Here is a 56,007-nt window from a genome sequence, read left to right on the forward strand (position 1 = left end):
TCAGGGACGTCCCTGCGAAGTCGAACTGAAGGTCGCGCTGCATGGCGCGGCCAGGCTGGCAGGCACGATCGACTGGCTCGACATCGTGGTGGCCATCGAACAGGAATGCGCGGGCTATCCGGGCTTCGACCTCAACCGCTATCGGGTGGCGGAAGTGTCCAATGGCGTGCGCAGTCAGCGTGAACTGTTCCTGCCGCACAGCCGGGCCGACATGCGCCAGGCTGCCTGAGAGGCTTTACCTTACTCGCCCAGCAGCAGCGCGCCGCGGCGCGGCGCGTCGGTCTCGGCCAGCGTGCGCACGATGGCGCGGGCGATGTTGTCAGCGCCCAGGCTGGAAGGTTCGATCGCGTTGGCATAATCCTCGGGCCGCCGGCAGATTTGGCGCAGTTCCAGCACCCGCAACTGCTTTTCCAGCGCCAGCCTGATAATCACATCATTGAAGCCGGACAGCGCAAACGCCACCCGCTGGCGATAGGCCGGATCGGGAAAGTTGCCGTTATAGATGGTGCAGACCACCAGCGGCAGGCGGCGCCGCAGGCAGGCTTCCAGCGCGCGCCGGTAGGATGCCTCGAATTCCCGCGCCGCCATTGCCAGCCTGTCCAGCGCGTCGGCGCTGGAACGCACCGGCGTATCCAGCAGGTCCTGCCGCATCAGCGCATCATTGCCGCCGACGCTCAGCACCAGGTGCGTCGCATCCGGCGCCAGCTGCGCCAGCTGCGATGGAATATCCCGGGTAGTGGCGCCATCCTGCGCCAGCAGTCGCGCCTTCCAGCCGGCGGGCAGGCGGGAACGCAGGCGGGCGATCACATCCGGCTGGCCGCCGACATAGGCGGCATTGTCGAAAATCGAATCACCCAGCAGATGGATATGTGCAGACGATGGCATGCTATTGACGATGGGAGCGGCCGCCAGTAGCGTGGACCCGGCCAGAAGACGCCGACGCAAGGGATTCATGAAGGGATGGTTGTCGTGCCATGCATGGTATTGACCGCGTTCCAACGCCGGCGTTCAGGTCATCAGGAAGCCCGCCCGCCACCAGGAGAACAGCTTGAGCACCACCGACGACGCCCTGCAGCAGCTGGCCCGTTTCATCGAACGCCATCCGGACGCGCTGGTGCTGACCGGCGCCGGCATCAGCACCGCCTCCGGCATTCCCGGCTACCGCGACGCCGACGGCGTGCGCCGTGGCCGGGACCCGATCCAGGGACCGGAATTTCGCACATCCGAAGCGGTGCGCCGGCGCTACTGGGCGCGCAGCTTTGCCGGCTGGCCCGTGATCGACCAGGCATTGCCCAACGCCGGCCATCGCGCGCTGGCCCGCCTGCAGGCTCATGGCCGGCTGGGCGCAATCATCACCCAGAACGTCGACGGCCTGCACCAGCGCGCCGGCAGCAGCAATGTGCTGGAACTGCATGGCAGCATCCGCACCGTGCGCTGCCTGCAATGCGACACCAGGCAGGCGAGGGCGGAGGTGCAGGCGCAGCTGCAGGCATGTAATCCGCAGATGGCCGAGGTGACCGCGGCGCCGGCGCCGGACGGCGACGCCCATCTCGACCCGGCGTGGCTGGACAGCTTCCGCATACCCGAGTGCCCGCGCTGCGGCGGCATGCTGCAGCCCGACGTGGTGTTCTTTGGCGACCTGGTTCCCGCCAGTCGCACCGCCGTCGCCAGCGAACTGGTCAGCCGCGCCAGCGCGCTGCTGGTGCTGGGCTCCTCAGTGATGGTGCATTCCGGCTATCGGCTCTGCACCCGCGCGGCGGAAGCCGGCAAGCCGCTGGCGGCACTGACCGCCGGCAAGACCCGGGCCGACCCGCTCTATGCATTGAAAGTCACGCTGCCGCTGCAGGAAAGCCTACCATTGCTGGCCGATATGCTGGGCACGCCTTGCCAGCCGGAATGTGTCTGAAAAAGGGCTTGAGTTCAGCGAAAACGACACGATCTTTTCTTGATAGGATGTCGGCCGGTTAATGCGATAAACATAAGCTATGGCATTGATTGGAACTATCGATTTCACGTTTCGATAAATCTACCCTATCATCCTTCCTACCAATTCTTCAACCAAAGGGAAATTCCATGTCACTGATCAATACTACCGTCAAGCCCTTCAACGCCACCGCTTACCACAACGGCAAATTCGTCCCGGTATCCGATGCCGACCTGAAAGGCAAATGGTCCGTAGTCGTGTTCTACCCGGCAGACTTCACCTTTGTGTGCCCGACCGAACTGGGCGACCTGGCTGACAACTACGACACCTTCAAGTCCCTGGGCGTGGAAGTCTACGGCGTGTCGACCGACACCCACTTCACCCACAAGGCATGGCATGACACCTCGGAAACCATCGCCAAGATCACGTACCCGCTGATCGGCGACCCGACCGGCGCGATCACCCGCAATTTCGACGTGATGATCGAGGAAGAAGGCCTGGCGCTGCGCGGCACCTTCGTGATCAACCCGGAAGGCCAGATCAAGCTGTGCGAAATCCATGACAACGGCATCGGCCGTGACGCCAAGGAACTGCTGCGCAAGGTGCAGGCTGCGCAGTACGTGGCATCGCATCCGGGCGAAGTCTGCCCAGCCAAGTGGACCCCGGGCGCCGAGACCCTGGCACCGTCGCTGGACCTGGTCGGCAAGATCTAAGTTCCGACCCTCCTGTCCCGCGCAGCAGCGGCGGGACGCAACGCCGGGCCAAAACAGCGGCCCGGCAGCAGTGCCACCCCCCGATCAGCCTGTTTTCCCTGCAGCTAGGGAGCCTGCGCGACAGAAGTCGGCGAAGCGAAACGTGCGAAAAACGAGGGCGATTTGGTAGCAGCGACAAGCCCAGGGTGGTCCCCTGGGCACAGGCGATGATGCCGAATCGCACCGTTTTCTCGCACGTTGCAGCCGCCGACCTTCTGCCGCGCAGGCTCCCAGACTGATCGGGCGGTAGTACTGCACTCCACCATACCGTAGCAACCCTTTTTGAGAAGTGAGCCATCATGCTGGATGCCAACCTGAAAAACCAACTCAAGGCCTATCTCGAGAAAGTCACGCAGCCGATCGAGATCGTGGCTTTTCTGGACACGACCGACAAATCGCAGGAAATGCTGGCGCTGCTGAAAGACATCGCGGCGCTGTCGAACAGGATCACGCTGACCGAGCGTCCGGCCGACGGCGAGCGCGCGCCTTCCTTCTCGCTCAACCGCACCGGCAGCGACATGGGCATCCGCTTCGCCGGCATCCCGATGGGCCACGAGTTCACCTCGCTGGTGCTGGCGCTGCTGCAGGTCGGCGGCCATCCGCCCAAGGCCGACGCCGCCGTGGTCGAGCAGGTGAAGAACCTGGAAGGCGACTTCCTGTTCGAGACCTATATCTCGCTGTCCTGCCAGAACTGCCCGGAAGTGGTCCAGGCGCTGAACCTGATGGCGGTGCTGAACCCGAACGTGCGCCACGTGATGATCGACGGCGCGCTGTACCAGGATGAAGTCACTGCGCGCCAGATCATGGCCGTGCCGACCGTCTACCTGAACGGCGAGATCTTCGGCCAGGGCCGCATGGGCCTGGAAGAGATCCTGGCCAAGGTCGACACGGGCGCCGCCGAGCGCGACGCGAAAAAACTGGCGCAGAAGGATGTGTTCGACATGCTGATCGTCGGCGGCGGCCCGGCCGGCGCATCCGCGGCAATCTATTCGGCGCGCAAGGGCATCCGCACCGGCGTGGTGGCGGAGCGTTTCGGCGGCCAGGTGCTGGACACCATGGGCATCGAGAACTTCATCTCGGTCAAGGAAACCGAAGGGCCGAAGCTGGTCTCGGCGCTGGAACAGCATGTCAAGGCCTATGACGTCGACGTGATGAACCTGCAGCGCGCCGCGGAACTGGTGCCGGGCGAAGTGATCGAGGTGAAGCTCGAAAGCGGCGCCAGCCTGAAGGCCAGGACCGTCATCCTTGCCACCGGCGCGCGCTGGAGGCAGATGAACGTGCCGGGCGAGCAGGAATACAAGAACAAGGGCGTGGCCTACTGCCCGCACTGCGACGGCCCGCTGTTCAAGGGCAAGCGCGTGGCGGTGATCGGCGGCGGCAACTCCGGCGTGGAAGCAGCGATCGACCTGGCCGGCATCGTCGCCCATGTCACGCTGCTGGAATTCGACGTGAAGCTGCGCGCCGACGCGGTGCTGCAGCGCAAGCTGATGAGCCTGCCCAACGTGACCGTGATCACCCAGGCGCTGACCAGCGAAGTGCATGGCGACGGCAACAAGGTCACCGGCCTGCAGTACACCGACCGCCAGACCGGCGCATCGCACCGCGTCGACCTGGAAGGCATCTTCGTGCAGATCGGCCTGTTGCCCAACACCGACTGGCTCAAGGGCACGGTGGCGCTGTCCAAGCATGGCGAGATCGAGATCGACTCCCATGGCCGCACCTCGGTGCCGGGCGTGTTCGCCGCCGGCGACGCCACCACGGTGCCGTTCAAGCAGATCGTGATTGCGATGGGCGAGGGCTCCAAGGCGGCGCTGTCGGCCTTCGATCACCTGATCCGCACCTCGGCGCCTGCCGAAGGCGCGGAGGCCAAGGCGGAAGACAAGACTGCCGTGCCTGCCTGAACGACGTCATGCTGTTAGAAAACGCCGGCGCGAGCCGGCGTTTTTTTTCGTGGCAGGGTGTGATTGCTTCTTTCTCAACCTTGAGCGGTTTGCGACAAAAATTGCATAAAGGAATGTTTTTTTTGGTGCAATTGTAGTTCTCGCAGGATATGATTGCCATACATCATCAGGAGCTTTCATGTCCATTATCACCGACTCGGCGTCCTTTTCCACCCTTGCATTGGGCCTCAAGGCCGGAAGCCTGGATGGCGCACTGGAACAGGAAAACCAGCAGCTCGCCCTGACGCTGCATGAGCTTTTCATGCGTACCGAAGCGCTCCGCAAATTCGAGAATGCCGACATCGCGGAGCGCGAGGCACATCAGTACCGGACCGCCCTGTATTTCGCCGCCATCGCGCGATCGAAAGCCTGCGATGTATTGCGGGAGCGCGGCTACTCCGTGTAAAGCGCATGCAGTCCACGGTGCGATGCCCTGCGGAGATATTCCCTCTGCAGCCACCACGCCGTTTTCTGGCGACATTGCGCGTCCATCCATAAAAAAGCCCGCCGAAAGGCGGGCAAGGGATATCTGCCAGGATATCCAAGGGGAGGAGATTGCAATTCATGCATTCACGCAGACCGCCACCGCTCTGCCAGGAACGGCGCAGGTCTGCCTGAACCGTCAGTGTCGCCGGTTGCTGTGTCGCCAGTATGTGAGCCTAGTATCAAAACTGACACAATCGCCACACTGGCGCCTGGTGGCCGCACCGGTTTCTAGAAGCCTGCGCGGCAGAAGATCGGCGGCTGCAACGCGCGAGAAAACGGTCCAGTCCGGTATCACCGCCTGCGCCCAGGGGACCACCCTGGGCGCAGGCGGTGCTACCAAACTGTCCTCGTTTTTCGCGCGTTTCGCATCAAAGCCTTCTGCCGCGCAGGCTCCTAGGCGCGCCGCAGCACCAGCCGCGCGATCAGCCCGCCGGTGGCGGCATTTTCCAGGCTCAGCGTGCCGCCACACTGGGATGCCGCCTCGCGGGCGATGGCCAGTCCGAGTCCGACGCCGCCAGTGGCGCGGTTGCGCGAATCTTCCAGCCGCACGAACGGTTCGAACACGGTTTCCATCTTGTCTTCCGGTATGCCTGGCCCCTGGTCGCGCACCTCGATCTGCAGACCCTGGGCGTTGTCGCTGACCGCGATGCGTGCGCACTGGCCGTAACGCAGCGCGTTCTGCAGCAGATTGGACAGGCAGCGCCGCAGCGCCAGCGGACGCGTCAGCAGCGGCCGGGCGGCGCCGCTGAGGCTGACGTCATGGCCGGCATCGGTCTCGTCCTCGGCCATCGATTCCAGCAGCGCCGTCACGTCCATCATCTGCCATGCTTCGTTGGAAGCCTCGTCGCGCAGGTAGCTCAGCGTGGCGTTGAGCATGGCCGCCATTTCGGCCATGTCTTCCTTGAGCTTGTCGCGCAGCGCATCGTCCTGCATGCGCTCCACCCGCAGCTTCATGCGGGTCAGGGGCGTGCGCAGGTCATGCGATACCGCCGCCAGAAAGCGGCCGCGCTCTTCCACGTTCAGGCGGATGCGCTGCTGCATGCGGTTGAACACCCGCGCCGCCTGCCGCGCTTCCGCGGTGCCGGTTTCGGTGATCGGCGGCCGGTTCAGGTCCACGCCCAGTTCGGCGGCCGCCTGGCCCAGCTTCTGTATCGGCCGCGCCAGCATCCGCGCGCCCAGCCATGCCGCCAGGCTCAGCGCAACCAGCTGGCTGACCAGGCCGATCCAGAAAGCCGGCGGCGGTGTGCGCACGCTGTGGCCGGCGATCTCGATGGTCGGCCGGCGATACGGCGTCGGCGGGCGTTGCGGCCGCTGCGGGCTGTCTGCCGCGCTGATATCGGCTGGCGGCCCAGGCGGCCGGTGACGGTCGCCATAGACCCCCAGCAGCAGCACGAAGGTCATCAGATGGCTGATCATGATGGCGGCCAGCACCAGCAGGAACAGCCGGGAAAAGATGGTGTCCGGCAGCAGGCGCTTCATCGCGTGATGCGGGCGTCGAACAGATAGCCCTCGCCACGGATGGTTTTTAGAAGCCTGGGGTCGCGCGGGTCGTCGTCGAGTTTCTGGCGCAGCCGCGACACCAGCAGGTCGATGCTGCGGTCGTAGGCATTGCTGGCCTGCCCGCGCGCCGCATCCATCAGCTGGTCGCGGTTGAGCACCCGGCGCGGCCGTTCGATGAAGGTCCAGAGCAGCCTGAATTCCGCATTCGACAGCGGCACCACCATCTTGCGCGGCGTCGTCAGTTCGCGGGTATTCACGTCCAGCGTCCAGCCTTCGAAGCTGATGCGCTCGCTCTCGCCGCCGGCAGGCGCGGCCCGGTCGCCGCGGGCGCGCCTCAGCACGGTGTGGATGCGCGCCACCAGCTCGCGCGGATCGAACGGCTTGACTACATAGTCGTCCGCGCCGAGCTCCAGCCCCACCACCCGGTCGGCCGGTTCGCCACGGGCAGTCAGCATGATGACCGGGATATTGCCGGTGGCGCGCAGGTGGCGGCACAGCGTCAGGCCATCCTCGCCGGGCAGCATCAGGTCGAGGATGATGACGTCCGGCGCCTGCTCGGCAAGGGCGCGCCGCATCGCGGCGCCGTCGTGCACGCCGCGCGCCTCGATGCCGAAGTCGGCGAGATAGGTGCACAGCAGGGTGCAGATTTCCTTGTCGTCATCGACGATCAGGGCGCGGGTAGGGTGGTGCATGGCAGGCATCCGGAACAGGAAAAGGCATGCATGATCGCATGCAACTTCAGTCTGCGCCGCAGCCTTGTCGGCCGTATGTCGGCATTGCATCAAGCCTGTTACAAAAGGCGGAATCCCCTGAAGTATTACTTTCCGCGCACGAAGTCGGGCGAGGTGCCGGGCGTCTGGCTGCCTGGGTCTGCCGCTTCGTCGGGATTGATGCCTGGCGGTAATCCGGTGTCGATCACATGCTTCACGTCGTCGCGCTGTTCCGGAACGACATCGTCACGATCTGCCGCCGGGCGCGGTTGATTGCTGGGCTGGTTTTGCATGGCGCCTCCAAAACCAGTTCGATAGCCATGGCTGGCTATCGTTCCGTGCCTGCTAACGCGGCGTGACGGAGTTTCCGTGCTGGCGCAACATCTGCCTGACTTTCGCGACGACCAGCGATATCAGCAGCACCGCCACGCCGACCACGAAAAACACGCTGGCAAGCGCTGCCACCAGCGCCAGGATGATGCAGCCGGCTGCGACCAGGCCGGCAATCTTCCAGCGCCACCAGGGACCGAGCATGGCGCGCATCATGGCCGCGCGCGTGGCCTTGGGCGACGCCTGGGGGCCGGTGCCTTCCACGACTTCCCATTCGGTCTGTTCAAATTTTTGTTCGGACATCATCTTTCTCCTGAAACAGCGAATTGCAGTAATTCGCGATATGCCTGGTTATTGTCCGCTTATTGGAAAATTGTGCGGAAAACTATCAGGCAAGCACTATGATAAGCTGTAGAGTGCAACGTAAAAACCGAAATAAATCGCATTGTTCCTTCGTAAAAACAAGAAGTAAATTTTTTTCCTCCTGCTCGGTAACAACTCTCCATGGATAATCTCAGCCATTCGGTCGCCAGCCTGCTTGCCGGTGAAATCATGCATCGCAGCCTGGCGCCGGAGCCGGATGGAAACAGCCACGGCCTGCGCCGTCGGCTGATGCTTGTCACCTGCGCGCTGGCAGGCAACTTTCCCGATCTCGACCTGGTGCTGACGCCATTGCTGCCGGCGCCGCTAGGCTATCTGCTGCATCACCGCGGCCATACCCACACCCTGCTGTACGCCTTGCCCCAGATGCTGCTGCTGGCCGCGCTGATATGGGCGCTGTGGCCGAATGCCCGACGCCTGCTGCGTTCGAGTGCCACCGCGCGCATCGGTTTCCTGCTGGCGCTGGTAGCTGGCTTTGCGCTGCACCTGCTGATGGACTATCTCAACTCCTACGGACTGCATCCGTTTCATCCGGTCGACTCCCGCTGGGTGTACGGCGACATGGTGTTCATCCTGGAGCCAGTGTTCTGGCTTGCCTTCGGCGTGCCCATGATCATGAGCGCGCGCCGCACCGCCCTGCGCTGGCTGCTGTTGCCGGCGGCGCTGGCGCTGGCCTATCTCGGCTGGCGCGGCTTTCTGGCATGGCAGTCGCTGGCCGTGCTGCTGGCGATGATGGCGGCGCTGGCGCTGGCGGGCGCCAGAAACCATGACGGCCGGCCGCGTCTGGCGCCATTGCTGGCCGGCGCGGCGCTCGGACTGGGCTTCGTCGCGCTGCAGGCGGCCATGTCGGCGCAGGCGCGCCAGGTGGTGGCGGGCCATCTGCAGGCCGCCGACCCCAAGGCAGTGCTGCTGGACGCGGCGATGTCGCCCTATCCGTCCAATCCGGTCTGCTGGAATTTCGTTGCCGTCGAACGCGCGGCAGGGCAGCGTGATTTCCGGCTCAGCCGCGGCATCGTCAGCCTGGCGCCGGCATCGTTGCCGGTGCCGGCCTGTCCGCCGGCTTTCGTGGAAGGCGCACTGCCGGCCGGCGCCACCGCCGCCATCGCCTTGCAGGCCCGGCAGGAAACGCCGCTGGCGCGCCTGCGCGAACTGGCGCGTAAGGACTGCTACTTTCATGACTGGCTGCGCTTTGCGCGCATGCCCTGGCTAGCCACCGACAGCGCGTCCGATGCCCGCTTTGCCAGCAGCCCGCGCGGCAACTTTTCCACGCTGATGCTGGTCGAGCCCGGCGAGCGCGGCTGCGAGCGCGGCGTGCCGCAATGGGGACTGCCGCGCGCCGACCTGCTCGAGGAACCGGCGGCGGACGACGCCCGCCCGTCGCCGCAGAACTGAGGGAACCGAGGGAACCGAGGGCCGGTTCTTACCCGACCTTCACCCCGGCCTCGCCGGCCTGCATCTCGCCGATCACGGCCGCATGCGCAAAGCCTTCGCGGGCAAACAGCGCAAGCACCTCGTCCACCGTATCCGGCGCGCAGGCCACCAGCAGTCCGCCCGAGGTCTGCGGGTCGGTCAGCAGCATCTGCTGGGCCGGGGTAATGCGTTCGGCCAGTGCTACCTGGTGGCCGTAGCCGGCCCAGTTGCGTCCCGAAGCGCCGGTCACGAAGCCATTGGATGCCAGTTCGTGCACGCTGGGCAGCAGCGGGATGCGATCCATGTCCAGCCGCGCTTCCAGTCCGGCGCCGCGGGCCAGTTCCAGCAGGTGGCCCAGCAGGCCGAAGCCGGTGACGTCGGTCAGCGCATGCACGCCCGGCAGTTCGGACAGGGCCTTGCCCGGCTTGTTGAGCTTGGTGGTGTTCTCGATCATGGCCGCGTAGCCGGCGGCATCCAGCGCGCCTTTCTTCAGCGCCGCCGACAGCACGCCCACGCCGAGCGGCTTGCCGAGAATGAGCTTGTCGCCGGCGCGGGCATCGGCATTGCGCTTGATCTTCGACGGATGCACCAGTCCCATCACCACCAGGCCATAGATCGGCTCGACCGAATCGATGGTGTGGCCGCCGGCGATCGGGATGCCGGCCTCGGCGCAGATCGATTCGCCGCCCTGGATGATCTTGCCTATCGTCTCCAGCGGCAGCTTGTCGATCGGCATGCCAACCAGCGCCAGCGCCATGATGGGCGTGCCGCCCATGGCGTAGACGTCGGAAATCGCATTGGTGGCGGCGATGCGGCCAAAGTCGTAGGGGTCGTCGACGATGGGCATGAAGAAGTCGGTGGTGGCGATCAGCGCCTGCTCGTCATTGAGCTTGTAGACCGCCGCGTCGTCCGCGGTCTCGATGCCGACCAGCAGTTGCGGCGGCACCGGGAAGCCGCTGGAATTTTTCAGGATTTCCGACAGCACGCCGGGCGCGATCTTGCAGCCGCAGCCGCCGCCGTGCGAGAAGGAAGTGAGTTTGATGGGGAGGTTGTCCGGTGCGTTCATGATGAGGTCCTGTGTGAAGTCAGCGCATTATCCACCAGCCGCAGCACGGCTGCTTGCTCGCGTTCGGGCGCGAACAGCGGCGCGCGGCGGGCGCATTCAACCGTGAGCCCTTGCGCGAAAGCGGGGTCGGTGGCAAAGCGGTCAATCAGTCCTGCCAGCGCGGCGGCGTCGCCGACCGGGAAATAGCCGCCATAGCCGGCGCCCAGCATGCCACGGTTGCCGGAAATGTCGGAGGCAAGCACCGGTATGCCGCTGGTCACCGCCTCGATGATCACATTGGCGCCGCCTTCCATCAGCGACGGCACCACCAGCAACTGGCTGCGCCGCAGCAGTTCGCGGGTGTCGGCATGGGGCAGGTTGCCGAGCCAGCGATAGGCCGGGCAACGCGCCTCGGTCAGCCGCGCCTGCTGCGCCAGCGCCTCTTCCAGCGCACCGCCGACCTGGGTGAAATGCAGCCGCGGCGCGGACGCCAGTTCAGCCGCGCGCATGAAGGTTACCGGATCCTTTTCAGCGCGCAAATGGCCTATCATCGCCACATTGATGCCGCCATCGTCGGACGGCAGCGGCGGCAGGGCGGGGGCGGACTGGTAAATGACGGCGCTGCGGGCGCGCAGCCCGGCCGGCAACTCGGCCAGGCCGGCTTCCTGCAGCAGCACCAGGTGCTGCGCCAGTTGCAGCGAACGGCGGGCATCGTCATCATGCCGGATGTCGCGGTAGAGGTCAGTGCCGGTCAGCACCAGGATGCAGGGCCGGCCGGCGGCGGCGCAGGCGGCCACCGAATCGGCGCAGCGCCGCGCATGCAGGGCAATCAGCAGATCGGGCGGATTGCTTGCGCGGTCCCAGCCCCTTGCGATTTCGACATGGTATTGTGGCTTGAGGAAGTGCGCCCAGCGCTGCGCAGTCTGCCAGTTGCCATTATTGGAAGCGGCCGAAGCCGGACTGGCAATCAGAATGCGCAGCTTGTTCAACATCGTTATGCCTGTGGAGCCTGATGAATTTTTCCTTTCGAACCGCGACGCCAGCCGAACTGGCCGGCGCGTTGGAAGATGCCCGCGATTATACGCTGGCGCTGTTCGACCGTTTCGACGACGCCGGCCTGGCCGATCCCGTCCGGGTGCCGCCGCTGGCCGTGGTCAATCCGCCGCTGTGGGAGCTGGGTCACCTCGCCTGGTTCGCCGAGTGGTACATCCTGCGGCGCGCGACATCGAGCGCACCCGACGCCGCCGAGGGCCATTCCCTGCTGACCAAGGGCGACGACTGGTTCGATTCCAACACCGTGCCGCATGACGCCCGCTGGAAGCTGGGCTTGCCTTCGGCCGGCCAGATCAAGACCTATTGCCATGAAGTGCTGGACCGGGTGCTCGACCGGCTCAGCCAGGCGGGTGACGACGATGACGCGCTCTATCCCTACCGGCTGGCGCTGGCGCACGAGGACATGCACGGCGAAGCGTTCTTCTACACGATGCAGACCCTGGGCGTGCCCCTGCCGCAAGGCATAGACGCGCGGCTGCCGCGGCCGTGGGCGGAAGGCGAGGTGCGCTTTCCCGGCGGCACCCTGCAGATGGGCAGCGGCGCCGGCCGCGGCTTCGTGTTCGACAATGAGCGCCAGGCGCATCCGGTCTATGTGCCGTCCTTCGTGATGGATTCGACGCTGGTCACCAATGAGCAGTTTGCGGAATTCATCGCCGACGGCGGCTACGACCGGGCGCAGTTCTGGAGCCGGGCAGGGCGCGAGTGGCTAATGCGCCAGGAGCATTCTGCCCCGCGCGACTGGGAACGGGACGGCCGGCACTGGCGCTGCGTGCGCTTCGGCCAGCCCGCCGCGCTGCCGCCGCACGACCCGGTGCGCCATGTCAGCCTGTACGAGGCGCAGGCCTACTGCATGTGGGCAGATCGCCGGCTGCCCACCGAGGCGGAGTGGGAATATGCGGCCATGGCCGGGCATCCGGCCTGGCACTGGGGCGACCTGTGGGAATGGACCTGCTCGCCGTTCGAACCGTATCCGGGCTTTATTGCCGACGCTTACCGCGAATATTCGGCGCCCTGGTTCCATAGCCATCAGGCGGTGCGTGGCGCTTCCTTTGCTACCCGGGGCCGGATGCGCTCACCGAAATACCGGAATTTCTATCTGCCCGAGCGCAATGACATCCTGATCGGCTTTCGCACCTGCGCATTGTGACGTTCATAAATGAAAAGCCCCTGGCGCCGCAAAGCGCCAGGGGCTTTTTTTCACCGGCCCGTTACTGCGGCCGGTATTTCAATCAGCGATCGCCGTAGGAGCGGCGGGCGCCGGCGTCAGCGCCGCGCGGGCCCTTGCCGAAGCTGCTGCCATTGCCGGAACCATAGCTGCTGCCTTCACGACGCGGCGCGCCGGGCTTGGCAAAGCTGCGCTGGCCCGGCTTGCCGCCGCGGCTGTCGCCCGGCTTCCAGCCGTTGGGCTTGTGCGGACGCGGCGCCGCGGTGCGCTTGGGCTCGAAGCCTTCGATCACGTTGACCGGGATCAGTTGCTTGGTAAAGCGCTCGATGCGCTTCACATGCATGCCTTCGGCATGGTTGACCAGCGAGATCGCCAGGCCATTGCGACCGGCGCGGCCGGTGCGGCCGATGCGGTGCACATAGTCTTCCGGGAACTTCGGCAGATCGTAGTTGAACACGTGGGTGATGGTGGGCACGTCGATGCCGCGGGCGGCGACGTCGGTTGCCACCAGCACCCGCACCTGGCCACGACGCACGCTGTCGAGCGTACGGTTGCGCGCGCCCTGGTGCATGTCGCCATGCAGCGCGGCGGCGGCAAAGCCGGCGATGTTCAGGCGGTCGGCGATCGTGTCGGCATCGCGCTTGGTAGCGGTAAACACCACTGCCTGGTCCATGGTTTCATCGCGCAGCAGGTGGTCGAGCAGGCGATTCTTGTGCGACAGGTCGTCGACGAAGTGCACGCGCTGCTGGATGTTTTCATGGCGGCTGGACGAGCTGGCGATCTGGATGATGGTCGGCTCGGTGGTGATGCGCTTGGCCATGTTGCCGACGACGCCGTCGAGCGTGGCCGAGAACAGCATGGTCTGACGCGAGTCCGGCGTGGCGGCCACGATCTTCTCGATGTCCTCGATGAAGCCCATGTCCAGCATGCGGTCAGCTTCGTCCAGCACCAGGATTTCCAGTTGCGAGAAGTCGATCTTGCCCGACTCCATGTGGTCGATCAGGCGGCCGGGGGTCGCGACCAGGATTTCCGGGTTCTTGGCCAGCAATTGCATCTGCTTCGGATAAGGCATGCCGCCCAGGATGGATACGGCGCGAATGCGGCGCATGTAGGCGCCGTACTTGTCGGTGGCGGTGGTGACCTGCAGCGCCAGTTCGCGGGTCGGGGTCAGCACCAGCATTTTCGGCTGGGCGGCGCGGAAGCGCGGACGCTCGCCACGGGCACGGGCGGACTGGGATTGCTGGTTGGGCGTGCGGGCAGCCTCGGCGCTCGGCTCGGCCGAAGCAAACTTGTGCAGCGCCGGCAGCATGAATGCCGCGGTCTTGCCGGAGCCGGTCTGGGAAGAGACCAGCAGGTCGCGGCCGGCGAGGGCCGCGGGGATAGCCTGTTCCTGGACGCCGGTCGGCTTGGTGTAGCCAGCTTCGGTCAATGCTTTCAATACGGACGCGTGCAGGCCTAGTGCTTCGAATGTCATCAGTTTCTTTCGTAAATCGTAAATCAGCGCGGCACGCTGGCAACGGGGCCATCACAGTGCTGGGCGCGAAGATGCATCGCCAACCAACGAAACAGCGAGGAAAACTCGAAAGAGATTTCGGCACAAAAGCTTTGCGCCGGGACGGTGTCAGGTTACTTCGACACCAGGAGGCGGGAGGGCTTTATCGTTAATGCTAAGGGTTCGCGGTGCTGCGGAAGTGCGGACTTTATTGCATCGCACAAACCGTATTGTAACTGCCATGACAGTGTTCTGTCCACCCTTTATTACCGCTGGTTTGCGAACCGGCCGGAATACCCGGCTGATTCGCATAAGAAACGGATTTACTCCGCCATGCCGCCGACGACATGCGAAAAGCCGCCGTCGACATAGGTGATTTCGCCGGTGATGCCGCCAGCCAGGTCCGACAGCAGGAAGGCGGCGGTATTGCCGACATCCTCGATCGTCACATTGCGGCGCAGCGGTGCATGTTCCTTGACGAAATTGAGGATCTTGCCGAAGTCCTTGATGCCGCTGGCGGCCAGGGTCTTGATCGGGCCGGCGGAAATGCCGTTGACCCGCACGCCCTTCTTGCCCAGCGACTCGGCCAGGTAGCGCACGCTGGCTTCCAGCGACGCCTTGGCCAGACCCATGGTGTTGTAGTTGGGCAGGGCGCGCATCGAACCCAGGTAGCTCAGGGTCAGCAGTGCCGACTGCTGCGACAGCATTGGCGCGGCCGCCTTGGCCATGGCCGGGAAACTGTAGGCCGAGATGTCATGGGCGATGCGGAAGTTCTCACGGGTCATGCCGTCGAGGAAGTCGCCGGCGATCGCCTCGCGCGGCGCAAAGCCGATCGCATGCACCAGGCCGTCGAGCTGGGGCCAGGATTTGGCCAGGTCGGCGAACAGCGCATTGATCTGCTCGTCGCTGCCGACATCGCAGTCGAACACCAGTTCGCTGTCAAATTCCTTGGCGAAGTCGGTGATGCGGTCCTTGAAGCGGTCGCCAACATAGGTAAACGCCAGTTCCGCGCCTTCCCGCTTGCAGGCCTGGGCAATGCCGTAGGCGATGGACCGGTTCGACAGCAGGCCGGTGATCAGGATTTTTTTGCCTTGCAGGAAAGCCATGGGAACTCCAGGAAAGTTTGCGGTGGGTGAGGCAGGCGGTTTTGAACCGGCAAGATTGTAGGGGGTAGTGGCGGGGAGGGCAACTTCGGCGATCCCGGCTTTTTGCGCAAAGGAAAGACTAGCTGCTTCGTCGGTCACGCCATCCAGCCATCATCCCGACCTGCAGCCACCGGCCCGCTGCCGATGTTTTCCTGGTAGCCAAGTAGGGCGGCTATCGAGTGCGTGCAATGACAGCCGGTGCCAGTCGCAACGTGGCCGATGCTGAAAATGCCTGATCGTCGGCCTGATTGAGAGGGGCCGAAGCCGGCGACCAAGCCCAATGCCTTTCGGTACAATAGCCCGGCATCGCCCGGGAAGGCGACCAGCATCCAACACGGGGTGACCGACAAGGCATGGCAAAACTACTGGCAACTCTTTTCCTGGCCGCCGGCATTGCCGGCAGCAACAGCGCGCTGGCGGCGCATGCATTCGCCCTGTATGACACGCCGAAGTATCCGGCCGGCTTCCACCATTTCGACTATGTCAATCCCGACGCGCCCAAGGGCGGCGAGCTGTACCTGGCCAACCCGGACCGGCGCACCAGCTTCGACAAGTTCAATCCGTTCTCTCTGAAAGGCGTTGCCGCGGCCGGCGTTTCCAACCTGATGTTCGAAACGCTGGCGGTCAGTTCCTCCGACGAAACCGCCACCATGTACGGCCTGCTGGCCGAAGACATGGAACTGGCGCCGGACCGGATGGCGATGACCTTCCGCCTGAATCCGAAAGCCCGCTTCAATAATGGCGACCCTGTGCTGGCGGCCGACGTGAAGCATTCCTTCGACACCCTGATGGCCAAGGGCGCGCCGCAGTTCAAATCCGTTTTCGCCGATATCAGGCAATGCGTGGTGGTGGACGAGCGCACCGTGCGCTTCGACTTCCGCCAGCTCAACCGCGAGCTGCCGCTGATTGCCGGCGGCATGCCCGTGTTCTCGCGCAAGTGGGGCGCCAATACCAGCTTCGACAAGATACAGCTCGAAGCGCCGATCGCCAGCGGGCCTTACCTGATCGAACGCTATGACGTCGGCCGCTCGATCACCTACAAGCGCAACCCGGATTACTGGGGCGATGCGGTGCCTGCGCGCCGCGGCATGTTCAACTTCGGCCGCATCTTCTACCGCTTTTACAAGGACGACACCGCCCGGCTGGAAGCCTTCAAGGCCGGCGAGTTCGACGTGGTGGTGGAGTACAGCGCCAAGAACTGGGCGCGCGCCTACAACGGTCCCAAGTTCCGCAGCGGCGAAATCATCAAGCGTGAACTGACGCACTCCAACGGCGCCGGCATGCAGGGCTTCGTGATGAACCTGCGGCGCGGTCAGTTCCAGGACATCCGGGTGCGCCAGGCGCTCGGCCTGGCGCTGGACTTCGAATGGATGAACCGCCAGCTGTTCTATGGCCAGTACAAGCGCATCCATTCCTTCTTCAACAACAGCGAACTGGGCGCGCGCGGCATGCCGTCGGAAGACGAGCTGAAGCTGCTGGAGCCGCTGCGCAGCAAACTCGATCCGGCGGTCTTCGGCCCGGCGCCATTGCCGCCGTCGACCGAGCCGCCATCGTCGCTGCGCGCCAACCTGATGCAGGCGCGCGAGCTGCTGCGCCAGGCCGGCTGGGAATACCGGGACGGCGCGCTGCGCAATGCGAAGGGAGAGCCGCTGGCGTTCGAGATCATCGACGACCAGGGCGCGCTGTCGAGGGTGATCAGCGTCTATGTGCGCAACCTGCAGAAGCTGGGCGTGCAGGTGCACCAGCGCACTGCCGATTTCGCCCTGCTGCAAAAGCGCATGGAAGAGTTCGACTTCGACATGACCACCAACCGCTTCCCGGACGTGACCAGTCCGGGCAATGAGATGTACGACATGTTCGGCTCCAAGGCCGCCGACGAGAAGGGCTCCAACAATGCCTGGGGCCTGAAGGACCCGGCGGTGGACAAGCTGGTCGATGCGCTGGTGGCGGCCAACACCCGGCGCGAGCTGGTGGCGGCGGCGCGGGCGCTGGACCGGGTGCTGATGCATAAGTACATCGTGGTGCCGCACTGGTATTCCTCCACCCACCGGGTGGCCTACCGCAACCGCTTCGGCATCCCGGCCACCGCGCCGCTGTACTACCAGGCCGACCCCTACGTGATTTCCACCTGGTGGCAGGCCAGGCCACGATGAAAGGACAAGCATGAATCTGTGGGCCTATATCGCCAAGCGGGTGCTGCTGATGGTGCCGACGCTGTTGGGCGTGGTGGCGATCACCTTCGCCGTGATCCAGTTCGTGCCGGGCGGCCCGGTCGAGCAGGCGCTGATGGAATTGCGCAAGGGCCAGGCCACCGGCGGCGGCGAGGCCAGCGGCGGCGGCGCCTCGCAATACCGCGGACGGCAGGGCGTGGATTCAGAGCGCGTCAAGGAGATCCAGGCGCTGTACGGCTTCGACAAGCCGCCGCTTGAACGCTTCTGGCAGATGTTGAAGGGCTTCGCCCGCTTCGACCTGGGGCAGAGCTTCTATCACCACAAGGATGTATGGGAGCTGGTGAAGTCCAAGCTGCCGGTATCGATATCCATCGGCCTGTGGACCTTCTTCCTGACCTACTTCATCTCGGTGCCGCTGGGCGTGGCCAAGGCGATCCGCGAGGGCAGCCGCTTCGACATGGTGACCAGCATGCTGGTGCTGATCGGCTATTCCATACCCGGCTTCGTGCTCGGCGTGCTGCTCTTGGTACTGTTTGGCGGCGGCAGCTTCGTGCAGTGGTTCCCGCTGCGCGGCCTGACCTCCGACAACTGGGAGACCCTGTCCTGGGGCGGCAAGGTGCTGGACTACCTGTGGCACATCACGCTGCCGGTGACGGCATCGGTGGCCGGCGCCTTCGCGGTGATGACCATGCTGACCAAGAACACCTTTCTCGAAGAGATCAGGAAGCAGTACGTGCTCACTGCCCGCGCCAAGGGGCTGTCGGAGCGCACCGTGCTGTACAAGCATGTGTTTCGCAATGCGCTGATCCCGCTGGTGACCGGCTTTCCGGCGGCCTTCATCGGCGCCTTCTTCGCCGGCAGCCTGCTGATCGAAACCCTGTTTTCGCTCGATGGCCTGGGCCTGCTGTCGTATGAATCGGTGGTGCGGCGCGACTATCCGGTGGTGATGGGCACGCTCTACCTGTTCACGCTGATCGGCCTGGTCGTCAAGCTGCTGGGCGACCTCTGTTACGTATGGGCCGATCCACGGGTCCAGTTTGAAAGCCTGGCACGATGAGCGCCGCATCCATTTCCCCCGGCCGCCGCATCTGGCTGCGCTTCCGGCAGAACCGGCGCGGCTACTGGAGCCTGGTCATCTTCCTTGTGCTGTTCGTGCTGAGCCTGGGCGCGGAGCTGCTGTCGAACGACAAGCCGCTTGTGGCGCGCTACAACGGCAAGATCATTTTCCCGATCGCGCAGACCTATTCGGAAAAGTCCTTCGGCGGCGACTTCGACACGCCGGCCGACTTCCTCGATCCCTTCATCCAGGACCAGTTCAAGAAGGATGGCAACTGGGCTGTGTATCCGCCCAATCATTACCGCTACGACACGCTGAATTATTTCGCCAAGGCGCCCAACCCGGCGCCGCCTTCCAGCGAAAACTGGCTGGGCACCGATGATCGCGGCCGCGACGTGGTGGCGCGGCTGCTGTACGGCTTCCGCGTCTCCATCCTGTTCGGCATTGCGCTCACCGTGACAGGCGTGCTGCTGGGCATGATCACCGGCGCGGTGCAGGGCTATTTCGCCGGCCGCACCGACCTGCTGTTCCAGCGCTTCATGGAGATATGGAGTTCGATGCCGGAGCTGTACCTGCTGATCATCTTCGCGTCCATCTTCGACCCCAGCATCGGCCTGTTGCTGCTGCTGCTTTCCCTGTTCGGCTGGATGGGGCTGTCGGACTACGTGCGGGCCGACTTCCTGCGCAACCGCAACCTGGAATATGTACAGGCGGCGCGTGCGCTGGGGCTGTCGAATGCCCAGATCATCTGGCGCCACGTGCTGCCCAACAGCTTGACGCCGGTGGTGACCTTCCTGCCGTTTCGCATGAGCGGCGCGATCCTTGCGCTGACCAGCCTGGACTTCCTCGGCCTGGGCGTGCCGCCCTCGACCCCCAGCCTGGGCGAGCTGCTGGCGCAGGGAAAGAACAACCTGGACGCCTGGTGGATCGCGCTGTCGACCTTCATGGTGCTGACGGTCACGCTGCTGTTGCTGACCAATATCGGCGATGCGCTGCGCAATTCGCTGGACGTGCGGAGGAAGTCTTGAGCTTGCTGAATGTACAGGGATTGAGCGTCGCCTTCGGCGATGCCGTCGTGGTTGAGGATGTCAGCTTCGCCGTCGCGCCCGGCGAGAAATTCGCGCTGGTCGGCGAGTCCGGTTCCGGCAAGACCGTCACCGCGCTCTCGGCGCTGCGGCTGAACCAGGATGCGCGCTACAAGGGCAGCATCCTGTTCAACGGCGAAGACATCCTGAAGATGTCCGAGCCCGCGCTGCGCCGCCTGCGCGGTAAGGATGCGGCGATGATCTTCCAGGAGCCGATGACGGCATTGAATCCCCTGTTCACGATAGGCAACCAGATCGCCGAAGTGCTGATGCTGCATGAGGGCTTGTCGGCGAAGGCGGCTGCGCAGCGCACCGTGCAGCTGCTGGAAAAGACCGGCATACCGGAGCCGGCGCGGCGCGCGCTGGCCTATCCGCACCAGCTCTCCGGCGGCCAGCGCCAGCGCGCGATGATTGCGATGGCGCTGGCCTGCAAGCCGCACCTGCTGATCGCCGACGAGCCCACCACGGCGCTGGACGTGACGATACAGGTGCAGATCCTCGAACTGCTGAACCAGTTGCAGCGCGAGGAAAACATGGCGGTGCTGATGATCAGCCACGATTTGAACCTGGTGCGCCATTTCGCCGACCGCGTGGGCGTGATGGAGAAGGGCAGGCTGATCGAGACCGCCCCGGTGCACCAGCTCTTCGCCAGCCCGCGCGAGGCTTACACCAGGAAGCTGCTGGCCAGCCACCCGCAGCGCATGGTCAACCAGGTCGACGCCGCCGGCGCGCCGCTGCTGGAAGCGCAGCAGGTGCGTTGCACTTTCGAGATCAAGGAAGGCTGGTTCAAGCGGCGCAGCTTCGTTGCCGTCGATGACGTGACGCTTCAACTCAGGCCGGGCGAAACGGTGGGCATCGTCGGCGAATCGGGTTCAGGCAAGTCCACCCTGGGCATGGCGCTGCTGCGGCTGTCGGCGGCCCGCGTGTCGGGCGCCATCCGCTTTCGCGAGCATGCCATCAGTGAGATGTCGGCCAATGCCCTGCGGCCCCTGCGCTCGCAGATGCAGGTGGTGTTCCAGGACCCGTTTGCGTCCTTGTCGCCGCGCCGCACGATCGAGCAGATCGTCGGCGAGGGCCTGGCGCTGCACCAGCCGCAACTGGGCGCGCAGGCTCTGCGCGACACGGTCGCCGCGGCGCTGGAGGAGGTAGGCTTGTCGGCCGCGATGATGCAGCGCTATCCGCATGAGTTTTCCGGCGGCCAGCGCCAGCGCATCGCGATCGCCCGGGTGCTGGTATTGAAGCCGGCGCTGGTACTGCTGGACGAGCCGACCTCCTCGCTCGACGTATCGGTGCAGATGCAGGTGCTGCAGCTGCTGGCCGAACTGCAGCGCAAGCATGGCATCGCCTATCTGTTCATCAGCCATGACCTTGCCGTGATCCGCGCCGTGGCCCACCGTGTGCTGGTGATGAAGGACGGCAGGGTGGTCGAGCAGGGCGATGTGGACGATGTGCTGTCGGCGCCGTCGCAGCCCTACACCCAGAGGTTGCTGGCGGCGTCGACCTACAGCACGGCCGCGGTCGACGCCTGACTGCCGAAGCGCGCAGTCTCCTAGCGTTGCCCGGTACGGGTGGCACCGAACAGCTGCTTGTACTGTGACGGCTGCGAACGCCAGTACTGCTGCGGCGCTTCCACCGTGCCGCCCAGTTCGGCGGCCGCATGCCACGGCCAGCGCGGGTTGTACAGCATGCCGCGCGCCAGCGCCACCATGTCGGCCTGGCCGCTGGCGATGATGGATTCCGCCTGGGGGGGCTCGGTGATCATGCCCACCGAGATGGTGGGCAGCCCGGTTTCAGTACGGATGCGGGCGGCGAACGCCACCTGGTAGCCTGGTCCGACCGGAATCTTCTGCAGCGGCGACACGCCGCCGCTGGACACATGGATGAAGTCCACGCCGCGCTTCTTCAGCTCCCGGGCAAAGGCCACGCTCTGCTCGATGTCCCAGCCGCCGTCGACCCAGTCGGTGGCGGAAATGCGCACGCCCACCGCCATCGTCCCGGGCACCGCGGCGCGCACCGCGTCAAACACTTCCAGCGGAAAGCGCATCCGGTTTTCCAGCGTACCGCCATAGCTGTCGCTGCGGGCATTAGCCAGTGGCGAGAGGAACTGATGCAGCAGGTAGCCATGGGCCGCATGGAGTTCGATGCCTTCCAGTCCAAGGCGATGCGCCCGCTTGGCGCTGTCGACGAAGCCGGCGAGGACGCGACGCAGGCCGGCAGCGTCCAGCGCCAGCGGCGGCGCTTCCTCTGGTGCGTGCGGCAGGGCCGATGGCGCCACCGTCTGCCAGCCGCCCTGTTCGGGCGCGAGCATCTGTCCGCCTTCCCACGGCGCCGCGCTGGACGCCTTGCGGCCGGCATGCGCGAGCTGGATCACCAGCGGTATCGAGGAATGACGGCGGATCGCCCGCACTACGTCCTGCAGCGCAATCTCGTTCTGGTCCGACCACAGGCCGAGATCGGCTGGCGTAATGCGGCCTTCCGGCTCGACCGCAGTCGCCTCGATGAACAGCGCGCCGGCGCCGGACAGGGCGAGATGACCCAGGTGAATCATGTGCCAGTCGGTGGCATCGCCGTTTTCCGCGGAATACTGGCACATCGGCGCGATGGCGATGCGGTTGCGGACAGTCAGGGGACCAAGGGCGTAAGGGGTGAACAACTGGCTCATCAGGCGGCTCCATCGCTGGGAAGAAAGCGCAATTCTGGCAGAAGGAGGCCAGCCGTGCTGAAGCGCCATGCCGCGATGGCGCGCGCCACTCAGTGCGGCTGCTGCCGGGCCGGGCTGTTCACCTGTTTCCCGGCCGAGGCCCATGCCACGAAAATCACCATGGCCGCCAGCGGCTCGAGCGTCAGGTAGCGCGCATGCTGGAAGCCCAGCGACCCGGCAAGACCGCCGGCGAAAAACAGCATTGCCATCAGGGTCAGCAGCGCCAGTTTCGGTAGATTTGCCGCGTGGTCGTCCTGAATGACGGCACGCCGCATGACCAGGCGTTTGCCCAGCCTGCCCAGTTCGATGCCGAGATCGGTCAGCATGCCGGTGACATGGGTGGTTCGCACGCTGGCATGGGCCAGCTTGCTGATCAGCGCATTCTGCATGCCCATCAGGAAGGACAGCACGACGATCAGCACCGGCACGAACATGAACTGCCTGTGCGCCACGTGGTCAGCACTCAGGCCAATGCCAACCAGCAGGCATCCTTCGACCAGCAGGGCAACGCCATACTCGCTGCGCATGTGCCGGGCCTGGCTCCAGGCAATCAGCCAGGCAGCACATGCGGACCCGCAGATGAAGCTGAAGATCAGGGTGGCGTATCCGATGGCCAGTTCCCTGTTGCTGTCAAACAGGGCGGCGGATGCGCCAGTGACGGTGCCCGACAAATGCGATGCAAACCATTCCGTGGAGAGGAAGCTGATCACATTGACGCCGCCCGCGACGAACGCAAGCAGGCAAGCGATACAAGTTTTTGCCTGCTCGTCGCAGCGAAGTCGCGCCATCCAGTGCCTCAAGAATCTTGCCATGTAACCTCCCGCCCGCAGAATGTTGGTTGTCCCTGGAGCGCCTGATGAAATCCTGCCGGCCGGGCAAGCCGGTAACAAAGCCCGGAACATTTGTTAGGCGCTCTTAAGAATGCTTGGCGTGGGTACCGCGACTTCCGGGAAAGGTTCGGTCGGCCTGCGACGGGCCGAAAAAAAACGGCAGCGTCAGCGCTGCCGTTCGGGAGGGAGCCTGGGCGGCTTAGCGCAGATTGCGCGGACCACCGGCAAGCACCGTGCGCGGCGCCTGGCTGGGGGACGCCTTGGCTGTCGCGATGCGGGTCGCTGGCCGCCGCAGCGGCTGCTTGGACAGCGTGGCGGCACGGATCACGCGAACCTGGTTGGGAACCTGCAGCGCCAGGGTCTGGCCGCGCGACACGCTGTCGCGCGAGAGCTTGTTCCATTCCTTGATGTCGGCCACGGAGACGCCGTTGCGGGCGGCGATGGAGGAGAGGGTGTCGTTGCTGCCCACCTTGACATTGATGCGGCGGGTGGCCGGACGGTCGGGCTCCATCGCCAGCGTGGCGGTCTCGGCCACTTCCATGGCGATGTCCTTGTCCTGCTCCTCCGGACGCGGCACCAGGATGGTGGAGCCGGCCTTGAGCACCATGCGCGGCGGGATGTTGTTAACTTCGCGAATCACTTCCGGCGTGGTGCGGAAACGCGCGGCGATAGTCTCGATGCGTTCGCGCGCGCTGGTGACCTTGTGCGCGGTCCAGGAGGACAGCGCCTGCGTCCATTTGCCGAGATTGGCCTTGAATTTTTCGGCGTTGCTCTTGGGCAGCAGGATTTGGGTATCCGGGCTGCCAACGATCACCGGACGGTTGAACTGCGGATTGAGCGCCTTGAACTCCTCAAGAGGCAGTTCGGCCAGCTTGGCGGCGACCTGCACGTCGATGTCGCGCGTCTTGCGCACGGTCACGAAATACGGCTGATTGTCCACGCGCGGCAGCACGATGCCATACTCGGCCGGCGTGGCGATGATGTTCTTCACCGCCTGCAGCTTGGGTACGTAATTGCGGGTTTCGGCCGGCATGTAGGCCGACAGGCTGTTGAAGTCGGTAGGCTGGCCGGCGGCGGTGGCCTTGGCGATCGCACGCTGCACCGAGCCTTCGCCCCAGTTATAGGCTGCCAGCGCAAGCTGCCAGTCGCCGAACATGCCATACAGCTTTTCCAGGTAGTTCAGCGCCGCGTCGGTGGAGGCCAGCACGTCGCGCCGCTCATCCTGGAACATGTTCTGCTTCAGGTTGAAATCGCGCCCGGTGGCGGCCATGAATTGCCACATGCCGGCAGCCTTGGCCGTGGACAGGGCCTGCGGGTTGAAAGCCGATTCAATGAAGGGAAGCAGCGCCAGTTCGGTAGGCATGTTGCGCTTTTCCAGTTCCTGCACCACGTGGAACAGGTAGCGCGAGGCGCGGGTGGTCGTGCGGTCGATGTAGTCGGGGCGGGAGCTGTACCAGGTGGTCTGGGTGGTGACCAGCGGATTGTCCAGATCCGGAATGGCAAAGCCCTTGCGGATGCGGGCCCAGACATCGACCTCTTCCATCGACATGACCTGCATCAGTGGGTCATTGGGATCGAGCGGCTGGCTGGCCAGGTAGGAAAAAATGGAAATGTCGTTCGCGTATGCGGTAAAGGGTGCGCTCAGCGATAGAAATGCGGCGCAGACCGCAGTCTTGATAGATTGTCGATGCATGGAATCACTTTTTCTTGTTTACCGGCTGTGACAGCCGGACACACAGGGAATGCCGAAGCTAGCTGCAGCGGCGATGCACTGCAGGGAATTCCTCTACGCCATGCTGGCAGAGGAATTCCCGACAAATCCGTTTCGGCGCCTTAGAGTATTACCGATAGGAGTTTTTCCACTCCCGCAGGGCTGCGAAAGCCGGAACCGCTTCCCGTACTGCGAGCCGGCCACTGGTTGTCAGCCGGTCCAGAATTGCGGGCTCAGTGTAACGCAAAAACGGGTTGGTGGATTTTTCAAGACCAATGAAAGTGGGCACAGTGGGCTGATTTTGTTCACGTTTTTTCTCTTCGGCACCAATTCTTGCCAAAAGGTCACCGTTATCCGGGTCGACTTCCCGTGCGAATTTCAAATTGGAAAGTGTGTATTCGTGGGCGCAATACACGGCTGTTTCATTTGGCAATGCTGTCAGTTTGGCAAGTGATTTGGTCATCTGTTCAGGCGTTCCTTCAAACAGCCGGCCACAACCGCCTGCAAACAGGGTGTCACCGCAAAACAGCCATGCCCGCTCTGGCGCAACATAGGCGATGTGGTCCAGCGTATGCCCCGGCACTGCCAGGACATCCAGCTTCAGGCCGAGTTCGGGCAGAACTACCTGGTCGTTCTCCGATACCGGATGGCTGATGCCGGCAATGTTCGGATTGTGCGGCCCGTATACCGGCACCGGATAATGCGCCAGCAGTTCCGGCACGCCGCCCACATGGTCGGCATGGTGATGGGTGAGTAAAATGGCGGTCAGCGCCAGACTATGGTCCTGCAAGGTCTTCAAAACCGGGGCGGCATCGCCGGGATCGACCACGGCGGCATGAACGCCGTCATGGATGAGCCACAGATAGTTGTCGGAAAATGCAGGAACGGCCAATACACTGAGAGGTCTGGGGAGCGACATACGCATGAACAGTTCGGTTAGCGAAAAACCAATTATAGCGCTCGCATCCTGGCTCACCAGCCCGGCGGGGCTCTATGTGCGGACATGGGAAGAGGCACAACTGGCGGCGCTGACTACCAATATCTTCGGATTCAATGCCGTGCAGATCGGGGTGCCCGAAATCGACGGGCTGGCGGCAAGCCGCATGCCGCACCGCTGGATTGCCGACACCGACATACCGCGCTCTTGCGGCCTGCAGGCGGTCGTGATGCATGATTTCGCCGAGTTGCCCTTCGCCACCCAGAGCCTGGACCTGGTGGTTTTGCCGCATGTCCTGGAATTTGCGCACGAACCGCACCAGATCCTGCGCGAGGTCGACCGTGTGCTGATCCCGGAAGGACAGGTGATCGTCACCGGCTTCAATCCCGCCAGCCTGTGGGGTGCGCGCCAGGCCGCCACCCGCCTGACGAAACGGCCCTTCCTGCCCCAGAGCGGGGAGCTGATCGGGGTGCCGCGCATCAAGGACTGGCTGAAGCTGCTCGACATGGAAGTCTACCCGGGCCACTTCGGCTGCTACGCGCCGCCCTGCAATACCGAACGCTGGCTGCAGCGCTTCGATTTCATGGAGCGGGCCGGCGCGCGCTGGTGGCCATTTCTGGGCGGTGTCTATATAGTGCAGGCCATCAAGCGGGTCAAGGGCATGCGGCTGATCGGCCCTGCCTGGAACAAGAAGAAAGCCAGCTCCCGCCAGCGGGTGCCGGTGGCCAACAAGCATATCAATCACAAGAATGAGTATGGACAAGGTTGAAATTTTTACCGACGGCGCCTGCAAGGGCAATCCCGGCCCCGGCGGCTGGGGCGCCTGGCTGAAAACCGGCGAGCATGAGAAGGAAATCTGCGGCGGCGAGCGCAACACCACGAATAACCGCATGGAACTGATGGCGGTCATCGAGGCACTCGGCACGCTTACCCGTCCCTGCAATGTCGTGCTGCATACCGACAGCCAGTATGTGCAGAAGGGCATCAGCGAATGGATACACGGCTGGAAGAAACGCGGCTGGAAGACGGCATCGAAGGAGCCGGTCAAGAATGCCGACCTGTGGCAGGCGCTGGATGCGGCGCAGGCGCGGCACCAGGTGGAATGGCGCTGGGTCCGCGGCCACTCGGGCCATGTGGGCAATGAACGCGCCGACCAGCTGGCCAACCGGGGTTGCGCTTCTGTCATGTGAATCCCGGCCGCGTGCCGGTAAAATCGCTTCCCGTTCAACCAGCAATCAATTCACCAACCCATGCGCCAGATCGTCCTTGACACTGAAACCACCGGCCTGAATCCGCGTTCCGGCGACCGCATCATCGAAATCGGCTGCGTCGAGATGATCAACCGGCGCCTCACGGGCAACAACCTGCATTTCTATATCAATCCCGAGCGGGATTCGGAAGAAGGCGCGCTCGCCGTCCATGGCCTGACCACCGAATTTCTGAGCGACAAGCCGAAGTTCGTCGAAGTCTCCGCAGAACTGCTCGATTACCTGAATGGCGCGGAAATCATCATCCACAATGCGCCGTTCGATATCGGTTTTCTGGATGCGGAGTTCGCTCGGCTCGGCGTAGCGCCCTTCAATGAGCATGTGGCGGAAGTCATCGACACCCTGGTACAGGCCAAGAGCATGTATCCGGGCAAGCGCAATTCACTCGATGCGCTGTGCGACCGTTATGGCATTTCCAATTCCCATCGGGTACTGCACGGCGCGCTGCTCGATGCGGAACTGCTGGCGGAAGTGTATCTGGCGATGACGCGCGGTCAGAACAGCCTGACCATCGACCTGGAAGTCGAGGAAAACGCGGGGCAGGGCGATGCCGGACCGATCGCCGGCGCATTGGCCGAAGTGCTGGTGATGCACGCTTCGGAAGAGGAAGTCGCGGCCCATGAACTGGTCATGAACAGCCTGGACAAGGAAGTGCGCGGCAGCTGTATCTGGCGGACTTTGACGGCGAATTGATTTCGTCAGCGTATCTGTGCGATAATTCGCGCCGACCCGGGAGGTTAGCTCAGGGGTAGAGCGATCGCCTCACACGCGATAGGTCGCTGGTTCGAAACCAGCACTTCCCACCAGAATATAAAAAGCCGGCTTTCTGCCGGCTTTTGCATTTCAGCGACGTTCGCCGTTCCGGCGCTGCTGCTGTATCCGCACAGGGATCAATTGCCGCGACATCCGCAGCGTGCGATCAGCCTGGCTCAGCGCGATGGTCGTCTTGCCGCGCAGTTCCCGGTCGAAACCAAGAATCTGGTGATTGCGGCTGCCGATGAGCCAGCCAGCTGCCTGCTGCAGTTTGCCGGCGCAGATCATCGCGATGCCGGTGAAAAGAGTGCTGTTCATGAATGCTCCGATAAAAGAACCAGTCAGGCTGGTAAAGAAGGACATTTCTAACCGGCGGTGCATTTGCCGGCCAGTTACGGCCTGATACTCAAAACTCCGTCTGTTGCCTTTCCACGAAACTGATCAGCAGATCGGCATCGAGCGGCTTGACCAGATGATAGTCGAAGCCAGCCTCGCGTGCCCGGCGCTTGTCGCTGGCCAGCCCGTAGCTGGTGGCGGCGGCCAGGATCAGCTTGCGCGAACCAGCCGCCTTGCGCAGTTCGGGCGCCAGCGCATAGCCGTCCATGCCGGGCAGACCGATGTCGGACAGGATCAGGTGAGGCTCGAAATCCTGCGCAATTTCCAGGCCGGACTCCGCATCTTCCGCGGTGCGCACGTCGTAATCGAGCAGGCTCAGCAGGGAACCCATTGCATCAATCGCATCGTGGTTATCGTCAATCAGCAGGATGCGGAACGCATGGTTATTCACCACGCCGATGGCCCGGCCCGGCGCCGGTGTGTTCTGCACTGCCTGTTGTTGCCACGTTGCTTGAACATAATTAACTGCTTCGAGTTGGCGCTGCTCCATCATTGCATTCCTGTTCTGGCTTGCTGCAGCCGCTGGGCAACCCTTCCCAAACTGGCAAGCTGCTCTTACGCCGTCATTTAATGCATGAAGAAATAAACCAGCACAAGCACGATGGCCGGTACGCCAAGCAGCCATGCCAAAAAGTATTTGCCCATCACGTCCTCCGATGTCTAAATCAACGATTGATCGGTTTGCATGCATTCATTGAGCGCAGCCTATCAGTCGACAGTTAGCCGATGAATCGGACATCGACCCAAAGCGATGTAGGAATAGCGGAAAACTGTGCCACCATTGCATGTCCGCAAAGCAGGCGAAGGGGCGGCGCAGGCAAGATGGTCGTCATGTTTTCCAAGAAGAAGGCGCACATGGCAGACCAGGCACAGCAAGGCACATTGTTCGATGAACAAGCGAAACCGACACCGTTTGCCGGAATCATGGTGGGCTGTGCCGGCTGGAGTCTCTCCTCCGCGGTGCAGCCGCGCTTTCCGGGGGCAGGCAGTCACCTTGAGCGCTATGCCCAGGTGCTTCCCGCGGTGGAAATCAATTCCTCCTTTTACCGGCCGCACAAGCCGTCCACTTATGCCCGCTGGCGCGACAGCGTTCCGCCCGGATTCAGGTTCTCGCTGAAGTTACCCAGGGAAATTACCCATGAACGCCGGCTGCGCGACATCGCCGAGCCGGTGACCGTATTCCTGGATACTGCCAGCCAGCTTGCCGACCGGTTCGGTTGCCTGCTGGTACAGATGCCGCCCAGCCTGGCTTTCGACCAGGAAACCGCGACCGCTCTGTTTGGCCGTCTGCGTGAGCGCCTGGGGGCCGGCATTGCCTGCGAGCCCCGCCATCAAAGCTGGTTTGGCGACGAAGCCACGGAATTGCTGGCAAGGTTTCAGGTGGGGAGGGTGCTGGCGGACCCGCAGGTGGCGGTGGACCCCAAGCCGGCGTTATACCAGGAGCTGGTCTATGTGAGGCTGCACGGCTCCCCGGTCATCTACCACTCGGATTACCCCGAAGACTGCCTGCGCCGCAACGCGGCTTGGCTGGCGCGTCAGCAGCGGCAGGGGCGGGAAGTGTGGTGCATTTTCGATAACACCGCCAGCGGCGCCGCCGTGCCGAATGCGTTGACGACGCTGGCGCTGACAGATGCCTATCGCGCTGATCAGCGCGGCGGCGCCGGCGCGGGGCCGGGAGGCGGCGGAGGCGGGCTCGGGTAGGCGGAACCAGCGCTGGAGGGCGCGGCGTAGCTGCTTGGCGGCGCATACGATGGCGTCATGCGCTGCTCGCTGGCATAACCCCCGGCTGACGGCACCCGGTGTCCCTGGGCATACATGCACTGCATATAGGCATAGTCGTAGCGACGCTGCTGGCCGTAGCCGGAAGCCTGGGCGGTGCCGGTGCCGGCCAGTCCGCCGAAGGCCAGGCCGGTGCCTGCGCCTACCGCCGCGCCGCGGCCGCCGTTGAGCGCCGCGCCGGCCGCCGCGCCGAGCACGGTGCCCAGGGCGGCGCTGCGCACGCCGCTATCGCCCATCGCCGTTTCCGGCGTGGCGCCGCCCAGTTGCGACTGGGCATATTGACGGCACTGGAAGTCGTCGGCGCGGAACTGGTCGAAGTTCTTGCCGCTGCCCGGCAGCACCATCACGTTTGGTCCGCTGGGCATGGTGGTGCAGGCGGCAAGCGTTGCGATGCCGAGGAAGGGAAGGGTTCTTTTCAGGAGTGACATGGACATGCGCTCATCGGGTTGAAGGTTGTGCGGGCACTTGCTGCCAGGGCGTGGGACATTGCGGCACCTGCGGATAATAGCCTTGGGGATCGCGGCAGTAATACCAGTAGCCGGCGGGTGGCGGGGGCGGCGTATCCTGCTGCAGGTAATAGGTTGGCGCTGCGGGCGTGACCACGACAGGTGCCGGGTAATAATAACGGGGCGGGTAATAATAGGCGGGCGGGTAGTAGTAAGGGGCTGCCAGCGGCGCCCCGAAGTACAGTCCGAGGCTGGCATGGCCACCACGATGCCCATGTCCACCGTGCGCCAGTGTCGTGCCGGCAGCGCCCAGCCCGGCAAGCAGCAGCGTCGCGGTCAGAATGAATCTTGCGGGTTTCACGACGATCTCCAGAAATGCAATAGTAAAAGTGTAAATCTGTTTGAACCTTGCTGCCTGTTTGTTACGTCCGGATACAAACCGGACGGCGGCGACAAGTATGCATCAAGGCATGCCCGGACCGGCAGGCTCGCGGCAGCGCCAGCAAGGCAAGACCGCCACTATTGCGGCACCGTTGGCGCATGCTGGCAAACCTTGTTTGAGTGACGGTTCGCCCCGGACCGGTGCGAGCCAGTGAAGACGAATCTGCTTTAAAATCCCCGCCTTCCTCATTCTCCCGGACATGGTCATGGCATCTGCTTGCGGCGTCGATTTCGGCACTTCCAATTCCACGCTGGGCTGGCAGCGGCCGGGTGCGCCGGCGCTGCTGGCGCTGGAGGATGGCAAGCCGACCCTGCCGTCCGTTGTGTTTTTCAATGCCGAGGAAGAGCGCGCCAGCTTTGGCCGCGCCGGCCTGGCCGAATACCTTGCCGGTTACGAGGGGCGCCTGATGCGCTCGCTGAAAAGCCTGCTCGGCACGCCGCTGATCGATGGCCAGACCGAGGTGCTGGGGCGGGCGCTGCCATTTCGCAGCCTGCTGACCCAGTTCATCGGCGAGTTGCGGCGCCGCGGCGAGGCAGCGGCTGGCTGCCAGTTCGAGCACGCGGTATTCGGCCGCCCGGTGCATTTCATCGATGACGATCCCCAGGCGGATCGCCTGGCCGAAGATACTCTGCGCGAGATCGCGCTGGCGGTGGGCTTCCGCGACGTGGCGTTCCAGTACGAGCCGATTGCCGCCGCTTTCGATTACGAGGCGCGCATTGCCCGGGAAGAACTGGTCCTGGTCGCCGACATCGGCGGCGGCACCTCGGATTTTTCGCTGGTACGGCTATCGCCGCAACGCGCGCAGATGACGGATCGCCGTGCGGACATCCTGGCCAACGGCGGCGTGCATATCGGCGGCACCGACTTCGACAAATACCTGAGCCTGGCGGCCGTGATGCCGCTGCTCGGCCTGGGCAGCCGTCTGAAGGGCGGCAGCGAGGTGCCATCCAGTTACTACTTCAACCTGGCCACCTGGCACACCATCAATTTCGCCTATACGCAGAAAGCGGTGCTGCAGTTGAAGGACCTGTACCGGGATGCCTGCGATACCGTGGCCCTGGATCGCCTGCGCAACCTGATCGAGGAGCGCGCCGGCCACTGGCTGGCATTGAAAGTCGAGGAAGGCAAGATCGCGCTCTCGGCCCGGCCGGAAACCACACTGGCGCTGGACCGCCTGGCGCCGCCGGTCGATCTGGCGTTGAACCGCGCGGGTTTCGAGCGGGCCGTGCTGCATCTGGTCGATACCGTGGAGCGCACCGTCCAGGCATTGCTGCGTGACGCCGGCGTGGCGCCCGATGCGGTGGACACGGTGTTCTTCACCGGCGGGGCCAGCGGCGTGCAATTGCTGCGCGAGCGCATTGCCGCGCAGGTGCCGCAGGCGCAGCGGGTGGAAGGCGACCTGTTCGGCAGTATCGGCACCGGGCTGGCGCTGGACGCGGCACGGCGCTTCGCATAAGCAGTGCGCCGGGCAATGCACTTCACGGCAGGGGCGGGCTCCACTGGCTGATGGAGGGTTCGGTAAGTGCCGGCAGGCTGCCGCCCAGCAGGGTCAGCGGCTGGTAGTTGAGCGCATACAGGGTACGCGCATAGTCGACGGCAATCGCCGCCGCATTGAAATTAAAGGTCGTGCAGACCGGGTCCGTGCCCTGCTGCTGTGATGCATAGATGTCCAGCCTGTGCAGGCCGCCGTCGTCGCGGGAGAGCACGTAGATGTAGCCGCCGAATTCGACGGCGATATCTAGGTAGATTGCACCCGCGGTGGCTTTCAGGCGCAGGAACCAGGGCTCGGCCTGGCCCTTGAAGTAAGGCACCGGATTGCCGCCAAGATCGAAAGCCTGGATGCGGTTGTTGGTATCGCTGGCTTCCAGCACCAGGATGATGCCGTCGCCGGAGACCACGGCCGCCACGGGCTTGTTCATCAGGCCGGGCCGCGATCCCAACCCGGAATGCACGCGCGCCCGGTGATGGACGGCTGCCGTGGCTTCGTCCACCGCTGCGGAAGGCAGGCGCAGCGTTTCCAGAATATGGTGTTCCTGGTTGATGCTGACGACGTGTCCTGCCGGGTGCAGCAGCAGCGCCGCCGGCGCCGCATTGAGCTGGCCGAAGGCAAGCCTGGTACCGGCGAAGGAGGGAGACGAGCCCAGTTGGACCGGTCGCAGGTAGAGCTGGCCAGGGTCCAGGTAGAGATTGAGGTTGTCGTCAGACAGCAGGCTGTAGCTCAGTTGGGCGCCGCTCTGGAGGCCGCACGGGCTGCTGGCATAACCCTGCTGCGCACTGGCGCTATCCGTGTTGAGATTGGCAAGGTAGTCGTATTGCCCCTGGTCGGTGCCGCAGCCCGGCACGCCGCTGCTGAATGCCTGCCAGGCGTAACCGACATAGCCTTCGTTGCGGACCGTCATTTCCCGCACCGTGATATTGCGCAGGGCGCCCAGGCCAGGCTGCTGGTCGCCGGGCGGAGGCAGGTAGGGCGGGGCATTGCCGTCGTTCTGCCAGCGATGCGTGCCGTCGGCGGCCAGCACGGTGCGCCTTCGATGGAGATAGGTTGTGCCGGCATTGATCGGAATCTTGTTGTTGGTCAGGGTCAGAACCGGCGCAAGGCTGGCATCGTTTGGCTGCAGCCCGCTGCTGGCCTGCGCGGCGCACCAGTCGCTCTGGCCAACGGGCGTTGACGCATTGCGTACGTAGATCGCGATCGCCACATTCACCTTGCCGCCGAGCGGGATGCCATCCAGGGGAATGGCCAGCGATGTAGCGCCCTTTCCGATGGACGGCAGGTCCACCGCAGTGAGCACATGCGATGGGCCGCTGTCGAATTGATAGCTGAGCTTGTAATAGAAGGTCTGGTTGTCTTCCTTCGTCGGAAACGCTTTCGATGTTGCATCTGGCAAGAGCGTCACCGTGACATTACGGGTCAGCACCATGCTGAAGCTATAAACAGGCGGGGAAACCGCAATTTCAGCCGTGGTTTCCACAATTTCCAGAAAATCCAGCGCATCCGCAACGGCGCGCGCAATCATGCCGACAACGGGTATGGAGTCAGCAACTTCCTGTGCCGATGCGGCAGGCGCCACTTTTTCAATCAATTTATCAATGAGCTCGTTCACTCCTTTGGTACAAATCATCAGTGCGAGCTCTGTCACGATTGCCTGGATGATCTCGCCGGGGCTGGCGTTGTTGAGGTCCACGCCTGTGATCAGGTCGATGAGGACGATGACCAGCCCTTCCGCCACCAGCTCCGCGATCTCCGAAATGAGAGCCCCTGTCGGCGTGGCGCCGAGTCCCATGAACAGTGTGACCAGCACGTAATTGACCAGTACCGTCATCACCACCCCGGGCCTGACCAGCTCCGCAAGGTCGGCGTCGCTGACGATGCCAGCCTTCAAGCCGGACAGGCCAAGTCCACCATAAAGGACTTCTGTGGAGGCCGCGCTGGAGGGAATCCGGATGGTGGGCGCGAAACTTCCCGGGTCGATGGGAATGCCCGCCAGCACACTCACCGGAGGCATCATGCCGGCAAACATGGCATATGGCCTGTCCATGGGAGACGGCCCGGTTCTTCCCTGCAGGGTGTCGGGCGGCAAGTCGGCGATCGGGATCAGCTTGTTGCCGTCTCCGCTCCGGAACTGGAGCCATACGCCCAGCCAGCGAAGGTACCAGTTGTTGACGTTGTCCAGCGTGACCTTCACCGTGCCGCCTTCATTGGTGACCGTAGGCTGACCCACGGCCAGCCCTGTTTCTGTGGCGATGCTGTTGATCGTCAGCGCTGGCGCCGCTTCACTTGCGGTGACCGGACGACGTTCGCGATAAGCCTCGCCCTCATGCCAGCTCCATAGCTTTCCCTTGATTTTTTCCGGCTGCAAGGGCTGGCCCTTCGTCACGGAAGTCACATCCATGCCCAGCGCCGCATCATTGGCCACCAGCGGCTTGATGGCGCGCAGCGCATAGGCCACGTCCATATCCACCTGGCTGTTCCAATCGGGGCGATACAGATTGAGCCTGCCGTCGCCTTTCTTGAAAGGCGCTGGCGGCTGCACGCGGTTGTTCATCATGGGCACCAGGGTGGCCCAACCGTTCTGGTTGGCCTGGCCCGCCGCCTGCTGCACCGTTGCCGGGCCCAGGTCGGCTAGCCGGTAAGCCAGCCTGACCGCATCCGGGCTGGGCGCGATATAACTGCCATGTACATGCGCCGCGGTATCCGGATCGAGGCTGGCCAGTTCGGCATGCATGCCGATCAGGGTCTGGGCGTGATCGCTTACATCGACCAGCATGCTTTCTTCCATCAGCTCGCGCGCGCTGCTGGCTGCAGGCAAGCCATAACGCATCCGCTTGGCCGAGTGGGGGAAGGCGCCGGTAGCGCCAGCCGATATCGTCGCATAGGCGCGCTGGTGCGCCTGGGTCGGCAGCACGAGATGGATCATGTTCATCTGCCAGGTACCTTTATCCGGGTCTTCCATCGAGGTGAGATAGGCCAGCATCACCGCGTCGGCCGGCAGGGACATGGACTCGACATGGTGGGTGATCTGCCTGGCCACATTGGCGTCATTCAGGAAGGCATTGGTCTGGCTGGCGCGCGCCAGCACATGCGGCGCATCGGCAACCGGCGTTAGCGGAAAACGCTTGCCTGCGATATGCAGCACGTGGGTGTCGGGCGCGGAGCCCAGATGCGACAGGTTGAAGAAGAGGGTGCGCTCTTCCATGGTCCTGGCGCTGTCGGACGATCCGCCGCAGCCGGTCAGGGCAGGCGGCAAGCCGAGCGCCATGCCTGCGACGCCTGCGCGTGTCAGGAACTGGCGGCGGGTGAGGCGGCTGTTGTTGAGGAGCCGGGAAAGGAATGCGTATTTTTCTGTAGTCATCGGATGTCCTCTTTGCCGGAAAAGGGCGGATTACCAGCTCGCGCGGGCGCGGTCCGGATGCCCATTGCAAAAGTTGGCGGGCGCGGCGGCGAGCGCGTAAGTGGCTGCTCCGGCATACCAGGCAGCGGGATCGCTCTGTGCGGCGCGTGACTTCCAGCGCGGGTTGCTGCCATCGGCCTGCGCCGGGCCGCAACCCGGCTCGCCGTTCGCACCCGCGGCGGCGCCGTCGGGACAGATGATCGTTCGGGATAAAGGCGCCGGCGCCGGAAGATAAGCCAGCACGACGCAGACATCGCTTGCGGTGGGCGGCGCGCAGCCCTGTGGCGGGCAGGTGAAACTGTTGTGCAGGGCGGCGGCAAGGTTCAGATAGAGCAGATTGCCCTGGGCGTTGAAGTCCAGATAGGCATTGCTCAGGTCCGCATACTCCAGCAAGGCGGCGCCAGCCAGGTCGGTGCCTTCGAGGCGGGCATTGGCAAAGCGGGTCCGGACGCCGTCGCTGTTGGCGTCGATCGATGCGCCGGCGAAGGTGGCTGCGGTCAGGACCGCACTGTCAAACAGGGCGCCGCGAATCTGTGCGCCGCTGAAGTCCGCGCCGTACAGATAGGCATTGGAAAAATTCGTGTCGGTCATTTGCGCCTTGTAGGCGCTGGCGCATTGCATGGTTGTTCCGCCATGGTTGGGTCCGGTTGTGGCGCACAGGCCGGGATAATCGCTATAGAAGTTCGCGCCGCTGAAATCGACGCCAGTCAGCAGGGAAAAGGACAGGTTCGCGTTTTTCAGATGGGCGCCTGCAAGGTTGGCGGCGACCCCGACGCTGCCCTTGCTCAGCGCTGCTCCGTACAGGTTGGCGCCGGAAAGATTTGCTCTGGCCAGATTGGCGCCATGCAGGACTGCCTGCTGCAGGTTGGCGCACTGCTTGCCGACGCATTGCAGGCTGGCCCGGTCAAGCTGCGTGCCGACCATGCTGGCGCCAGCCAGATTGATGCCGTCCAGCGTTGCGTTGCTGAGCCTGGCGTTGTCAAGAACCGCACCTGCAAGATTGGCGCATCGGCCGTTGCTGCATCCCAGGCTGGCGCCACGCAGGTCGGCACCGGCAAGATTGGCGCCGGCCATGCTGACACCGTCCAGCACAGCGTTGCCAAACACGGCCCGGTTCAGGTCTGCCTTGTCCAGGCTCAGCTTGCCGAGCTGGCTGGCGCATGCGCTCAGGTCGGTGCGCATGGTCTCGCTGATGGAGCCCAGGTCGAGCCGCGGCCAGTCGGCCACGAACTCGCAGTGCATCACCGTGCCGCGGAAGGCGGGCTTGCAGCTGCTGTCGTCGATTCTGAGCGGGCTTGGCCCGAAGATCGCCAATCCCCCGGCAAGATTGGTGCGGGAAAAATCCGCGCAACTGATGTCGGCGTAAGTGAAATAGGTACGGCCGCTGAATGTCATATTGCTGAAGCAGGCGCGGCTGAGATTGGCCTTGGTGAAATCGGTAGGCCGCAGGTCTTCCCGGTCGCTTGCCTGCACCCTGGCATTGCTGAAGTTCGCGCCTTCCAGATTGGCGCCGATGAATACGGTGCCCTTCAATGTGGCGCCGCTGAAGTTGGCGCCACGCAGGTCGCGGCGGCTGAAGTTTCGGTTGGAAAGGTCCTGGTTGCTGAAGTCAGGGCCGGAAAGGCCGGAAGGAAGGTTGGGGCAGGATGGCTGCGACTGTTGCTGTGCCTGGGGCGCCGCAGCGAGCAGGCGTGTTCCTGCTGCCGCGTCTAACAGCAGGTAACAAGCTGCCAGAAGCGCGATAAGGCAGGGTTTGAGAAAGCGGCGCGTCAAGCCCATTGCGCGATGGCAGAAAGCGTTACATTGCATCAGGTTCCCTCCTTGAAACGGGCTGTCGCGTAGGCTCCGCTGGATAGGCCACCCATGCCATCTGCACTGCGGCACTGGCTGTTCGCACTCCCATCTTCCCTGGGGTTGCTGATGCCGGCGCCGCCTTTTCCAGGCATGCCGGCCTGGTCGGCCTGGATTGTGCCTTGTCCGGGATCGGTCGAATTCCCAACCAGCGCTATCCCGATGGACGGCCCGGCGCTTCCTCCCGCCCCACCTGCGCCTGCTCCGCCGGCGCCACCTTTGCCGCCCATGCTGCCAAAGCCCGGCATCACGACGCCGTCGTAGAAAACGAATGGTGTGGAAACTTGGCGCCCCTCATATCGCAAGCCACCCATGCCGCCAAGGCCGCCATGGCCTCCGGAACCGCCCGCGCCGCCGTTGCCTCCGGGGCCGGGGATGATATTTGCGCCGTTGAAAAGATTACTGATGGTGGAATCAACAAGGATCAGCGCGATGGATGCGCCTCCCTGCTGGCCGCCGCCGCCGCCGGGGCCGCCGCATCCGCCTCCCCCGCCGCCGCCGGCAGGGAAGCCGTAATACATTTTGCCTGTGTCCCCGAATGGAAGGAAAACGCCATAACCGCCGCCACCGCCGCCGCCGCCGCCGCTGCCGCTGCCGCCATCGCCGCCTTTTCCAGCGATCGTGCCTGCCCATCGGCCGGCGGTGATGTTGCCCAGATCGGCCAGGTCCGGGCCTGTTGCGCCACCATCTTGGCTGCAATCGCCGATTCGACCGTTGGCGCCACTTTCGCCGTTGCCAGGCGTCGGGTTAGGTTGAACACGGCCGGCGCAGTTTCCGCCAAAGTTCCCATCCCGGCCGTTGACGCCGCCTGTTGCGGCGCCACTGTTCTGGCCGGGCAGGCTGCCTGCGGGCTGTGTCGATGGGATTGCCTGGCAAATACAGTCCGTGCCGCAATTGGACGCCGTAAATCTCACTGTCTCCCGACCTGCGCCGCCGTTGCCCCGGGTTGCATCGGGTCGGGAAGGGCATGCCTGGCCTGCGGCGCCGTAATCGGAAGGCGACCAGCCAGCGGGCGTGCCGCCGTCGCCGCCCGGGCCGCCAGCGAGCGTGCTTCCCTGTGCGCCGTCGCCACCGCGTCCAGCAAACAGCGTTACCGACTGCAGGATCAGCCCGTTGCTCGCGCGCGCGCGCATTGCCACGCTGGCTTCCCCGGGCGCTGTTTCATCCTTGCCCAGCACCAGCAATCCGCTGACGATGGTGCGGGAATTGATGCCGTTAGCGTCGATCGCCGGCATGCCCGCCGGTGGCGCCGCTTCGATGACGGTCCGGTAGTGATAGTCGGGTTCATCGCCAAACCGGCAGCTGCCATGCACGCTCACGGCGTCGCGCAGGAGGATGGTTTGCGTGGTCGGGTACAGGCCATGCCGGACCGCGACGGCGCAGCCTGCGACGTTGCAGCGTCCAATGGCGGCGGCGATGGTGGCGCAGGCCTTTTCGGCGCTGCCGCCGCAACTGTCGCTGTCGCTGCCGTCCGGAGAAACCAGGATGACTGCACTGGCGGTGCCTGCGTCGCCATAAGGGCAAAGCGCCGCCGGCGCGTCGGCTTGCCGGACTGTGCCCGGGGAATCAGTGCCGCTGCCGCAGCCGGCAAGCACGAGAAGCGCGAGAAGCGCAAGGCAGGAAAGCCGCCGCACGGCGGGGTTGGAAATAGGCATGGTCGAATCCTTTCCCATCTCCGTAACCCGAAAGCGCCAGTTGATGCATGGACCATGCAAGAAACTTGCGCTGCGCGGGGCAACTGGAGGCTAGGGGGAAATCGACCGCCTGTCCTTTAAGGGGATGAAGGAAGGATGCGTCGCGCGCCGGAAAGCGCGCGGCCCGATCAATAGCCGCCGGAGTCCTGCATGGCCTTGATGGCCAGTCCGATGACGGCAATTACCGGCAATGCGGCGATGACGACCCCGGCGACCGGAGCGCGCGGCCCGGACACCCGCTGCATTGCCAGGGAGGCAGCCAGCAGCGCGCCGGCCAGCAGCAGCACCATCAGCAGGCTGAAGCCGGCATAGATGTGCGCGTAGGCCAGCAGGGCGCCCAGTACGAGGGTTGCCAGGCCAATGCCCGCGGGGCCAAAGTGCATGCGGCCACGCCCTAGCAGCGCGCATACGAAGAGCGCCACGCCGAGCGCGCCGCAAAGCTGCCCCAGAAGCTGGCTGGCATCGATCATCAGCGCCAGGCCGGCGCCGCCGGCAACGATGGCCAGGATCAGCGCGGCGGCCTGTCCATGCGCCCTGGCGGCGCTCAGGCTGGTCCATGCGGCCGTGATCAGGACGGCGACGGCGACAATGACAAGAACGGTCTTGCCCATGCCGTTGCTGCCCAGCGCCGGCATGGCGGCGACGGCCGCCACCAGCAGCGCAAGCAGCACGCGCGGACCCAGCGCCTCGCTGCGGGTTGCGGCGATCGCGCCCAGCGCCAGGGCCAGTACCAGCGGCAGCCAGTCCAGGGCCTGATGCGGCGGAAAGGACCATTGCGCATGGAAGGTCGCAATGTAGGACGCCAGCAGGCCGGCCGCAACGGCGAGCGGCGCCGGCCAGACCCGATGACTGGCGGAAAACAGCAGCAGGATCGCGCCGCTGACGGCGGCGGGAATCAGCAGGCTTTGCAGAAGCAGGGGAAGCAGGAAAGAGGGATCGGGCATGGCGACGGCGCAATGGGAATGAAACGGAATGGACGGGCAAGAAATGCAGCCCGCTGCCTCCCGGGGAAACGGCGCAGCGGGCTGGATGCATTACTGCTTGATGGCTTCGATATTGATGCGCAGGTCCACTTCGTCGGTGGCTGCCTTCGGGATGCCGTAGGCGATGCCGAAGTCGCTGCGCTTGATGGTCGTGCTGGCGGTGTAGCCGACGCGGCTGTCGCCACGCGGGCCGGGGCCGGCGCCGATTTCCTTGAGATTGAAGGTGACCGGCTTGGTGACGCCATGCAGGGTCAGGTTGCCGGCGACCGTGCCTTCGCCGCTACTGTTCAGGGTGACTGCCGAGGACACGAAGCTCAGCGTGGGGAATTGCACCGCATTGAAGAAGTCCGGGCTCTTCAGGTGCTTGTCCAGTCCTTCGCTTCGGGTGTCGACGCTGTCGACCTTGACGTCGACACGGATCTTGCTCTTTTCCGGGGTGTCCACGACCAGGTCGCCGGACATGTCGTTGAAGCGGCCCATGAAGCGGCTGATGCCGCCGGCATGGCCAACTTCAAAGTAGGCGACCGAATGGACCGGGTCGATCTTGTAGTTGCCGGCCGGAGCGGCGGCGCCGGCTGCGCCGGCGGACAGCAGGGAAGCCAGGGCGATGGCGGACAGGGACAGGCTGGGTGCAAATTTCATGGATCGTGCTCTCTTGAGTGTGGGCCAGTTGGCGGAAACCGGATCGGCGGCGCGCTGCCATCCGGCTTACAATGCGCATCCGTTTTACTGCGCACGGATGAGGGCAGAGTGTAGGGAAGCAATGCCGACGCCATCCTGTCACGAATCTGACAATTTTGTAATCCAGCAATACCTGCATTCGCGGGATAATCCGCCAGATGAAGATCCTGATCGTCGAGGACGAAACCAAGACCGCCGACTACCTCCACAAGGGCCTGACCGAGCACAGCTGCGTGGTCGACGTGGCGCGCAACGGGCTGGACGGCCGCCACCTGGCGCTGGAAAACGACTATGACGCCATCGTGCTGGACGTGATGCTGCCGGGCGTGGACGGCTTCGGCGTGCTCGAAGCGCTGCGCCAGCGTCGCCAGACGCCGGTCATCATGCTGACAGCGCGCGACCGGGTGGAAGACCGGGTGCGCGGCCTGCAGGCCGGCGCCGACGATTACCTGGTCAAGCCGTTCTCCTTCCTGGAACTGCTGGCGCGGCTGCAGGCGCTGGTAAGGCGTGGCAAGCCGCAGGACGCGGCGCAATTGCAGATCGCCGACCTGCATGTGGACCTGATCGCCCGCAAGGCGTCGCGCGCCGGCACGCGGCTGGACCTGACGTCAAAGGAGTTCCTGCTGCTGACCACCCTGGGCCGGCGCCAGGGGCAGATCCTGTCGAAGACGGAGATCGCGGAACTGGTGTGGGACATGAATTTCGACAGCAACACCAATGTGGTGGAAGTGGCCATCAAGCGGCTGCGCACCAAGATCGACGGGCCGTTCGAGCGCAAGCTGCTGCACACGATACGCGGCATGGGCTATGTGCTGGAAGCGCGGCGCGACGGGGAGGCGGCATGATGCGCTCGATCGCGGTGCGCCTGGCGGTGACCTTCGCTCTGGTGGCGGCGGTGGTGTTCGCGCTGTCCGGCTTTGCGCTGTACCGGGCGCTGGCCACCACGCTGGAACGCCAGCAGGAAACCGACCTGCGCAGCAAGCTGGAAGTGGCGACGCGGCTGATCAGCCAGGTGCGCAGCGTCGAACGCTGGGACCAGCTGCGCAATACGCTGACCACCATCACCACCACCGACGGCAACACCCGGTTCTGGATCGCCTGCGAGAACACCGCGCTGAACTATGGCTTTTCCACGCCCGAAGGCGGCCATCCGGAATTCGGCACCTCGGTCAAGCTGGTGACGGTGAAGGACAGTCCCTATCCGCTCAAGACGCTGGGCGACACCCTGAAGCCCTTTCCCGACTACCCGGAAATCTATCTGGCGGTGGGCATCAGCACCGAGTCGCAGGCCAGGACGCTGCATGACTTCGCCATTGCGCTGACGGTGATTTCCCTGTGCGGCATTGCCTGCGTGGCGATGCTGGGCTACTGGGTATCCGGCTTCGGACTGCGTCCGCTGGCGCGCCTGTGCGCCGGCGCGGGGGCGTTGAACGCGCGCAACCTGTCGCAGCGGCTGGACGCGCCGGCGGTCAGCGAGCTGGCGCCGCTGACCGCTTCCTTCAACGGCGCGCTGGACCGGCTGGAAGCTGCCTATGCCCAGCTGGAAGGATTCAATGCCGACGTGGCGCATGAACTGCGCACGCCGATCGGCAACATCATCGGCGCCACCCAGGTGGCGCTGACGCGCGAGCGCAGCAAGGCCGAGCTGGAGGAAACCCTGCAGTCCAACCTGGAAGAGCTGGAGCGGCTGCGCGCCATCGTCAACGACATGCTGTTCCTGGCGCGCGCCGACCGCGGCGAAACCGCCAACGGCCTGGCCCAGGCGTCGCTGGCGGCTGAGGTCCACAAGACCATTGAATTCCTGGAGCCGCTGATGGAAGAGAAGTCGCTGGCGGTGGATACGCTGGGCGACGCGGTGGCGTCGGTCGACCGCGCGCTGTTCCGGCGTGCGATGAGCAATTTGCTGCACAACGCGATCCAGTACAGCCCGCCGGGCAGCCGGCTGCGGGTGGAAATGCGGGAAGAGGCGCGCGGCATCGAGGTAGCGGTGTCCAACCCCGGCGTTGAAATTCCGGGCGAGCACCTGAGCCGGCTGTTCGACCGTTTCTACCGGGCCGACCCGTCACGCGCCTACAGCCAGGACAATCACGGACTAGGGCTGGCGATCGTGAAAGCCATTGCCAAGATGCATGGCGGCACGGTGTTTGCGCGCAGCACGGGCGGCGTCAATACGATAGGGCTGACGCTGCACGGCGCGGGGTGAGGCCGCTGCCTGCGCCTTGCCGCATCAGCCGCGCAGCGGTCCCATGCGCAGTTCGCTCAGGTCCATGGCCGACAGCGGCGCCGGCTCGGCTGGCGCCTCCAGCCCGCCGAGGTCGGCGCGCAGGCGTTCTACCGCGTCGGCCATTCTTTCCACTTGTTTGACCAGATCCGCCGCGTCCATTTTTTCCGGTTCGAGGCGCAGGCAGCACATGAATTCGCCAGTGATGCTGTCGAGCGCGAAGGTGGTTCCCACGCTGCGGTCGAGAAACAGGTTGGCTTCCATCAGCAGCCTGAGCTGCGCCGCACAGTCGTCCGGCGCAGGCGCAATGCTGGAGTACAGGTGCAGCACGTCATTGGTGGCGTCGTACTCGAAGTCGATGATGATGGTGCTGTCGAGCTGCATGCGGGCCATGCCGCGGTCGTCCAGGGAGAATTCAGGGAGTTTCGCGAGGGCGCCGAATTCGCGGACGATATCATGGGCATGCATGCGGTTTCTCCTTGATTGAACATCGAGATGGCTTTTGACTTCGGCCGTGGGACGTGTCGGGCGCAGCCCGACAATATCTGGAAGTTAGTAAGGGGTAACCGTCCCGAGGTTCCACGCCCATGCTTGGGGCGGTGGTATGTCCATCTGGAGCACCTTGTCGGCTGACATTGCCGAGTTCAGAGCGATTTTTCGAAAACAATAATGGCAACTGTATCGATATAACCGGGCTTATGGCTCATGCCATAGGACACGAGCCGAGATCGGCATATGGCATGCGGCCGGCACCGGGTCTGAGACGGCGGGAGGCGAGGTCGAAGCCGGCGACGGAGAATCCCCGGCCAACAAGCGCCTATACCGCCATCGGCGCCGTCAGCGGCGCATGGTGGACATAGCCTTCGAGCGAGAAGTCGGACGGCTCGACCTGTTCCAGCCATTGCGGCTCGTAGCGGCCGGTTTGGGCGAAGTCGGGGATGCGGTCCGAAATGACCAGGCGCGGCAGCGGGTAAGGCTCGCGCTGCAACTGTTCCTTTAGCATGTCCACATGGTTTTCATAGATGTGGGCGTCGCCGATGAAGTAGCTGAACCAGCGCGGCTTGTAGCCTGTCAGGCGGCCGATCAGGTGCAGCAGCGCCGCGCCTTCGGCCAGGTTGAAGGGCGCGCCCAGGCCGATGTCGTTGCTGCGGATGTACAGGCACAGCGAAATCTCGCGGGTGGCGGCGTTCGGTATCAGCTGGTAAAGCAGGTGGCAGGCGGGCAGGGCGATGGCGTCGAGTTCGGCCGGGTTCCAGCCGTGGAACAGGATGCGGCGGCTGCCGGGATTCCTGATGATGGTGTCGAGGCAGTCGCGGATCTGGTCCACCGCCTTGTACAGCAGGATCTTGTCGCGGCCCTCGTCCTGCACGCCGGAGACGATGCGAAAGCCGCGCTTCTGGGCATCCTCGATCTGGGTGGCGGCGTCGGCGTCGAGCAGCTTGTAGGCGGGCCACTGGCGCCATTGCACGCCGTACACCGGGCCGAGGTCGTCCGGGCCCTCGCGGTAGGGGTTGGCCAGCCAGTCGGCGTTTTCATTGGCGTTCTGGTCCCAGACCTTGCAGCCCAGCGCGCGGAAGTCGGCCGCGCTGCGCGAGGCGCGCAGGAACCCGACCAGTTCTCCCACCACGGACTTGAAGGCCAGCTTCTTGGTGGTCACCGCCGGGAAACCCTCGGCCAGGTCGTAGCGCATCATGGCGCCCGGGATGCTGATGGTGCGAATGCCGGTGCGGTTGTCAGACCAGCTGCCGGTGTCGAGGATGGTGCGTACGAGGTCGAGGTAGGGTTTCATGGCGGCCGTATTTTACCGTAACGCAGCCGTGTGGTTCGATTGCCGTTGCCATGCGCCGGCGAGGTTTTTAAGGGCCGGATCGGTGTTCACGGCTAGAATGCCCGTCATCCCGTCATCATGCATTGCTATCACCGCCCATGATTTTTTCCAGCCTCAATCATGACCTGCGCGTGCCGCTGGCCGCTGAAGTCCATTCCCGTCCCTTCCTGCACCTGCATGGCGCCGAGGCGATTACCCACCTGGCGGTCTATGCCGGCAACGGCAAGCCGGCCGGCGCCGCCAACAGCGCGATCCAGCATGCCTTCCTGTCCAGCCTGTGCGCTCATTTCGGCGTGGCCGCGCCGGCGGCCGAGGCCAAGTTCTTCTTCCACGACTTCGGCCGCTTCCGCCTGAAGTGGGAATGCCACACCGAATTCGCCACCTATACCTTCGCCCAGCGCCATGACGCCGCGCCGGCCATCGAGGAAGCGTTCGACCGCATGCCGCTGCAGCATGCGCCGCAGCAGTGGCTGGCCAGCCTGCAGGGCAAGATCATGGTGGCGACCCATGTGGCGCTGGACGGCTCAGAGACGCCGCCGCAGGAATATGCGCGGCGCCTGCGCCGGGTGTTCGAAGGCAATCTGCTGGTGGGCAGCCGGGTACTGCATGACGCCGAGCTGTGGACCGATTTCCTGATCCAGGCCGACGGCTTCTCGCGCATGGTGGTGCGCGACGTCGGGCTGATGGAGCAGCAGGCCGGGCGCCTGGTGCAGCGGGTGCTGGAAATCGAAACCTACCGGATGATGTGCCTCCTGGGCCTGCCGCATGCGCATGCGGCCACGCCGGCGCTCAATGCGATCGAGGGCGAACTGGCCGAGCTGACCGCGGCCATGGTGGCAACCGACGACCGCCGGGACGGCGACAGCCATGACGACGAGCAGGAACTGCTGGGCAGGATCACCCGGCTGGCGGCGCGGCTGGAAAAGCTGGCGGTGGACGACAGCTACCGGTTTTCCGCGTCGCAGGCCTATTTCCGGCTGGTGCAGTCACGCATCGAGGAGTTGCGGGAAGAGCGGATGGAGGGCTTTCCCACGGTGGAGGAATTCATGGACCGGCGGTTGACGCCGGCGGTCAGCACCTGCGCCGCCATCGCCAGCCGGCAGGAAGCGCTGGCGCGCCGGATCGCCCAGACCAACGACCTGCTGCGCACCCGGGTCGGCATCGTGCAGGAGCGCCAGAACCGGCAGATCCTGCAATCGATGAACCGGCGCGCGGCCCAGCAGCTGAAGCTGCAGCAGGCGGTGGAAGGCCTGTCGGTGGCGGCGATATCCTACTATGTGATCGGCCTGCTGGGCTATGCCGGCAAGGCGGCCAAGGCGGCCGGCTGGCCGGTCAACCCAGACCTGCTGACCGGGCTGCTGGTGCCGGTGGTGGCGGCCGGCGTCTGGCTCGGGCTGCGCCGCATGCACCGGCGCATGCATGGCGGCTGACGGCAGGCGTCCGGTCTGTTGCTACAGCCACCTGCGCAAGATATCCCTGGCTGTTTTCGCGAAAAAGCAGGCATGCGTCGCGTTGCTGTGCTGTGCAAGAAAGTCGGCCAGGTCGTCATCGATGCGTACCAGTGCCTGCGGCTGCAGGATCGCCCTGGAGGCGAACCAGGCGGCGCGCACGGCCAGCATGCGCCGCACCTTGTGGCGCAGCGCATGGTTGTCGGCATAACGCTGCAGCAGGCCGGCCGCATCCTCATCCAGCATGATCAATTGATCGGCGAAGCGCTCGTCAGCCGCCTGGCTGGCGCTGCCGGCCAGGCGCAGCATCGCCAGTCCGGCATGGACCATGGCGGCGTCGAGAAAAAGGAGGTGGATTTTTTCGATCAGCCGGCTGGCCAGCCAGCCTGCGCCAAGCCACCGCTTGAACGGCGAGAACAGCGATGCCTGAAGGGACTTGTCTGTTTCCATGCTGTTCTCCCGGTGAAGTCGTTCCGATAATCGGATTCGTTACGAGAAAACAGCGCAGGTTCAGAACATGTGCGATCCAGGCGGGCGTCAGCCGGCGACGGCCGGCAATCTTGCCGCGGCCCGCGCCGGCAAACGCGCCTAGCCCAGATTGAATTGCAGCGCCGCCAGTCCGGCGTAGAGCCCGCCGCGGGCCACCAGTTCGGCATGGGTGCCGGTTTCCACCAGCCGGCCATGTTCCATCACCAGGATGCGGTCGGCGCGCTGCACGGTGGCGAGGCGATGGGCGATCACCAGGGTGGTGCGGTTCTGCATCGCCGTTTCCAGCGCGCCCTGCACCAGCCGTTCCGATTCGGCATCCAGCGCGCTGGTGGCTTCGTCCAGCAGCAGCAGCGGCGGATTCTTCAGCAGGGCGCGGGCGATCGCGATGCGCTGGCGCTGGCCGCCGGACAGCCGCACGCCGCGGTCGCCGAGAAAGGTGTGATAGCCCTCGGGCATGCGCTCGATGAATTCATGGGCGGCCGCCATCCTGGCCGCGGCGATCACGTCGGCGTCGCTGGCGCCGTCGCGGCCATAGCGGATGTTGTCCATCGCATTGGCCGAGAACACCACCGTGTCCTGCGGCACGATGCCGATCGCGCCGCGCAGCGCATGCAGGTCGAGCCGGCGGATGTCGACGCCGTTGAGCAGGATGCTGCCCTGCTGCGGATCGTAGAAGCGCAGCAGCAGCTGGAACAGCGTGGTCTTGCCGGCCCCGGACGGGCCGACGATGGCCACCGTCTCGCCCGGCGCGATGTCGACCGACAGCGCGGCGATGGACGGCGACTGCGGCCGGGAAGGATAGTGAAAGCCGACCTCGCGCAGCTGCAGCGCCGCGCCGCCGGCGCTGCAGCTGCCCGGCGCGACCGGCTGGTCCGGCGAACGGATCGGCGACTGCTCGGCCAGCAGTTCCAGCAGCCGCTCGGTGGCGCCGGCGGCGCGCTGCGCCTCGCCCAGCACTTCCGACAGCGCCGCGATCGCGCCGGCCACGATGGTGGCATAGAGGATGAACTGGCCGAGCTGGCCGGCGCTCATCGTGCCTTCGATCACCGCATGGGCGCCCAGCCACAGCACGAACACGATGGCGCCGAACACCAGCAGGATGGCCACCACGGTCAGCAGCGAGCGGGCGCGGATGCGCCGCAGCGCGGTCTGGAAGGCGTCTTCCACCGCCGCGCCGAAGCGTCGCGCTTCCTGCGCCTCATGGGTATAGGCCTGCACGATGCCGACCGCGTTGAGCATCTCGCCGGCCAGCGCCGAGGCGTCGGCGATCCGGTCCTGCGACTGGCGCGACAGCTTCCTGACGCGGCGGCCGAACAGCACGATGGGCAGCACCACCGCCAGGAGCGTGACCAGGATGATGGAGGAGAGCTTGACGCTGGTGATGAACAGCATGGTCATGCCGCCGGCGAACAGCAGCGCATTGCGCAGCGCCATCGAGATGCTGGTGCCGACCACCGCCTGGATCAGCGTGGTGTCGGCCGTCAGCCGCGACAGCACTTCGCCGGAACGGGTGGTTTCGAAGAACTGCGGGCTTTGCGTCACCACATGGGCATAGACCGCGCTGCGCAGGTCGGCGGTGACCCGCTCGCCCAGCCAGGACACCAGGTAGAAGCGGGCCGCGGTCGCCACCGCCAGCACGCAGGCCACGCCGAACAGCGCCAGGAAATAGAAGTTGATGTGGCGCGCGCCGGCGCCGGTGACATCCGACACGAAGCCGAGGTCGATCAGCTGGCGGAAGGCGACCGGTATCGCCAGGGTGGCGCCGGCGGCCACCAGCAGCGCGATGGCCGCCAGCAGGAAGCGCTTGCGGTACGGCGCCATGAAAGGCAGCAGTCCGGCCAGGGTGGCAAGGGTGGAGCGGCGCTGGGTGACGTCCTGCTTCATGTTGTTCTCATTGGTTGGCGTTCATAGTTTGAGGGCTTCCACGTAGCCGGTCAGTTCGAGGTAGCCGCGCCCGGCGCGCCGGCCGTCGCGCTCCACCGTCACTGCGCCTTCCCAGTAGACCGAACCGGTCGAGGCGCGCGAGTCGAGTTCCTGGTCGTCCTGCAGCGGCTTGAGCAGCCAGCGCGTGTCGCCGGTGCGGATCTCGATCTGTACCGGATAGCTTGCATTGGTGCGCGGCGAGCGCCAGCTGCGCTGCGGGCTGAAGCTGACCTGGTCGGGCGTGTAATGGGTGACGCGGCCGGCGGCGTCGCGCACGGTGGCATAGGCCCACAGCTTCCTGCCGTCCTTGCCGCGGATCTGGAAGGCCATCAGCGCCGAGCCGTCGTCGAGATTGACGCCGGTCCAGTCCCAGCCCTGGGCGTTGGGGTCGAGATAGCTGCTGGACCATTCCCGGTCCAGCCAGGCGCTGCCCGTCACCGCCACCGGCTTGCCGTGGCGGCTGACGCTGCCGCTGACCTTGAGCTGCGGCTCGCTGTAGTAGCGGCTGGCCTGTTCCGGCCGCGGGCCTTTTTTCGAGAAGCCGGCATCGCCCTGCGGCATCACTGGCTGGGTTGGCGTGAGCGTCAGGTCGAGCGCGAAGTCGGTCCCGTTGACGCGGGTGTGGTAGACGCCGTTGGCGTCGCGTTTGAAATTCCAGCGCTCCAGCGTGACATCGGCATCTCCGGTCTTTGCCCCGGCCAGGCCAAAGCCGGCGCGGGCTGCTTTCTGGTCATGCAGCAGGCGGCCCTCGGCCGGGTCGGACAGCGCGGCATGGGCGATGATCAGCTGGTCCGGCGCGAACTTGCTGGGATTGGCCCGGTCGTGCTCGGTGGCGGCGCGGAAGAAGGTGACCTGGAAGCCCAGCGGCTTGCCGTCCGGCGTGTTGAGCCAGCCGGTGGCGTACCACCATTCGGTGCGGTAGTCCGGATGGGCGCCATGGTCGCGCGGGAAGTTCAGCGGCACGCCGGGCTCGACCCTTGCAAAGACAGGCGGCGCGGCCGGCGCCTGTGCCTGCAGCAGGAGCAGCAGGCAGAAAAACAGGGCTTTCAGCATTGTTGGCATTACCAGTCCTCCCTGACGGCGCGCACCGCATCGCCCGACACCGCCTGGCGGCCGGCCAGCAGCGCGGTGGCCGCGGCCGAGGCCAGGAGCGCCGCCGCCACCGTGGCCAGCGTCGGCCATGGCATGTGCAGCTGCATGGTCCAGTGGAAGGATTGCGGATTGACGATGAATACCAGAATCAGGCTGATGCACCAGCCCAGCAGGAAACCGACCGCGATGCCGGCCGCGGTCAGCAGCGCGCCTTCGGTGGCGAGCATGGCCAGCACTTGGCGGCGCGTCACGCCGATATGGCGCAGCATGCCGAACTCCCTGGCGCGGGCCATGGTCTGCGCCGAGAAGGTGGCGGCCACGCCGAACAGGCCGATGATGATGGCCACCGCTTCGAGCAGATAGGTGATGGCGAAGCTGCGGTCGAAGATCTTCAGGCTGAGCGCGCGGATCTCGCCCGGCTCGGCCAGTTCCAGCGCGGCGCCGAAGGGCAGGGCGCGCACCGCGGCCGCCACATCGCTTGCCCGCGCGTCGGGCTTCAGCCAGAGCGCGGCGTCGTTCACCGTCATGTCGCCGGTCAGCGCCTGGTAGTCGGACAGCCGCATCTGGATCGCGCCGCTCTGGCGGGCATAGTCGCGCCAGACGCCGGCCACCAGCAGCGGCTGCGCGTTGCCGGAGATCGGCAGCGTGATGGTTTTGCCGACCTGGTAGCCGTACAGGTCGACCATGGCTTCGGATACCCATACCGGCCGCGCGGTGCCGGCGTCGACCGAAGGCCCGGTCAGCGGCAGGGTGCGGCCGGGGTCGGCGGCGTCGATCGGGCGCGCAATCAGCGCCACGCTCGGCTGCGCCGGGTCCAGCGCCAGCGGCGTCACCCGCTGGAAGTCGGCGCGCAGCACGCCGGGCAGGGCGGCGATGGCGCGCTGCTGCTCGGGGCCTAGGCCGCCGGCATCGGCCGCGGCCGGGCTGCGCAGATACAGGTCTGCCGACAGGATATGGCGCAGCCAGTCGTCGACCGAGACCCGGAAGCTGGACACCATGATGGCCATCGCCACCATCAGCGCAAAGCTCGACAGCACGCCGCCGAGCGCGATCGAGGCCTGGTTAGGCGCATTGGCCAGGCGCGCCAGCGCCAGCGTGCCGACCACGCCGCGTCTGGCACGCAAGCCGGCGGCGGCGTTGAACACCCAGGCGGCGAAACGCGGCATCAGCGCAATGCCGCCGATCAGCAGCAGCGCCACCGCCAGGTAGCCAAACACCGGCAGGCCATGCACCGGCGGCAGCCGGGTCAGCGCCGCGCCCAGCAGCAGGCAGGCCAGCGCCGGCCAGGGCCGGGCCAGGCGCGCCAGCGCCACGTCCTCGCTGCCGGCCTTCAGCGCCGGCGCCGGCCGCGCCCGCGCCGCTTCCCAGGCCGGGCTGGCGCTGCCCAGGATCGCGATGCCGGACCCGGCCAGGAAGAACACCAGCGCCGCCAGCGGCTGGAAGCGCACGCTCGGCTGCACGCCGGGGAAATAGCCGCCGCCAAGGTCGCCGCCGAAGGCCCGCAGCGCCAGCGCCGCCAATGCATAGCCCAGCAGCAGGCCCAGCAGCGAGCCGGCCACGCCGAGCAGCGCGCCTTCGGCCAGCACCTGGGCCAGCACCTGGCGCCGGCTGCTGCCCAGGACGCGCAGCAGCGCGAACTGCTGGCGGCGCCGGATCACCGACAGCGCCTGGGTCGAGAACACCAGGAAGGCGCCGGTAAAGAGGGCCACCAGCGCCAGCACGTTCAGGTTGACCCGGTAGGCGCGCGACATGTTGTTGCTGCGTGCTTCCTGGTCTTCGGTCTCGGTGACCAGGAGCGCCGCGCCCAGCTCGCGCTGCAGGCCGGCGCGGAAGGCCTCGCGGTCGATGCCGGGCGCCAGCTTCAGTTCGATGCGCGACAGCTTGCCCAGCCGCTCGAAGCGCCATTGCGCCGCGGCGATATCCATCACCGCGATGCGCTGCCCGGACCGCGCCCGCACCAGGCCGCCGGCCACCCGCAGCCGGATGTCGGCGGTGCCCGAGCGCAGGGTCAGCATGTCGCCCGCCTTCACCTCCAGCCAGGCCATGGCGGCAGGCGACAGGAAGATGGTGTCGTCCATCAGGGTGTCGAAGGCGCGGCCCGGCTGCGGCACGCCGACCAGGTCGGGCGCGATGGACGCGGCGCGGAACACGTCCACGCCCAGGATCTTCAGCGTGCCCTGATGCTCTGGCACGGTGGCGTCGACTTCCAGCACCGGGCTGGCGAGCGTCACGCCTTCCCGCTGCGCCAGGCGGGGAAACAGCGCTTCGTCGAAGCTGGCCCGGGCGCCGCGCACCTGCAGGTCGGACACGCCCGAGACGCTCTTGACGGCCGCGGTGAATTCATTGAAGGCGGCGGCATTGATCAGGTGGATCGCAAAGCCCAGCGCCACGCCGAGCGCAATCGCGCCCATGGCCACCAGCGCCCGCACCGGATGCATGCGCCATTCGCCGGCCAGCAGCCAGCGGGCAAGCAGCGCATTCATGCCGCGGCGCCGGCGGCAGCCGGATGCAGGCCGTCGCGCGTGAGCAGCAGCACCCGGTCGGCGCTGGCCGCGGCCGCATGGGAGTGGGTGACCATGATGGCCGACGCGCCGCTGGCCTTGATCTCCTCGCGCAGCAGCCGCAGCACGTCATGCGCGGTGTCGGGGTCGAGATTGCCGGTGGGCTCGTCGGCCAGCAGCAGCCGCGGCCGGTGCGCCAGCGCGCGCGCCATCGCCACCCGCTGCAGTTCGCCGCCGGAGAGCTGGCGCGGAAAGTCGGCGCCGCGCCCGCCCAGGCCCACCGCTGCCAGCAGTTCGGCGGCGCGGGCCAGCGGCAGCCGGTTCAGCAGCAGCGGCAGGGCGACGTTCTGTTCCAGCGTCAGGTGCGGCAGGATATGGAAGGCCTGGAAGATGAAGCCGAGCTTTTGCCGGCGCAGCAGCGTGGCGGCGTCGTCATCCAGGCCGGACATGGCCACGCCGTCGATCAGCAGCTCGCCGCCGTCGGCATGGTCGAGGCCGGCGATCAGGTTGAGCAGGGTCGACTTGCCGACGCCGGACTCGCCCATCACCGCGACATATTCGCCGGGCGCCAGCGTGAAGTCGAGGCTGGAGAGGACGATGCGCTCGCCATAGCGCTTGTGCAGGCCGCGGCATTCGAGCGCGGGTGGCGTGCCGTCGCGCTTCATGGCGCGCCGCGTCGGGACAGGCCCGGGAACTGCCGAGTGGTCATGAGCAGAGGATGGATGGATGCGATAAACTCCGCCAGTTTAGTGGAAGCGGCGCGATGCCGCTGACAGCATGGCCGCCGGCAAGACCTTTCCAACAAGATCAAACATTCCAGGAGTTAGCATGGACAGACGTTCCTTTCTGAAAACGGGCCTCGCCCTGTCCGCCGCGGGCATCGCGCCCGTCGGCTTCGCCGCAACCGGGGAGAGCCCCTGGCGCACCTTCGAGGTAACCACCCGGGTCGAGCTGCTGGAAGGCGGCCCGTCGCGCATCTGGATTCCGGCGCCGTCGGTCGACACCGACTACCAGAAGCTGGTCGACACCCGCTACAGCAGCCCGAACGGCGCGGTGCAACTGGTGCAGGACCCGGTGTATGGCGCCGGCATTGTTGCCGCGCAGTTCGGCGGCGGCGTGCGGCCGGTGCTGGAAACCACCAGCCGCTTCGCCACCCGCGACCGCGCGGTCAATCTCGACGGCCCCGGCAGCGGCGCCGTGCTGTCCGACGCGGAGCGGGCCAAGTACCTGGCGCCGACCGAACTGCTGCCAACCGATGGCATTGTCAGGACCACCGCGCAGGACATCACCAAGAACGCCAAGACCGATCTCGACCGCGCCCACGCGGTGTATGAATGGATCGTCGAGAACACCCAGCGCGACCCCAAGGTGCGCGGCTGCGGCGTCGGCGACATCCGCGCCATGCTGGAATCGAACAACCTCGGCGGCAAGTGCGGCGACCTGAATGCGCTGTTCGTCGGCCTGATGCGCGCCGTCGGCGTGCCGGCGCGCGACGTGTACGGCATCCGCGTGGCCGACTCCAAGCTGGGCTACAAGTCGCTGGGCAAGTCGGGCGACATTTCCAAGGCGCAGCACTGCCGCGCCGAATTCTGGCTGGCGGGCCATGGCTGGGTGCCGGTCGACCCGGCCGACGTGCGCAAGGTGGTGCTGGAAGAAAACGGCGGCCTGCCATTGAACGACGCCAAGGTGGAAGCGGCCCGCAAGCGCCTGTTCGGTTCGTGGGAAATGAACTGGCTGGCCTACAACTATGCGCACGACGTGAAGCTGCCGGGCGCGGCGCGCGGCCCGGTCGGGTTCTTCATGTACCCGAATGCGGAAGTGGCGGAGATGGGCCGGGTATCGCGTATCGACAGCCTGGACCCGGAAAATTTCCGCTACACCATCACCGCGCGCGAGATCATTGTTTGACCGCATGAAGGCGACTTCCCGATGATGCTTCAATTGAAGAGTTGCGCCGGCGCGCTGCTGTCCGTGTCCCTGCCGCTGATGCTGGCGGCAGGCGCCCATGCCAGCGAATGGAAGGCGTTTTCCACCGAAGGCGGGCAGGCGAGCGCGCCGATGGTGCTGCCGGACCTGTCCGGCCGGGAAGTCGACCTGGCCGCGTTCAAGGGCGAGGTGGTGCTGGTGAACTTCTGGGCCACCTGGTGCGAGCCGTGCAGGGAAGAAATGCCTTCGCTGCAGCGCCTGGAAAAGAAGCTGGCCGGTAAACCCTTCCGGGTGGTGGCGGTCAATATCGGCGAAGGCGCGCCGCGCATCCGGCAGTTCCTGGAGCGCACGCCGGTGTCCTTCACCATCCTGCGCGACGCCGAATCGGAAGTCATGAAGGCATGGCGGGTGCGCATGCTGCCGGCCAGCTTCCTGGTCGACCGCCGCGGCATGCTGCGCTACCAGCTGATCGGGGAAGCCGACTACGACGACCCGAAACAGCAGGCCCCGATACTCGAACTCTTGAAATAGAACAGGACACGACATTGGCAGACCTTATCCCTACCAGCGATACCCAAGCCAATGTCATCCGCGACGAGCTGATGGCCGGGCTCTCCGCGCCACGGGCGATGGCGTCGCCGAAGTACCTGTACGACGCGCTCGGCTCGAAACTGTTCGAAGCCATCTGCGAACTGCCCGAGTATTATCCGACCCGCACCGAGGCCGCGATCCTCGCGCGGCATGGCGCCGACATCGCCGAATCGGTCGGCAGCGGCGTCACCCTGATCGACCTGGGCGCCGGCAACTGCGCCAAGGCGGCGCGGCTGTTTCCCTTGCTGTCGCCGGCGCAGTATGTGCCGATCGACATCTCGGCCGACTTCCTGCATGACGCCGTGCAGCAGTTGCGGCAGCGTTTCCCGCAGATCGAGATGCTGCCGCTGGGCATGGACTTTTCCGCCACGCTGGCGCTGCCGCAAGAGGTGGGGCGGTCGCGCCGGCTGTTCTTCTATCCGGGTTCCTCGATCGGCAATTTTCATCCGGACGAGGCGCTGGCTTTCCTGCGCCGGCTGCGCGCGGCCGATGGCGAACTGCTGATCGGCATCGACCTGGTGAAGGATCATGCGGTGCTGGACGCGGCCTATGACGACGCGCTCGGCGTCACCGCCAGCTTCAACCTGAACCTGCTGAACCACCTGAACCGGCTGCTGCAGGCCGACTTCAACCTGCGCGAATGGCGCCATCGCGGCTTCTTCAATCCGGCGCTGTCGCGCATTGAGATGCACCTGGAAGCGCGGCATGCGCTGACGGTGCGCTGGCGCGGCGGCGAGCGGCGCTTTGCCGAAGGCGAGCGCATCCATACCGAGAACAGCTACAAGTACACGCCCGACAGCTTTGCCGCTCTGCTGCGGGAGGCGGGCTACCGGCTGGCGCAATCATGGACCGACGAAGCCGGCTGGTTCATGGTCTGCCATGCGCGCCGCGGCGACCTGTAGGCAGACAAGGAGAACAGCATGAACGACCCGCTACTGCAGCGCGAGCACACTACGCCAGCTGCGCTGCGCCAGCGTT

At 65.2% G+C, this 56,007-nt stretch carries 52 protein-coding genes and 1 tRNA gene (2 of these 53 only partly in view); 24 read left to right on the forward strand and 29 right to left on the reverse strand.

Annotation, left to right across the window (positions count from 1 at the left end):
- Positions 1-229: the 3' end of a hypothetical protein gene (locus ABC383_RS19340; protein ID WP_413016103.1), read on the forward strand. 818 nt of this gene lie to the left of the window's left edge; only the last 229 of its 1,047 coding nucleotides appear in the window; its start codon lies beyond the left edge, outside the window; its stop codon occupies positions 227-229.
- A gap of 11 nt (positions 230-240) precedes the next feature.
- On the opposite strand, the gene ABC383_RS19345 is transcribed toward ABC383_RS19340, so the two are convergent.
- Complete coding sequence (locus tag ABC383_RS19345; RefSeq protein WP_413016105.1) at positions 241-954, reverse strand: SGNH/GDSL hydrolase family protein; 714 nt, start codon at positions 952-954, stop codon at positions 241-243.
- Between the two features lie 94 nt (positions 955-1,048).
- Between ABC383_RS19345 and ABC383_RS19350 the strand changes: the two genes are divergently transcribed.
- The 4 genes from ABC383_RS19350 to ABC383_RS19365 all read left to right on the forward strand — a co-directional run bounded on the left by ABC383_RS19350 (position 1,049) and on the right by ABC383_RS19365 (position 5,022).
- Positions 1,049-1,906, forward strand: a complete 858-nt coding sequence (locus ABC383_RS19350) for an NAD-dependent protein deacetylase (protein ID WP_413016107.1) — start codon at positions 1,049-1,051, stop codon at positions 1,904-1,906.
- Positions 1,907-2,073: 167 nt separating this feature from the next.
- Positions 2,074-2,637, forward strand: a complete 564-nt coding sequence (gene ahpC / locus ABC383_RS19355; protein ID WP_194713454.1) for an alkyl hydroperoxide reductase subunit C — start codon at positions 2,074-2,076, stop codon at positions 2,635-2,637.
- Positions 2,638-2,975: 338 nt separating this feature from the next.
- Positions 2,976-4,577 (forward strand): alkyl hydroperoxide reductase subunit F, encoded by a 1,602-nt coding sequence (ahpF, locus tag ABC383_RS19360; RefSeq protein WP_413016109.1) that lies wholly within the window; start codon positions 2,976-2,978, stop codon positions 4,575-4,577.
- Positions 4,578-4,755: 178 nt separating this feature from the next.
- Positions 4,756-5,022 (forward strand): hypothetical protein, encoded by a 267-nt coding sequence (locus ABC383_RS19365; protein WP_413016110.1) that lies wholly within the window; start codon positions 4,756-4,758, stop codon positions 5,020-5,022.
- Between the two features lie 473 nt (positions 5,023-5,495).
- Here the strand turns inward: ABC383_RS19365 and ABC383_RS19370 are convergent, their stop codons facing one another.
- From ABC383_RS19370 to ABC383_RS19385, 4 genes are all read right to left on the reverse strand, one after another.
- Positions 5,496-6,581: an ATP-binding protein gene (locus tag ABC383_RS19370; RefSeq protein WP_413016112.1), complete on the reverse strand. Its 1,086-nt coding sequence runs from the start codon at positions 6,579-6,581 to the stop codon at positions 5,496-5,498.
- Entirely contained in the window at positions 6,578-7,294 is a 717-nt protein-coding gene (locus ABC383_RS19375) for a response regulator (RefSeq protein ID WP_413016114.1), read from the reverse strand. Before ABC383_RS19375 ends, ABC383_RS19370 begins: the two co-directional genes overlap by 4 nt.
- Before the next feature lie 125 nt (positions 7,295-7,419).
- Positions 7,420-7,605: a hypothetical protein gene (locus ABC383_RS19380; protein WP_413016116.1), complete on the reverse strand. Its 186-nt coding sequence runs from the start codon at positions 7,603-7,605 to the stop codon at positions 7,420-7,422.
- Between the two features lie 52 nt (positions 7,606-7,657).
- Positions 7,658-7,945, reverse strand: coding sequence for a hypothetical protein (locus ABC383_RS19385; RefSeq protein ID WP_413016117.1), 288 nt, complete (start codon positions 7,943-7,945; stop codon positions 7,658-7,660).
- A 201-nt stretch (positions 7,946-8,146) separates the two neighbouring features.
- On the opposite strand from ABC383_RS19385, the gene ABC383_RS19390 reads away from it, so the two are divergent.
- Positions 8,147-9,415, forward strand: a complete 1,269-nt coding sequence (locus ABC383_RS19390; protein ID WP_413016119.1) for a metal-dependent hydrolase — start codon at positions 8,147-8,149, stop codon at positions 9,413-9,415.
- Between the two features lie 28 nt (positions 9,416-9,443).
- Here the strand turns inward: ABC383_RS19390 and selD are convergent, their stop codons facing one another.
- Both selD and senB read right to left on the reverse strand, forming a co-directional pair.
- Positions 9,444-10,499, reverse strand: coding sequence for a selenide, water dikinase SelD (gene selD, locus ABC383_RS19395; protein ID WP_413016120.1), 1,056 nt, complete (start codon positions 10,497-10,499; stop codon positions 9,444-9,446).
- Positions 10,496-11,470 carry a selenoneine biosynthesis selenosugar synthase SenB gene (senB, locus tag ABC383_RS19400; protein ID WP_413016122.1) on the reverse strand — a complete coding sequence of 325 codons (975 nt, stop codon included), beginning with the start codon at positions 11,468-11,470 and terminating at the stop codon, positions 10,496-10,498. Before senB ends, selD begins: the two co-directional genes overlap by 4 nt.
- Before the next feature lie 20 nt (positions 11,471-11,490).
- On the opposite strand from senB, the gene senA reads away from it, so the two are divergent.
- A complete protein-coding gene (senA, locus tag ABC383_RS19405; RefSeq protein WP_413016124.1) occupies positions 11,491-12,678 on the forward strand; it encodes a selenoneine synthase SenA in 1,188 nt (395 codons plus the stop codon).
- Between the two features lie 82 nt (positions 12,679-12,760).
- Here the strand turns inward: senA and ABC383_RS19410 are convergent, their stop codons facing one another.
- Together ABC383_RS19410 and fabI are read right to left on the reverse strand one after the other, a co-directional pair.
- Entirely contained in the window at positions 12,761-14,170 is a 1,410-nt protein-coding gene (locus ABC383_RS19410; protein WP_413016126.1) for a DEAD/DEAH box helicase, read from the reverse strand.
- Positions 14,171-14,511: 341 nt separating this feature from the next.
- Positions 14,512-15,294, reverse strand: coding sequence for an enoyl-ACP reductase FabI (gene fabI / locus ABC383_RS19415; RefSeq protein ID WP_413016128.1), 783 nt, complete (start codon positions 15,292-15,294; stop codon positions 14,512-14,514).
- Positions 15,295-15,686: 392 nt separating this feature from the next.
- Between fabI and ABC383_RS19420 the strand changes: the two genes are divergently transcribed.
- The 4 genes from ABC383_RS19420 to ABC383_RS19435 are packed head-to-tail and all read left to right on the forward strand — an operon-like array spanning position 15,687 to position 21,175.
- Positions 15,687-17,486: an extracellular solute-binding protein gene (locus ABC383_RS19420; RefSeq protein ID WP_413016130.1), complete on the forward strand. Its 1,800-nt coding sequence runs from the start codon at positions 15,687-15,689 to the stop codon at positions 17,484-17,486.
- 10 nt (positions 17,487-17,496) lie between these two features.
- Positions 17,497-18,561, forward strand: a complete 1,065-nt coding sequence (locus ABC383_RS19425) for a microcin C ABC transporter permease YejB (RefSeq protein ID WP_413016132.1) — start codon at positions 17,497-17,499, stop codon at positions 18,559-18,561.
- Positions 18,558-19,589 carry an ABC transporter permease gene (locus tag ABC383_RS19430; protein WP_413016134.1) on the forward strand — a complete coding sequence of 344 codons (1,032 nt, stop codon included), beginning with the start codon at positions 18,558-18,560 and terminating at the stop codon, positions 19,587-19,589. The genes ABC383_RS19425 and ABC383_RS19430 overlap by 4 nt, the downstream gene beginning before the upstream one ends.
- Positions 19,586-21,175, forward strand: a complete 1,590-nt coding sequence (locus tag ABC383_RS19435) for an ABC transporter ATP-binding protein (protein ID WP_413016136.1) — start codon at positions 19,586-19,588, stop codon at positions 21,173-21,175. Before ABC383_RS19430 ends, ABC383_RS19435 begins: the two co-directional genes overlap by 4 nt.
- A 20-nt stretch (positions 21,176-21,195) precedes the next feature.
- Here ABC383_RS19435 and ABC383_RS19440 read toward each other — a convergent pair whose 3' ends face one another.
- From ABC383_RS19440 to gloB, 4 genes are all read right to left on the reverse strand, one after another.
- Positions 21,196-22,308 (reverse strand): NADH:flavin oxidoreductase/NADH oxidase, encoded by a 1,113-nt coding sequence (locus ABC383_RS19440; protein WP_413016138.1) that lies wholly within the window; start codon positions 22,306-22,308, stop codon positions 21,196-21,198.
- Between the two features lie 89 nt (positions 22,309-22,397).
- Positions 22,398-23,159, reverse strand: a complete 762-nt coding sequence (locus tag ABC383_RS19445; RefSeq protein ID WP_413016140.1) for a YoaK family protein — start codon at positions 23,157-23,159, stop codon at positions 22,398-22,400.
- Positions 23,160-23,376: 217 nt separating this feature from the next.
- Complete coding sequence (locus tag ABC383_RS19450; protein ID WP_413016142.1) at positions 23,377-24,870, reverse strand: transglycosylase SLT domain-containing protein; 1,494 nt, start codon at positions 24,868-24,870, stop codon at positions 23,377-23,379.
- A 148-nt stretch (positions 24,871-25,018) separates the two neighbouring features.
- On the reverse strand, positions 25,019-25,813 hold the full coding sequence (gene gloB / locus ABC383_RS19455) for a hydroxyacylglutathione hydrolase (protein WP_413016144.1): 795 nt from the start codon (positions 25,811-25,813) through the stop codon (positions 25,019-25,021).
- Between gloB and ABC383_RS19460 the strand changes: the two genes are divergently transcribed.
- From ABC383_RS19460 to ABC383_RS19475, 4 genes are all read left to right on the forward strand, one after another.
- Entirely contained in the window at positions 25,812-26,594 is a 783-nt protein-coding gene (locus tag ABC383_RS19460; protein WP_413016146.1) for a class I SAM-dependent methyltransferase, read from the forward strand. The two genes, gloB and ABC383_RS19460, sit on opposite strands and share 2 nt — an antisense overlap.
- Positions 26,581-27,015 (forward strand): ribonuclease HI, encoded by a 435-nt coding sequence (gene rnhA / locus ABC383_RS19465; protein ID WP_413016147.1) that lies wholly within the window; start codon positions 26,581-26,583, stop codon positions 27,013-27,015. Before ABC383_RS19460 ends, rnhA begins: the two co-directional genes overlap by 14 nt.
- 60 nt (positions 27,016-27,075) lie before the next feature.
- The gene (dnaQ, locus tag ABC383_RS19470) at positions 27,076-27,786 is read left to right on the forward strand and encodes a DNA polymerase III subunit epsilon (RefSeq protein WP_413016149.1); all 711 of its coding nucleotides are present in this window, start codon (positions 27,076-27,078) and stop codon (positions 27,784-27,786) included.
- A 38-nt stretch (positions 27,787-27,824) separates the two neighbouring features.
- Positions 27,825-27,899: transfer RNA gene (locus ABC383_RS19475), tRNA-Val, on the forward strand.
- A gap of 37 nt (positions 27,900-27,936) precedes the next feature.
- On the opposite strand, the gene ABC383_RS19480 is transcribed toward ABC383_RS19475, so the two are convergent.
- Both ABC383_RS19480 and ABC383_RS19485 read right to left on the reverse strand, forming a co-directional pair.
- A complete protein-coding gene (locus ABC383_RS19480) occupies positions 27,937-28,209 on the reverse strand; it encodes a hypothetical protein (protein WP_413016151.1) in 273 nt (90 codons plus the stop codon).
- 43 nt (positions 28,210-28,252) lie between these two features.
- Positions 28,253-28,672 carry a response regulator gene (locus ABC383_RS19485; RefSeq protein ID WP_413016152.1) on the reverse strand — a complete coding sequence of 140 codons (420 nt, stop codon included), beginning with the start codon at positions 28,670-28,672 and terminating at the stop codon, positions 28,253-28,255.
- 401 nt (positions 28,673-29,073) lie between these two features.
- On the opposite strand from ABC383_RS19485, the gene ABC383_RS19490 reads away from it, so the two are divergent.
- Positions 29,074-29,943: a DUF72 domain-containing protein gene (locus tag ABC383_RS19490; protein ID WP_413016154.1), complete on the forward strand. Its 870-nt coding sequence runs from the start codon at positions 29,074-29,076 to the stop codon at positions 29,941-29,943.
- On the opposite strand, the gene ABC383_RS19495 is transcribed toward ABC383_RS19490, so the two are convergent.
- Positions 29,889-30,449, reverse strand: coding sequence for a glycine zipper family protein (locus ABC383_RS19495; RefSeq protein ID WP_413016156.1), 561 nt, complete (start codon positions 30,447-30,449; stop codon positions 29,889-29,891). The two genes, ABC383_RS19490 and ABC383_RS19495, sit on opposite strands and share 55 nt — an antisense overlap.
- Before the next feature lie 10 nt (positions 30,450-30,459).
- Complete coding sequence (locus ABC383_RS19500; RefSeq protein ID WP_413016158.1) at positions 30,460-30,828, reverse strand: hypothetical protein; 369 nt, start codon at positions 30,826-30,828, stop codon at positions 30,460-30,462.
- Between the two features lie 286 nt (positions 30,829-31,114).
- Here ABC383_RS19500 and ABC383_RS19505 point away from each other — a divergent pair, with 286 nt between their 5' ends.
- Positions 31,115-32,365 (forward strand): Hsp70 family protein, encoded by a 1,251-nt coding sequence (locus tag ABC383_RS19505; protein ID WP_413016160.1) that lies wholly within the window; start codon positions 31,115-31,117, stop codon positions 32,363-32,365.
- A gap of 22 nt (positions 32,366-32,387) precedes the next feature.
- Here ABC383_RS19505 and ABC383_RS19510 read toward each other — a convergent pair whose 3' ends face one another.
- The 5 genes from ABC383_RS19510 to ABC383_RS19530 all read right to left on the reverse strand — a co-directional run bounded on the left by ABC383_RS19510 (position 32,388) and on the right by ABC383_RS19530 (position 40,971).
- A complete protein-coding gene (locus ABC383_RS19510) occupies positions 32,388-35,762 on the reverse strand; it encodes a twin-arginine translocation signal domain-containing protein (protein WP_413016161.1) in 3,375 nt (1,124 codons plus the stop codon).
- Between the two features lie 30 nt (positions 35,763-35,792).
- Positions 35,793-37,610: a pentapeptide repeat-containing protein gene (locus ABC383_RS19515; protein WP_413016163.1), complete on the reverse strand. Its 1,818-nt coding sequence runs from the start codon at positions 37,608-37,610 to the stop codon at positions 35,793-35,795.
- A complete protein-coding gene (locus ABC383_RS19520; protein WP_413016165.1) occupies positions 37,610-39,307 on the reverse strand; it encodes a hypothetical protein in 1,698 nt (565 codons plus the stop codon). The genes ABC383_RS19515 and ABC383_RS19520 overlap by 1 nt, the downstream gene beginning before the upstream one ends.
- Positions 39,308-39,474: 167 nt before the next feature.
- A complete protein-coding gene (locus ABC383_RS19525; RefSeq protein WP_413016167.1) occupies positions 39,475-40,290 on the reverse strand; it encodes a hypothetical protein in 816 nt (271 codons plus the stop codon).
- Positions 40,291-40,380: 90 nt separating this feature from the next.
- Complete coding sequence (locus tag ABC383_RS19530) at positions 40,381-40,971, reverse strand: YceI family protein (RefSeq protein WP_413016168.1); 591 nt, start codon at positions 40,969-40,971, stop codon at positions 40,381-40,383.
- 197 nt (positions 40,972-41,168) lie between these two features.
- Here ABC383_RS19530 and ABC383_RS19535 point away from each other — a divergent pair, with 197 nt between their 5' ends.
- Together ABC383_RS19535 and ABC383_RS19540 are read left to right on the forward strand one after the other, a co-directional pair.
- Positions 41,169-41,855, forward strand: coding sequence for a heavy metal response regulator transcription factor (locus ABC383_RS19535; RefSeq protein WP_413016170.1), 687 nt, complete (start codon positions 41,169-41,171; stop codon positions 41,853-41,855).
- Positions 41,852-43,213 (forward strand): heavy metal sensor histidine kinase, encoded by a 1,362-nt coding sequence (locus ABC383_RS19540; RefSeq protein ID WP_413016172.1) that lies wholly within the window; start codon positions 41,852-41,854, stop codon positions 43,211-43,213. The genes ABC383_RS19535 and ABC383_RS19540 overlap by 4 nt, the downstream gene beginning before the upstream one ends.
- Before the next feature lie 24 nt (positions 43,214-43,237).
- Here ABC383_RS19540 and ABC383_RS19545 read toward each other — a convergent pair whose 3' ends face one another.
- Together ABC383_RS19545 and ABC383_RS19550 are read right to left on the reverse strand one after the other, a co-directional pair.
- Positions 43,238-43,699, reverse strand: coding sequence for a type III secretion system chaperone (locus ABC383_RS19545; RefSeq protein WP_413016173.1), 462 nt, complete (start codon positions 43,697-43,699; stop codon positions 43,238-43,240).
- Positions 43,700-44,048: 349 nt separating this feature from the next.
- Entirely contained in the window at positions 44,049-45,020 is a 972-nt protein-coding gene (locus tag ABC383_RS19550) for a thymidylate synthase (protein WP_413016175.1), read from the reverse strand.
- A gap of 137 nt (positions 45,021-45,157) precedes the next feature.
- On the opposite strand from ABC383_RS19550, the gene ABC383_RS19555 reads away from it, so the two are divergent.
- Positions 45,158-46,489, forward strand: a complete 1,332-nt coding sequence (locus tag ABC383_RS19555) for a DUF3422 family protein (RefSeq protein ID WP_413016176.1) — start codon at positions 45,158-45,160, stop codon at positions 46,487-46,489.
- Between the two features lie 21 nt (positions 46,490-46,510).
- Here ABC383_RS19555 and ABC383_RS19560 read toward each other — a convergent pair whose 3' ends face one another.
- The 5 genes from ABC383_RS19560 to ABC383_RS19580 form a co-directional block, all read right to left on the reverse strand.
- Positions 46,511-46,957 (reverse strand): hypothetical protein, encoded by a 447-nt coding sequence (locus tag ABC383_RS19560; RefSeq protein WP_413016177.1) that lies wholly within the window; start codon positions 46,955-46,957, stop codon positions 46,511-46,513.
- A gap of 138 nt (positions 46,958-47,095) precedes the next feature.
- Positions 47,096-48,880, reverse strand: coding sequence for an ABC transporter transmembrane domain-containing protein (locus tag ABC383_RS19565; protein ID WP_413016179.1), 1,785 nt, complete (start codon positions 48,878-48,880; stop codon positions 47,096-47,098).
- A gap of 21 nt (positions 48,881-48,901) precedes the next feature.
- On the reverse strand, positions 48,902-49,972 hold the full coding sequence (locus tag ABC383_RS19570; RefSeq protein WP_413016435.1) for a lipocalin-like domain-containing protein: 1,071 nt from the start codon (positions 49,970-49,972) through the stop codon (positions 48,902-48,904).
- An 8-nt stretch (positions 49,973-49,980) separates the two neighbouring features.
- On the reverse strand, positions 49,981-52,494 hold the full coding sequence (locus ABC383_RS19575; RefSeq protein WP_413016180.1) for an FtsX-like permease family protein: 2,514 nt from the start codon (positions 52,492-52,494) through the stop codon (positions 49,981-49,983).
- Positions 52,491-53,177 carry an ABC transporter ATP-binding protein gene (locus ABC383_RS19580; protein WP_413016182.1) on the reverse strand — a complete coding sequence of 229 codons (687 nt, stop codon included), beginning with the start codon at positions 53,175-53,177 and terminating at the stop codon, positions 52,491-52,493. The genes ABC383_RS19575 and ABC383_RS19580 overlap by 4 nt, the downstream gene beginning before the upstream one ends.
- Positions 53,178-53,340: 163 nt before the next feature.
- On the opposite strand from ABC383_RS19580, the gene ABC383_RS19585 reads away from it, so the two are divergent.
- The 4 genes from ABC383_RS19585 to egtB all read left to right on the forward strand — a co-directional run.
- Positions 53,341-54,420 carry a transglutaminase-like domain-containing protein gene (locus ABC383_RS19585; protein ID WP_413016184.1) on the forward strand — a complete coding sequence of 360 codons (1,080 nt, stop codon included), beginning with the start codon at positions 53,341-53,343 and terminating at the stop codon, positions 54,418-54,420.
- Positions 54,421-54,441: 21 nt separating this feature from the next.
- Positions 54,442-54,969 carry a TlpA disulfide reductase family protein gene (locus ABC383_RS19590; protein ID WP_413016186.1) on the forward strand — a complete coding sequence of 176 codons (528 nt, stop codon included), beginning with the start codon at positions 54,442-54,444 and terminating at the stop codon, positions 54,967-54,969.
- Positions 54,970-55,040: 71 nt separating this feature from the next.
- Entirely contained in the window at positions 55,041-55,931 is an 891-nt protein-coding gene (gene egtD, locus ABC383_RS19595; protein ID WP_413016437.1) for an L-histidine N(alpha)-methyltransferase, read from the forward strand.
- An 18-nt stretch (positions 55,932-55,949) separates the two neighbouring features.
- Positions 55,950-56,007 carry the 5' portion of an ergothioneine biosynthesis protein EgtB gene (gene egtB / locus ABC383_RS19600; RefSeq protein WP_413016188.1) on the forward strand. 1,190 nt of this gene lie beyond the right edge of the window, so only the first 58 of its 1,248 coding nucleotides appear in the window; the start codon lies at positions 55,950-55,952; its stop codon lies off the right edge, out of view.

The organism is Noviherbaspirillum phoenicis (assembly GCF_047237965.1).
Lineage (GTDB): Bacteria > Pseudomonadota > Gammaproteobacteria > Burkholderiales > Burkholderiaceae_D > Noviherbaspirillum_A.

Excerpts from the sequence above, each read along its gene's own strand:
- ABC383_RS19345 (WP_413016105.1), bottom strand. The coding sequence starts at position 954 with ATGAATCCCTTGCGTCGGCGTCTTCTGGCCGGGTCCACGCTACTGGCG.
- ahpC (WP_194713454.1), top strand. The coding sequence starts at position 2,074 with ATGTCACTGATCAATACTACCGTCAAGCCCTTCAACGCCACCGCTTAC.
- ahpF (WP_413016109.1), top strand. The coding sequence starts at position 2,976 with ATGCTGGATGCCAACCTGAAAAACCAACTCAAGGCCTATCTCGAGAAA.
- ABC383_RS19365 (WP_413016110.1), top strand. The coding sequence starts at position 4,756 with ATGTCCATTATCACCGACTCGGCGTCCTTTTCCACCCTTGCATTGGGC.
- ABC383_RS19370 (WP_413016112.1), bottom strand. The coding sequence starts at position 6,581 with ATGAAGCGCCTGCTGCCGGACACCATCTTTTCCCGGCTGTTCCTGCTG.
- ABC383_RS19375 (WP_413016114.1), bottom strand. The coding sequence starts at position 7,294 with ATGCACCACCCTACCCGCGCCCTGATCGTCGATGACGACAAGGAAATC.
- ABC383_RS19380 (WP_413016116.1), bottom strand. The coding sequence starts at position 7,605 with ATGCAAAACCAGCCCAGCAATCAACCGCGCCCGGCGGCAGATCGTGAC.
- ABC383_RS19385 (WP_413016117.1), bottom strand. The coding sequence starts at position 7,945 with ATGTCCGAACAAAAATTTGAACAGACCGAATGGGAAGTCGTGGAAGGC.
- ABC383_RS19390 (WP_413016119.1), top strand. The coding sequence starts at position 8,147 with ATGGATAATCTCAGCCATTCGGTCGCCAGCCTGCTTGCCGGTGAAATC.
- selD (WP_413016120.1), bottom strand. The coding sequence starts at position 10,499 with ATGAACGCACCGGACAACCTCCCCATCAAACTCACTTCCTTCTCGCAC.
- senB (WP_413016122.1), bottom strand. The coding sequence starts at position 11,470 with ATGTTGAACAAGCTGCGCATTCTGATTGCCAGTCCGGCTTCGGCCGCT.
- senA (WP_413016124.1), top strand. The coding sequence starts at position 11,491 with ATGAATTTTTCCTTTCGAACCGCGACGCCAGCCGAACTGGCCGGCGCG.
- ABC383_RS19410 (WP_413016126.1), bottom strand. The coding sequence starts at position 14,170 with ATGACATTCGAAGCACTAGGCCTGCACGCGTCCGTATTGAAAGCATTG.
- fabI (WP_413016128.1), bottom strand. The coding sequence starts at position 15,294 with ATGGCTTTCCTGCAAGGCAAAAAAATCCTGATCACCGGCCTGCTGTCG.
- ABC383_RS19420 (WP_413016130.1), top strand. The coding sequence starts at position 15,687 with ATGGCAAAACTACTGGCAACTCTTTTCCTGGCCGCCGGCATTGCCGGC.
- ABC383_RS19425 (WP_413016132.1), top strand. The coding sequence starts at position 17,497 with ATGAATCTGTGGGCCTATATCGCCAAGCGGGTGCTGCTGATGGTGCCG.
- ABC383_RS19430 (WP_413016134.1), top strand. The coding sequence starts at position 18,558 with ATGAGCGCCGCATCCATTTCCCCCGGCCGCCGCATCTGGCTGCGCTTC.
- ABC383_RS19440 (WP_413016138.1), bottom strand. The coding sequence starts at position 22,308 with ATGAGCCAGTTGTTCACCCCTTACGCCCTTGGTCCCCTGACTGTCCGC.
- ABC383_RS19445 (WP_413016140.1), bottom strand. The coding sequence starts at position 23,159 with ATGGCAAGATTCTTGAGGCACTGGATGGCGCGACTTCGCTGCGACGAG.
- ABC383_RS19450 (WP_413016142.1), bottom strand. The coding sequence starts at position 24,870 with ATGCATCGACAATCTATCAAGACTGCGGTCTGCGCCGCATTTCTATCG.
- ABC383_RS19460 (WP_413016146.1), top strand. The coding sequence starts at position 25,812 with ATGAACAGTTCGGTTAGCGAAAAACCAATTATAGCGCTCGCATCCTGG.
- gloB (WP_413016144.1), bottom strand. The coding sequence starts at position 25,813 with ATGCGTATGTCGCTCCCCAGACCTCTCAGTGTATTGGCCGTTCCTGCA.
- rnhA (WP_413016147.1), top strand. The coding sequence starts at position 26,581 with ATGGACAAGGTTGAAATTTTTACCGACGGCGCCTGCAAGGGCAATCCC.
- dnaQ (WP_413016149.1), top strand. The coding sequence starts at position 27,076 with ATGCGCCAGATCGTCCTTGACACTGAAACCACCGGCCTGAATCCGCGT.
- ABC383_RS19480 (WP_413016151.1), bottom strand. The coding sequence starts at position 28,209 with ATGTCCTTCTTTACCAGCCTGACTGGTTCTTTTATCGGAGCATTCATG.
- ABC383_RS19490 (WP_413016154.1), top strand. The coding sequence starts at position 29,074 with ATGTTTTCCAAGAAGAAGGCGCACATGGCAGACCAGGCACAGCAAGGC.
- ABC383_RS19495 (WP_413016156.1), bottom strand. The coding sequence starts at position 30,449 with ATGTCACTCCTGAAAAGAACCCTTCCCTTCCTCGGCATCGCAACGCTT.
- ABC383_RS19505 (WP_413016160.1), top strand. The coding sequence starts at position 31,115 with ATGGCATCTGCTTGCGGCGTCGATTTCGGCACTTCCAATTCCACGCTG.
- ABC383_RS19510 (WP_413016161.1), bottom strand. The coding sequence starts at position 35,762 with ATGACTACAGAAAAATACGCATTCCTTTCCCGGCTCCTCAACAACAGC.
- ABC383_RS19515 (WP_413016163.1), bottom strand. The coding sequence starts at position 37,610 with ATGCAATGTAACGCTTTCTGCCATCGCGCAATGGGCTTGACGCGCCGC.
- ABC383_RS19520 (WP_413016165.1), bottom strand. The coding sequence starts at position 39,307 with ATGCCTATTTCCAACCCCGCCGTGCGGCGGCTTTCCTGCCTTGCGCTT.
- ABC383_RS19525 (WP_413016167.1), bottom strand. The coding sequence starts at position 40,290 with ATGCCCGATCCCTCTTTCCTGCTTCCCCTGCTTCTGCAAAGCCTGCTG.
- ABC383_RS19530 (WP_413016168.1), bottom strand. The coding sequence starts at position 40,971 with ATGAAATTTGCACCCAGCCTGTCCCTGTCCGCCATCGCCCTGGCTTCC.
- ABC383_RS19535 (WP_413016170.1), top strand. The coding sequence starts at position 41,169 with ATGAAGATCCTGATCGTCGAGGACGAAACCAAGACCGCCGACTACCTC.
- ABC383_RS19540 (WP_413016172.1), top strand. The coding sequence starts at position 41,852 with ATGATGCGCTCGATCGCGGTGCGCCTGGCGGTGACCTTCGCTCTGGTG.
- ABC383_RS19545 (WP_413016173.1), bottom strand. The coding sequence starts at position 43,699 with ATGCATGCCCATGATATCGTCCGCGAATTCGGCGCCCTCGCGAAACTC.
- ABC383_RS19550 (WP_413016175.1), bottom strand. The coding sequence starts at position 45,020 with ATGAAACCCTACCTCGACCTCGTACGCACCATCCTCGACACCGGCAGC.
- ABC383_RS19555 (WP_413016176.1), top strand. The coding sequence starts at position 45,158 with ATGATTTTTTCCAGCCTCAATCATGACCTGCGCGTGCCGCTGGCCGCT.
- ABC383_RS19560 (WP_413016177.1), bottom strand. The coding sequence starts at position 46,957 with ATGGAAACAGACAAGTCCCTTCAGGCATCGCTGTTCTCGCCGTTCAAG.
- ABC383_RS19565 (WP_413016179.1), bottom strand. The coding sequence starts at position 48,880 with ATGAAGCAGGACGTCACCCAGCGCCGCTCCACCCTTGCCACCCTGGCC.
- ABC383_RS19570 (WP_413016435.1), bottom strand. The coding sequence starts at position 49,972 with ATGCTGAAAGCCCTGTTTTTCTGCCTGCTGCTCCTGCTGCAGGCACAG.
- ABC383_RS19575 (WP_413016180.1), bottom strand. The coding sequence starts at position 52,494 with ATGAATGCGCTGCTTGCCCGCTGGCTGCTGGCCGGCGAATGGCGCATG.
- ABC383_RS19580 (WP_413016182.1), bottom strand. The coding sequence starts at position 53,177 with ATGAAGCGCGACGGCACGCCACCCGCGCTCGAATGCCGCGGCCTGCAC.
- ABC383_RS19585 (WP_413016184.1), top strand. The coding sequence starts at position 53,341 with ATGGACAGACGTTCCTTTCTGAAAACGGGCCTCGCCCTGTCCGCCGCG.
- ABC383_RS19590 (WP_413016186.1), top strand. The coding sequence starts at position 54,442 with ATGATGCTTCAATTGAAGAGTTGCGCCGGCGCGCTGCTGTCCGTGTCC.
- egtD (WP_413016437.1), top strand. The coding sequence starts at position 55,041 with ATGGCCGGGCTCTCCGCGCCACGGGCGATGGCGTCGCCGAAGTACCTG.